The organism is Paenibacillus sp. ClWae2A, from assembly GCF_032452295.1.
GTDB lineage: Bacteria > Bacillota > Bacilli > Paenibacillales > Paenibacillaceae > Paenibacillus.
On the sequence record NZ_JAULSQ010000011.1, the window covers coordinates 1 to 57,671 of the forward strand.

Annotated in this window: 51 protein-coding genes and 1 tRNA gene (1 of these 52 running past the window's edge); 39 read left to right on the plus strand and 13 right to left on the minus strand. The window is 45.3% G+C overall.

The window, feature by feature from the left end; genetic code table 11:
- Positions 1 to 519: 519 nt before the first annotated feature.
- Entirely contained in the window at positions 520 to 1,638 is a 1,119-nt protein-coding gene (locus QVE09_RS24330) for an HD-GYP domain-containing protein (protein WP_315938900.1), read from the minus strand.
- A 221-nt stretch (positions 1,639 to 1,859) separates the two neighbouring features.
- On the minus strand, positions 1,860 to 4,421 hold the full coding sequence (gene gyrA, locus QVE09_RS24335) for a DNA gyrase subunit A (protein WP_315938901.1): 2,562 nt from the start codon (positions 4,419 to 4,421) through the stop codon (positions 1,860 to 1,862).
- A gap of 426 nt (positions 4,422 to 4,847) precedes the next feature.
- Between gyrA and QVE09_RS24340 the strand changes: the two genes are divergently transcribed.
- Positions 4,848 to 5,795: a YheC/YheD family protein gene (locus tag QVE09_RS24340; protein WP_315938902.1), complete on the plus strand. Its 948-nt coding sequence runs from the start codon at positions 4,848 to 4,850 to the stop codon at positions 5,793 to 5,795.
- Positions 5,796 to 5,881: 86 nt separating this feature from the next.
- Here QVE09_RS24340 and gyrB read toward each other — a convergent pair whose 3' ends face one another.
- The 9 genes from gyrB to QVE09_RS24385 form a co-directional block, all read right to left on the minus strand.
- Positions 5,882 to 7,792 carry a DNA topoisomerase (ATP-hydrolyzing) subunit B gene (gene gyrB / locus QVE09_RS24345; RefSeq protein WP_315938903.1) on the minus strand — a complete coding sequence of 637 codons (1,911 nt, stop codon included), beginning with the start codon at positions 7,790 to 7,792 and terminating at the stop codon, positions 5,882 to 5,884.
- Positions 7,793 to 7,934: 142 nt separating this feature from the next.
- The gene (remB, locus tag QVE09_RS24350) at positions 7,935 to 8,183 is read right to left on the minus strand and encodes an extracellular matrix regulator RemB (RefSeq protein ID WP_017691405.1); all 249 of its coding nucleotides are present in this window, start codon (positions 8,181 to 8,183) and stop codon (positions 7,935 to 7,937) included.
- A gap of 13 nt (positions 8,184 to 8,196) precedes the next feature.
- Positions 8,197 to 9,309: a DNA replication/repair protein RecF gene (gene recF, locus QVE09_RS24355; RefSeq protein WP_076216624.1), complete on the minus strand. Its 1,113-nt coding sequence runs from the start codon at positions 9,307 to 9,309 to the stop codon at positions 8,197 to 8,199.
- A 57-nt stretch (positions 9,310 to 9,366) separates the two neighbouring features.
- Positions 9,367 to 9,582: a S4 domain-containing protein YaaA gene (gene yaaA / locus QVE09_RS24360; RefSeq protein WP_036611994.1), complete on the minus strand. Its 216-nt coding sequence runs from the start codon at positions 9,580 to 9,582 to the stop codon at positions 9,367 to 9,369.
- A gap of 16 nt (positions 9,583 to 9,598) precedes the next feature.
- Positions 9,599 to 10,741: a DNA polymerase III subunit beta gene (dnaN, locus tag QVE09_RS24365; protein WP_017691408.1), complete on the minus strand. Its 1,143-nt coding sequence runs from the start codon at positions 10,739 to 10,741 to the stop codon at positions 9,599 to 9,601.
- Positions 10,742 to 10,961: 220 nt separating this feature from the next.
- On the minus strand, positions 10,962 to 12,308 hold the full coding sequence (gene dnaA, locus QVE09_RS24370) for a chromosomal replication initiator protein DnaA (protein ID WP_036611990.1): 1,347 nt from the start codon (positions 12,306 to 12,308) through the stop codon (positions 10,962 to 10,964).
- An 871-nt stretch (positions 12,309 to 13,179) separates the two neighbouring features.
- The gene (gene gntK / locus QVE09_RS24375) at positions 13,180 to 14,727 is read right to left on the minus strand and encodes a gluconokinase (RefSeq protein WP_315938904.1); all 1,548 of its coding nucleotides are present in this window, start codon (positions 14,725 to 14,727) and stop codon (positions 13,180 to 13,182) included.
- A 66-nt stretch (positions 14,728 to 14,793) separates the two neighbouring features.
- Positions 14,794 to 16,155 carry a GntT/GntP/DsdX family permease gene (locus tag QVE09_RS24380; RefSeq protein WP_315938905.1) on the minus strand — a complete coding sequence of 454 codons (1,362 nt, stop codon included), beginning with the start codon at positions 16,153 to 16,155 and terminating at the stop codon, positions 14,794 to 14,796.
- A 213-nt stretch (positions 16,156 to 16,368) separates the two neighbouring features.
- Positions 16,369 to 17,043 carry a GntR family transcriptional regulator gene (locus QVE09_RS24385; RefSeq protein ID WP_017691412.1) on the minus strand — a complete coding sequence of 225 codons (675 nt, stop codon included), beginning with the start codon at positions 17,041 to 17,043 and terminating at the stop codon, positions 16,369 to 16,371.
- Positions 17,044 to 17,619: 576 nt separating this feature from the next.
- Between QVE09_RS24385 and rpmH the strand changes: the two genes are divergently transcribed.
- From rpmH to QVE09_RS24445, 12 genes are all read left to right on the plus strand, one after another.
- Positions 17,620 to 17,754, plus strand: coding sequence for a 50S ribosomal protein L34 (rpmH, locus tag QVE09_RS24390; protein WP_017691413.1), 135 nt, complete (start codon positions 17,620 to 17,622; stop codon positions 17,752 to 17,754).
- A gap of 357 nt (positions 17,755 to 18,111) precedes the next feature.
- Positions 18,112 to 18,462, plus strand: a complete 351-nt coding sequence (gene rnpA / locus QVE09_RS24395; protein WP_017691415.1) for a ribonuclease P protein component — start codon at positions 18,112 to 18,114, stop codon at positions 18,460 to 18,462.
- A 75-nt stretch (positions 18,463 to 18,537) separates the two neighbouring features.
- The gene (locus QVE09_RS24400) at positions 18,538 to 19,416 is read left to right on the plus strand and encodes a YidC/Oxa1 family membrane protein insertase (RefSeq protein ID WP_017691416.1); all 879 of its coding nucleotides are present in this window, start codon (positions 18,538 to 18,540) and stop codon (positions 19,414 to 19,416) included.
- A complete protein-coding gene (gene jag / locus QVE09_RS24405; protein ID WP_315938906.1) occupies positions 19,413 to 20,114 on the plus strand; it encodes an RNA-binding cell elongation regulator Jag/EloR in 702 nt (233 codons plus the stop codon). The genes QVE09_RS24400 and jag overlap by 4 nt, the downstream gene beginning before the upstream one ends.
- Positions 20,115 to 20,325: 211 nt before the next feature.
- On the plus strand, positions 20,326 to 21,702 hold the full coding sequence (mnmE, locus tag QVE09_RS24410; RefSeq protein WP_315938907.1) for a tRNA uridine-5-carboxymethylaminomethyl(34) synthesis GTPase MnmE: 1,377 nt from the start codon (positions 20,326 to 20,328) through the stop codon (positions 21,700 to 21,702).
- Between the two features lie 222 nt (positions 21,703 to 21,924).
- Entirely contained in the window at positions 21,925 to 23,814 is a 1,890-nt protein-coding gene (gene mnmG / locus QVE09_RS24415) for a tRNA uridine-5-carboxymethylaminomethyl(34) synthesis enzyme MnmG (protein WP_315938908.1), read from the plus strand.
- Positions 23,814 to 24,536, plus strand: coding sequence for a 16S rRNA (guanine(527)-N(7))-methyltransferase RsmG (rsmG, locus tag QVE09_RS24420; protein WP_315938909.1), 723 nt, complete (start codon positions 23,814 to 23,816; stop codon positions 24,534 to 24,536). The genes mnmG and rsmG overlap by 1 nt, the downstream gene beginning before the upstream one ends.
- A gap of 516 nt (positions 24,537 to 25,052) precedes the next feature.
- The gene (noc, locus tag QVE09_RS24425) at positions 25,053 to 25,871 is read left to right on the plus strand and encodes a nucleoid occlusion protein (RefSeq protein WP_036611968.1); all 819 of its coding nucleotides are present in this window, start codon (positions 25,053 to 25,055) and stop codon (positions 25,869 to 25,871) included.
- Between the two features lie 189 nt (positions 25,872 to 26,060).
- Positions 26,061 to 26,822 carry a ParA family protein gene (locus QVE09_RS24430; RefSeq protein ID WP_036611966.1) on the plus strand — a complete coding sequence of 254 codons (762 nt, stop codon included), beginning with the start codon at positions 26,061 to 26,063 and terminating at the stop codon, positions 26,820 to 26,822.
- Positions 26,815 to 27,660 (plus strand): ParB/RepB/Spo0J family partition protein, encoded by an 846-nt coding sequence (locus QVE09_RS24435; RefSeq protein ID WP_062836525.1) that lies wholly within the window; start codon positions 26,815 to 26,817, stop codon positions 27,658 to 27,660. The genes QVE09_RS24430 and QVE09_RS24435 overlap by 8 nt, the downstream gene beginning before the upstream one ends.
- Positions 27,661 to 27,821: 161 nt before the next feature.
- Positions 27,822 to 28,976, plus strand: coding sequence for an aminotransferase class V-fold PLP-dependent enzyme (locus QVE09_RS24440; RefSeq protein WP_315938910.1), 1,155 nt, complete (start codon positions 27,822 to 27,824; stop codon positions 28,974 to 28,976).
- Between the two features lie 140 nt (positions 28,977 to 29,116).
- On the plus strand, positions 29,117 to 29,617 hold the full coding sequence (locus QVE09_RS24445) for a DUF4446 family protein (RefSeq protein ID WP_036671879.1): 501 nt from the start codon (positions 29,117 to 29,119) through the stop codon (positions 29,615 to 29,617).
- On the opposite strand, the gene yyaC is transcribed toward QVE09_RS24445, so the two are convergent.
- On the minus strand, positions 29,592 to 30,197 hold the full coding sequence (gene yyaC / locus QVE09_RS24450) for a spore protease YyaC (RefSeq protein ID WP_036611957.1): 606 nt from the start codon (positions 30,195 to 30,197) through the stop codon (positions 29,592 to 29,594). The genes QVE09_RS24445 and yyaC overlap by 26 nt on opposite strands.
- A gap of 117 nt (positions 30,198 to 30,314) precedes the next feature.
- Here yyaC and QVE09_RS24455 point away from each other — a divergent pair, with 117 nt between their 5' ends.
- The 4 genes from QVE09_RS24455 (at position 30,315) to QVE09_RS24470 (ending at position 31,927) form a co-directional block, all read left to right on the plus strand.
- The gene (locus QVE09_RS24455; RefSeq protein ID WP_017691427.1) at positions 30,315 to 30,578 is read left to right on the plus strand and encodes a putative Se/S carrier protein; all 264 of its coding nucleotides are present in this window, start codon (positions 30,315 to 30,317) and stop codon (positions 30,576 to 30,578) included.
- A 14-nt stretch (positions 30,579 to 30,592) separates the two neighbouring features.
- Positions 30,593 to 31,534 (plus strand): mechanosensitive ion channel family protein, encoded by a 942-nt coding sequence (locus QVE09_RS24460; RefSeq protein WP_397387090.1) that lies wholly within the window; start codon positions 30,593 to 30,595, stop codon positions 31,532 to 31,534.
- A complete protein-coding gene (locus QVE09_RS24465) occupies positions 31,524 to 31,733 on the plus strand; it encodes a DUF951 domain-containing protein (RefSeq protein ID WP_036611950.1) in 210 nt (69 codons plus the stop codon). Before QVE09_RS24460 ends, QVE09_RS24465 begins: the two co-directional genes overlap by 11 nt.
- Before the next feature lie 103 nt (positions 31,734 to 31,836).
- Positions 31,837 to 31,927 (plus strand) — tRNA-Ser (locus tag QVE09_RS24470).
- A gap of 439 nt (positions 31,928 to 32,366) precedes the next feature.
- On the opposite strand, the gene QVE09_RS24475 is transcribed toward QVE09_RS24470, so the two are convergent.
- Entirely contained in the window at positions 32,367 to 32,561 is a 195-nt protein-coding gene (locus tag QVE09_RS24475; RefSeq protein ID WP_036671877.1) for a YjzC family protein, read from the minus strand.
- A gap of 202 nt (positions 32,562 to 32,763) precedes the next feature.
- Between QVE09_RS24475 and rpsF the strand changes: the two genes are divergently transcribed.
- The 22 genes from rpsF to QVE09_RS24585 form a co-directional block, all read left to right on the plus strand.
- Positions 32,764 to 33,057, plus strand: a complete 294-nt coding sequence (gene rpsF, locus QVE09_RS24480) for a 30S ribosomal protein S6 (protein ID WP_211082861.1) — start codon at positions 32,764 to 32,766, stop codon at positions 33,055 to 33,057.
- Positions 33,058 to 33,105: 48 nt separating this feature from the next.
- A complete protein-coding gene (gene ssb, locus QVE09_RS24485; RefSeq protein WP_017691432.1) occupies positions 33,106 to 33,591 on the plus strand; it encodes a single-stranded DNA-binding protein in 486 nt (161 codons plus the stop codon).
- Between the two features lie 56 nt (positions 33,592 to 33,647).
- Positions 33,648 to 33,920: a 30S ribosomal protein S18 gene (rpsR, locus tag QVE09_RS24490; protein WP_017691433.1), complete on the plus strand. Its 273-nt coding sequence runs from the start codon at positions 33,648 to 33,650 to the stop codon at positions 33,918 to 33,920.
- Between the two features lie 219 nt (positions 33,921 to 34,139).
- On the plus strand, positions 34,140 to 34,733 hold the full coding sequence (locus QVE09_RS24495; protein WP_315938911.1) for a M15 family metallopeptidase: 594 nt from the start codon (positions 34,140 to 34,142) through the stop codon (positions 34,731 to 34,733).
- A 728-nt stretch (positions 34,734 to 35,461) separates the two neighbouring features.
- Entirely contained in the window at positions 35,462 to 36,451 is a 990-nt protein-coding gene (locus QVE09_RS24500; protein WP_315938912.1) for an ABC transporter ATP-binding protein, read from the plus strand.
- 14 nt (positions 36,452 to 36,465) lie between these two features.
- Positions 36,466 to 37,398, plus strand: a complete 933-nt coding sequence (locus QVE09_RS24505; RefSeq protein WP_315938913.1) for an ABC transporter ATP-binding protein — start codon at positions 36,466 to 36,468, stop codon at positions 37,396 to 37,398.
- 7 nt (positions 37,399 to 37,405) lie between these two features.
- Complete coding sequence (gene opp4B, locus QVE09_RS24510; protein WP_315938914.1) at positions 37,406 to 38,368, plus strand: oligopeptide ABC transporter permease; 963 nt, start codon at positions 37,406 to 37,408, stop codon at positions 38,366 to 38,368.
- 29 nt (positions 38,369 to 38,397) lie between these two features.
- Positions 38,398 to 39,303 carry an ABC transporter permease gene (locus tag QVE09_RS24515; protein WP_315938915.1) on the plus strand — a complete coding sequence of 302 codons (906 nt, stop codon included), beginning with the start codon at positions 38,398 to 38,400 and terminating at the stop codon, positions 39,301 to 39,303.
- Positions 39,304 to 39,322: 19 nt separating this feature from the next.
- Positions 39,323 to 41,149 carry an oligopeptide ABC transporter substrate-binding protein gene (locus tag QVE09_RS24520; RefSeq protein ID WP_315938916.1) on the plus strand — a complete coding sequence of 609 codons (1,827 nt, stop codon included), beginning with the start codon at positions 39,323 to 39,325 and terminating at the stop codon, positions 41,147 to 41,149.
- Positions 41,150 to 41,399: 250 nt separating this feature from the next.
- Positions 41,400 to 42,290, plus strand: coding sequence for a D-alanyl-D-alanine carboxypeptidase family protein (locus tag QVE09_RS24525; protein WP_315938917.1), 891 nt, complete (start codon positions 41,400 to 41,402; stop codon positions 42,288 to 42,290).
- A gap of 121 nt (positions 42,291 to 42,411) precedes the next feature.
- Positions 42,412 to 44,841 carry a S9 family peptidase gene (locus QVE09_RS24530; protein WP_315938918.1) on the plus strand — a complete coding sequence of 810 codons (2,430 nt, stop codon included), beginning with the start codon at positions 42,412 to 42,414 and terminating at the stop codon, positions 44,839 to 44,841.
- A gap of 227 nt (positions 44,842 to 45,068) precedes the next feature.
- Positions 45,069 to 46,658 (plus strand): MFS transporter, encoded by a 1,590-nt coding sequence (locus QVE09_RS24535; protein ID WP_315938919.1) that lies wholly within the window; start codon positions 45,069 to 45,071, stop codon positions 46,656 to 46,658.
- Between the two features lie 458 nt (positions 46,659 to 47,116).
- Entirely contained in the window at positions 47,117 to 48,151 is a 1,035-nt protein-coding gene (locus QVE09_RS24540; protein WP_091035261.1) for an LCP family protein, read from the plus strand.
- A gap of 186 nt (positions 48,152 to 48,337) precedes the next feature.
- Entirely contained in the window at positions 48,338 to 48,763 is a 426-nt protein-coding gene (locus tag QVE09_RS24545) for a CBS domain-containing protein (protein ID WP_062836539.1), read from the plus strand.
- A 264-nt stretch (positions 48,764 to 49,027) separates the two neighbouring features.
- Positions 49,028 to 49,330 (plus strand): MazG-like family protein, encoded by a 303-nt coding sequence (locus QVE09_RS24550; RefSeq protein ID WP_036611930.1) that lies wholly within the window; start codon positions 49,028 to 49,030, stop codon positions 49,328 to 49,330.
- A complete protein-coding gene (locus tag QVE09_RS24555) occupies positions 49,327 to 50,247 on the plus strand; it encodes a DUF2232 domain-containing protein (protein WP_243391271.1) in 921 nt (306 codons plus the stop codon). Before QVE09_RS24550 ends, QVE09_RS24555 begins: the two co-directional genes overlap by 4 nt.
- Before the next feature lie 11 nt (positions 50,248 to 50,258).
- Positions 50,259 to 52,250 carry a DHH family phosphoesterase gene (locus QVE09_RS24560; RefSeq protein WP_315938920.1) on the plus strand — a complete coding sequence of 664 codons (1,992 nt, stop codon included), beginning with the start codon at positions 50,259 to 50,261 and terminating at the stop codon, positions 52,248 to 52,250.
- A complete protein-coding gene (gene rplI / locus QVE09_RS24565) occupies positions 52,247 to 52,690 on the plus strand; it encodes a 50S ribosomal protein L9 (RefSeq protein WP_062836541.1) in 444 nt (147 codons plus the stop codon). The genes QVE09_RS24560 and rplI overlap by 4 nt, the downstream gene beginning before the upstream one ends.
- Before the next feature lies 1 nt (position 52,691).
- The gene (gene dnaB, locus QVE09_RS24570; protein ID WP_036611922.1) at positions 52,692 to 54,053 is read left to right on the plus strand and encodes a replicative DNA helicase; all 1,362 of its coding nucleotides are present in this window, start codon (positions 52,692 to 52,694) and stop codon (positions 54,051 to 54,053) included.
- Positions 54,054 to 54,497: 444 nt separating this feature from the next.
- Positions 54,498 to 55,784, plus strand: coding sequence for an adenylosuccinate synthase (locus tag QVE09_RS24575; protein ID WP_036671866.1), 1,287 nt, complete (start codon positions 54,498 to 54,500; stop codon positions 55,782 to 55,784).
- 222 nt (positions 55,785 to 56,006) lie between these two features.
- Positions 56,007 to 56,774, plus strand: coding sequence for a hypothetical protein (locus QVE09_RS24580; RefSeq protein ID WP_315938921.1), 768 nt, complete (start codon positions 56,007 to 56,009; stop codon positions 56,772 to 56,774).
- Between the two features lie 357 nt (positions 56,775 to 57,131).
- Positions 57,132 to 57,671 carry the 5' portion of a class I SAM-dependent methyltransferase gene (locus tag QVE09_RS24585; RefSeq protein WP_315938922.1) on the plus strand. It continues 270 nt past the right edge of the window, so the window shows 540 of its 810 coding nt (coding positions 1–540); the start codon lies at positions 57,132 to 57,134; its stop codon lies beyond the right edge, outside the window.

The window sequence follows — 57,671 nt, forward strand, 5'->3', positions numbered from 1 at the left end:
GTATTAGGCATGCCGCCAGCGTTCGTCCTGAGCCAGGATCAAACTCTCCAATAAAGTATTGAAAAGAGCGATAAGCTCATTTTGAATCTGACGAGATTAAAAATCTCATTTATGCTCCAGTTGATTCAAGCCAAGGCTTGTTTCAAACTTTCGCGTTCATTCTGCAAGCAGAATGTTTACTCACTCGTTGTTCAGTTTTCAAAGATCAAACTTGTTTTGTTACCGAACGTCGTTCTCTTCAGCAACTTTTATATCTTATCACATCCGAACCAACTTTGCAAGCTCTTTTTTAAGTTTCTTTCGAAGCTTATTTCAATCGCTTGCCGCACCGTGTAAACCGTGTTTTCTTGGCCGGACTTAGAATATACCATGTAGAGATTTATAATACAAGTCTTTTTTTGAGTAATTTTATATAACTCTATAATCTTTCTGTTTTTTCTACATTTCCACATTTATCTCACGTAAAAAGCCTCTCTATAAAAGAAAGGCCCTCTCATCAAATTGCATTAATATCTTTAGTTAACCGATAACCTCTTGGATGTGAAGCTGCCGTTGCTGCATTAGGTTAATAATGGTTCCTTCTACAGACACCATAGGCCGTGTAGGATGATCTCGATCAGAGAATACGATCTCTCCAATTTGGTTATTGCTGAGTTTTACTCGGATGCCATTATGGATCTGGGTCGAACGTTGAACAAACACTCTTACAATTGCAGGATCCAATTTCCCAAATGCCTCACTTTGGATCTGTTCTAGGACTAGGTATGGTGATTGTGCCTTGCGGTAAATCTTCTCCAGCGTCATGGCATGGAAAATATCAGCGATAGCTACAATCTTGGCGTAAATATGAATCTGCGTCCCACTAAGCTGCAACGGGTAGCCTGATCCGTCAACTTTTTCATGATGCTGCAAAGCTGCAAGTCTGGCTCCCTCATTAATGGCCTTTGCCTGTTTAAGGATCTGATAACCATATTTCGTATGCTGACGAATCTCTTCCTGCTCTGTAGCCGTCAACGTGGATGGTTTATGGAGAATCTGCGGATCTACCTTGTTGTTACCAATATCATGGAACAAGCCTGCAAACGCAACTTGCATCCAATCCTTGGAGGGAAGATCGATCCACTGGGCCAGTTGATAGGATGTGATCGCACTCAGTACAGCATGGTGATATACATAATCATGTTCTTGCATTACTCGTGGACTAAAGGTAAGCACATTATATTGTTTGAGATGTGCAAACACAGCCTCCAACTGTGTACGTAACTCATAGACAGGCAATTCAGCCGCCAGAGAGGACAGGAACGCATTTTTCGTTAGTCCAACCATCTTCTCATACTCATCCTGCAAAGACGTTACTACAGGAGCTGTCGTGACGTTCCCTGTCTTCCCTGCCCTTTCACCATTCTTGTCGTTGGCAGAACTTCCTGCAGACACAGATGCACCTTTGGTTCCTGTACTACTCGAAGCCATTCTTTCTTGTTCAATATCTACCTGTTGAATCATAAAGGCTCTGAGCACTTCCATATCCTTGGGTAAAATGACTTTTCCCTTCTGAAGCAGAACGTTGCCGCGAAGTGTTTGCACATCACTCCCAAGTTTGAGTCCTGGTTTGACTTCTGACAGGGTGATTAATCCCATGTGTATTCCCCTCACTCATCGTTCTTCTATGTTAATACAAACAAGACCATAGTCCCGGTTTTTCATGATATTTCCCATTATATTACTCAGGAATCAGGCTGTACATCCCAGATTCGGAAGAATAACAGGAAAGATTCCTTTATACAACAAAAGGGCTCCCAGTGGGAGCCCTCGCAATCTTCTTCCAATCTTCAAGTGATCGGTCTTTATAAAATTCTATATTATGCTTCCGAACCGGAATCGTCGCCCTCAACTTCATCAACGTCAGCTTCAGAAACGGTGCCTTCTTCCAAACTTACTGCCGGAGTTTGGGACTCCCCGTCTTCCAAGCCTTCAAGCGACTCATCGTCTGGTTCTTCTTCATTCTTATCGATTCGGCTGACTGTAGCTACTGAATCCTCATCACGAATATGAATCAGCTTCACACCCTGCGTGTATCGACCCATAGTGGATATGCCTTCCATGCTCATCCGGATCAACGTACCGCTAGACGTGATAATCATCAGATCCTCTTCGGTTTTAACCATTTTGAGGCTGACTACTGCGCCGTTCTTCTCTGTGACATTAATAGTCTTGATGCCTTTACCGCCACGAGTCTGCATCCGATAATCACTGACAGGTGTACGTTTACCGTAACCTTTGGCTGTAACGATCAGAACATCAAGCTCTTTATCAACTACATCCATGCCGATAACAGCATCCTGTTCATCCAATGTAATCCCTTTAACCCCGGTGGCACTACGTCCCATGGAACGTACGTTACCTTCGGAGAATCGAATAGACATTCCGTGAGCTGTACCCATGATGATCTCTTGCTGTCCATCGGTCAGCTTAACATCAATCAGAACGTCATCATCACGTAAGGAAATACCGATCAAGCCGCCTTTGCGAATATTGGTGTAATCCTCAAGTGGCGTTTTCTTCACAACCCCTTGGCGAGTAGCAAAGAACAAGTATCGGTCACTTTCGAATTCCTGAACCGGAATTACAGCATTGACCGATTCGCCCTGCTCGATCTGGATCAGGTTGATAATCGGCGTTCCCCGTGCAGTACGTCCAAGCTCTGGAATCTCGTAAGCTTTGAGACGGTACACTTTACCTTTGTCAGTGAAGAACATGAGGTAATTGTGAGAGTTGGTCACGAACAGATGCTCAACAAAGTCGGTATCTTTGGTATCCATTCCCACGACCCCACGTCCACCACGTTTTTGGCTGCGGTATGTGGATACCGGCAGACGTTTAACGTAGCCTGTATGGGTAATCGTAATGATAACCTCTTCACGTGGAATCAGGTCCTCATCCAGAATACTCTCTTCACCTACAGTGATCTCCGTCCGACGATCATCGCTGAAGCGGTCGCGGATCTCTTGCAGCTCTGTACTGATAATCTCAAGCACCAGATGCTCATTGGCCAGAATCTCGCGATACTCTCTGATTTTAACCATCAGTTCGTTATATTCATTTTCAATACGTTCGCGTTCCAGACCTGTGAGGCGTTGCAAACGCATATCGAGAATAGCTTGAGCCTGATCATGACTGAGTGAGAAACGCTCAATCAAACCTTCTCTGGCTGCATCCGCATTACTGGATGAACGAATCAATGTAATGATCTCGTCGATATGATCCAGTGCAATACGCAAACCTTCTAGAATGTGTGCACGAGCTTCAGCCTTTTTCAGTTCAAACTGCGTACGTCTGCGAATAACCTCAATCTGATGTTGCAGGTAGTGATACAACACTTCACGCAAGTTCAGAATTTTAGGTTCTTTATTAACAATCGCAAGCATGTTAATCCCGAAAGTGGATTGCATCGATGTATGTTTGTACAGGTTGTTCAGGACAACCCCCGGATTTACGTCTCTGCGAAGCTCAATTACAACCCGCATACCATTACGGTCAGACTCATCACGAAGGTCAGTAATACCATCAATCTTTTTATCACGTACCAACTCAGCGATTTTCTCAACGAGTCTCGCCTTATTTACCTGATAAGGCAGCTCCGTAACGATAATTCGCGCCTTGTTGTTATTCTCTTCGATGTTGGTTTTGGCCCGCATCGTTACTGAACCACGTCCGGTCTGATACGCCTGGCGAATGCCTGAGCGGCCCAAAATGTAGCCGGACGTAGGGAAGTCTGGTCCTTGAATGTAATCCATGAGTTCCATGGATGTAATGTCCGGATTTTGAATCATGGCCTGTACACCATCAATGACCTCGCCCAGATTATGAGGAGGAATATTGGTGGCCATACCTACCGCGATCCCGCCGACCCCATTGACAAGCAAGTTAGGAAAACGAGCAGGCAGAACGATTGGTTCATGTTCCTCACCGTCATAGTTCGGCTGGAAATCAATCGTATCCTTGTTGATATCTCTGAGCATTTCCATAGCAATCTTGGACAAACGTGCTTCGGTATAACGCATGGCTGCTGCCATATCGCCATCGACCGATCCAAAGTTACCATGTCCATCTACATGCATATAACGCAGGGAGAAATCCTGTGCCATCCGTACCATCGTCTCGTAAACAGCAGAGTCACCGTGTGGGTGATACTTACCGATAACTTCGCCGACGATTCTGGCTGATTTTTTATGTGGTTTATCAGGTGTCATGCCGAGCTCTGACATAGCGTACAGAATACGCCGGTGAACCGGCTTCAATCCATCACGCACGTCAGGTAAGGCACGGCTGACGATGATGCTCATCGCATAATCCATAAACGATTCACGCATCTCGACGCCTATATCCCGATCTGTAATCTGAGAGTTCATTTCTTCCGCCATGCTGGACCTCCTTCTTGTCCTTCAACAAACGTTCCATTCCGTCATGCAAAAAAATTGATTATATGTGAAAAGCCTAACAAGGCTAAAACCGCGCAAGAACGCTACTCTTTATTATATTACTTTCACAAAAGTTACACAATTAAACGTCCGCTGGGCAATAGCCTTTCTTCCGGGAACTTCTGCGTGTCTGGGGATACGCCCTGCCTTCCTCCCCAATTGCACATACAATGCTAGAAAAACGGCATATGTACTGTGCCTACCGAGGCTAAAGCCATTCCCGTTCTACGATCAAACTGCAAATTGTGCAGCTCATCGCACAAAACGCCATATTTCTCTATTATACCACTGAAATCGTCTCTTGTCCTTTGATTTCTCTGTGTCTGTCCCTCTTTAGAACTGAGCAAAACATGAAAGGACTGATGAATCTTGGGTATCCAACGCGTCTCCAGTAAATGGGCCAAAACAGCTGTGTTACAACGCAGTCGCATTGTGAATGAATATATCCCAGTGACCCGAAAATATAGCCGTCAAACTCTGGAACGAATGACTGAGCTATTTGAGTCCAACTATATCAAACCGGACCGTGGTACTTACGGTAATGGGGTCATGCGGGTGAAAACAACCCGTGTATACGAACCTGTCGTTGATTCCGAAGATTCCACCACATATGCAGAGGTTCCGGAAGAAACCAATGAGCGGAACGTACCTGATGAACCCGAAGCAAGGGCTGTTACCTCCAGAGCTACCTATCTCACAACAACATATCAACTCCAATACGGTACAGAGGAGAGATCATTTCATTCCCTGGAAGAACTCGAACGAGCACTGAATGATCGCATTCAGGAACGTGAATATATCATTCAACAGGGAATATCGCTGATGAAGCATGAAGATTTGCCTTTTGACTTGCGTGTGTTAACTCAGAAAAATTTGCAACACAACTGGGAAACAACAGGTATTCTGGGACGTGTTGCTGCGCCGGGCAAAATCATCACCAACATTCATGGTGGTGGACGATTGGCCACGTTTGAAGAACTCGTACTCCCCCATCTTCACAAGGAGGGCTTCAAAAAACTTCGCACTGAGCTTTACCGCTTAGGTATTCACACCGCTGTGCAATTGCAAACATCATTTCCAAAGCTCAAAGAGATTGGTATTGATATTGCGCTAGACGAAGAAGGACGTCCCTGGATTCTTGAAGTCAACACACTGCCAGGCATTTATGCTTTTGGCTTATTACCGGACAAGGAGACGTATCGGAAGATCAGACGCTATGCCATTGCGTACGGTCGTTTGCCCTCCAAAAAGAGTAAGAGCTCTCGCCCATCCGCCAAAGCACAGGCCTCGTCTGCCAAAAAACGTGTACGTCGCTAACAACGAGACACGGAAGTCTACTGCTTCCTATTTCGTGATTCCAATAATATAAAAAGGCGCCCTCTCAGGCGCCTCTTCGGATATCGTTAAATGTCGAGGTTTTTCACGTATTTTGCATTTTCCTGGATAAAGTCACGACGCGGCTCAACATTATCTCCCATCAGGGTGTCGAACATCGTATCAGCAAGGATGGCATCATTGATCGATACTTGCATCATCGTCCGGCTCTCCGGATCCATCGTCGTTTCCCACAATTGTCCGGCATTCATCTCGCCAAGACCTTTGTAACGCTGGACGTTGAATTTCGCATTTTCGCCGAGCGTTGCAATAATTTCATCGCGCTCTTTCTCGGAACCGGCATAACGAATCACTTTGTTACGCTCAATCTTGAACAATGGCGGTTGCGCAATATATACATAACCTGCCTCAATGATTTTACGCATGTACCGGTACAGGAATGTCAGCAATAGTGTTCGGATATGAGCACCATCGACGTCGGCATCGGTCATCAAAATGATTTTGTGATAGCGGGCTTTGGCAATATCGAAGTCATCACCAATACCTGTACCCATTGCCGTAATAATTGCTCTAATCTCCGCATTACCCAAGATCCGGTCGAGACGAGCTTTTTCCACGTTTAGAATCTTACCACGCAGCGGCAAAATCGCTTGGAAATGACGATCCCGGCCTTGCTTCGCTGATCCGCCTGCAGAGTCACCTTCGACGATGTACAATTCGCTGATTGAAGCATCCTTGGATGAACAGTCTGCCAGTTTACCTGGAAGTGAGCTTACTTCAAGTGCACCTTTACGACGTGTCAGTTCACGGGCTTTACGGGCAGCCTCACGCGCACGTGCTGCTTGCAGACCTTTTTCCAAAATGCGACGGGATACGGAAGGATTCTCTTCCAGGAACTCCTGCAGCTTCTCGGCAAACAAGGATTCGACAATTCCACGCACTTCGCTGTTGCCCAGCTTGGTCTTTGTCTGTCCTTCAAATTGCGGCTCCGGAATCTTGACCGAAATAATAGCTGTCAAGCCTTCACGCACGTCATCCCCGGAGAGGTTCCCCGTGCTGTCCTTGATTACCCCCGCCTTACGGGCGTAGTCATTGATAATCCGCGTAAGGGCACTCTTGAAACCTGATTCATGCGTTCCGCCCTCATGCGTGTTGATATTGTTCGCGAAGGAATAGATATTCTCGGTGTAGTTGTCATTGTATTGCAGGGCAACTTCCACCTGGATGTTATCTCTGGAACCTTCAACGTAAATTGGATTCTCATGCAGTACTTCGCGCTTCTGGTTGAGGAAGGAGACGTATTCGATAATGCCGCCTTCATACAGGAATGAGTTGGTTGCACCTGTACGCTCATCCGTCAGTGTAAGACCAATGCCCTTATTCAGGAACGCCAGCTCACGAATACGGGCAAGCAAGATTTCATAATCATAAACTCTCGTTTCTGTGAAAATTTCAGGGTCTGGGTGGAACCTAACCGTTGTTCCCGTTTCTTCCGTTGTTCCAATTACTTTCAGGTCATACTGTGGAGCTCCACGACGGTATTCCTGTTGATAGACATGCCCGTCAACCTTAACTGTGACAACAACTTTTTCGGATAGTGCATTAACTACGGATACACCTACACCGTGCAGACCACCGGATACTTTGTACCCGCCGCCACCAAATTTACCTCCTGCATGGAGGACGGTCATAACGACCTCAAGCGCAGGACGTTTCATTTTGGCATGTTCACCGACAGGAATCCCACGTCCGTTATCAACAACAGTGACACTGTTGTCTTCATGGATAGTAACCTCGATATGGTCACAGTAACCTGCGAGCGCTTCATCGATACTGTTGTCCACTACTTCCCAGACCAGATGATGCAGACCTTTGGCACTGGTGGAACCGATATACATCCCCGGACGTTTCCGTACGGCTTCCAGTCCTTCAAGAACCTGAATTTCATCTGCACCATATGACGGTTGATTCATAGACATGCTTTCACCTACTTCTATAGATTCAATAGCGTAAATATGCGTTAACTAATAATGTTTGCTGAGATAGGCAACGTCCATCATTTCAGCCAGTTGTCCACATAAAGACAAGCAGCAAAAGACACACCCTTATGCCAATTAACTACTAGAGATCAGGAAAAATGTGAGCCCGCTTCTTCAGCGTGGCTGAGGAAATCGGCGAGTAGTACACAATGTTTTTGGTCACCACAATGGACTTGGCTTCCTCCTCACCGATGTGTTCCACGGTTTTTTCCTGCTCGGCATGCGTAACATATTGCTTGGAGATCTTTGAGGATTTTTCAATCGATATATCAAAAATAGCGACCAATTCGGAAGAACGGATGATCTTCTCACCGCCCAGATGAATGTACATAAGCCCTCACTCCTTAGCGTTCAACCTGTCCGGCATGAACGTGATAAATACTGGCATCTTTGAGCTTGTCAACGTTCAGGCTCTCGATCCCCGTAGCCGTAATAAAGGTTTGCACCTTGCTCTGGAACGTTTCGATCAGCTGCGTCTGGCGAAAAGGGTCCAGCTCGGACAGGACATCGTCCAGCAACAGAACTGGATATTCTCCGATTTCTTCATGAATCAGTTCAATTTCCGCAAGTTTAAGGGACAACGCTGTTGTGCGCTGCTGCCCCTGCGAGCCATATGTTTGTACTTCCCGATCGTTAATGAAAAAGGACAGGTCATCCCGATGCGGCCCACTAAGGGTTGTGCCTCGGCGAATCTCCTGCTCTTTCATTTGTGATAATTTTATCATAAATTGGTCCATTAAGACAGCTTCATCTTCCTCAGCGGCTTCGCTGAAGGACGGAAGGTAGGCCAGGCGCAAGACTTCTCCGCCTCCGGTGATCCCCTGATGAATCGTTTCTGCCCACTTTTGCAGTTTCTTTATGAATTGTTTCCTTTTTTTGACGATTTTAACACCATGCTCTACCAGTTGTTCGTTCCACACCTCAAGCATGGTCTGGGCTGATGCCCCTTGTCCCCAAAGCTGCTTAAGCAAATTGTTTCGTTGGACGAGCACTTTTTGGTATTGCTGCAGGTGATACAGGTAACCTGGTGCTACCTGCCCGATCTCCATGTCAAGAAACCGGCGGCGGACCCCCGGTGTGCCTTTTACAATCTCCAGATCCTCCGGTGCAAACATCACGACATTGAGCGCTCCGACAAAATCACTTAACTTGCGCTGCTCCAGGCCGTTAATTTTTGCTTTTTTGCCCTGTTGCGACAAGGATAGCTCAAGCTTGACCGATCCGTACTTTTTGTCAACCTCTGCTGCAAGTCTGGCACGTTCCTCACCGAAACGAATCAGCTCCTTGTCACGGGATGTACGGTGACTCTTGGTGAGTGCAAGTACAAAAATCGCCTCTGCAAGATTGGTCTTGCCCTGGGCATTTTGCCCGATCAACAAGTTTACGGGACCAAAAGAGTCCAGTCTCAGATGTTCATAATTGCGGAAATTCTGCAGATCAATGCTGTTCACAAACACGCGGTAACCTCCCTCTTATCCCGTCCGTCAGGAGGCAGCAGGATCGAACTGGTCTTCTTATTCTGCGGCAACTTCGAATGTGCCTTCTCCGTCCACTTCAACGATATCCCCAGGGTATAACTTACGTCCCCGACGTTCCTCAGGCTCTTTATTCACACGTACAAGTCCTTCCTGAAGCAAAGCTTTGGCCATACCTCCGGTTGGGATGCAATCAGCCAGTTTCAAAAATTGATCAAGCTTAATATATTCCGTTCGAATCGTAACTTGGTTCACTGTAATCTTCCTTTCGTTAGTTGGTCGTCCGGTATGGCAATATGACGTAAAGGCTGTGACTGTCATCCAGCGGTTTCAAGATAATTGGACTCATGACTCCTGTAAAAGCAATCATCAGTTGCTCACTTTCAACAACTTTCAGCACATCCAGCATGTATTTGGAGTTGAACGAGATTTTTAACGGATCTCCTGTAAACTCGGCAGGTTCGATTTCTTCTCTTACTTTACCTAGCTCGGAAGAGCTTGAAGAAATTTCAACGGATCCTGAATCCATCGTCTGCATACGCACGATGTTTGTTTTCTCTTCACGCGACAGCAAATAAGCCCGGTCAATGGATTCACTTAATTTTTTTGTATCTAAAACAAGTTCTGTTTTGTATGACGTTGGAATAATTCTAGAAGTATCGGGATATGTTCCGTCCAAAATACGGGAGTAAAACAATACACGGTCGATTTTGAACAGGACCTGGTTATCTGCAACAACGATATCCACAAGGGTATTTTGATCCGGAACAATTTTGCTGAGCTCGTTCAGCGTTTTACCGGAAATGACCACGTTGTTGAAGCGGATACCTTCTGCATTATCCAGCATTGCTGATCGAGTAGCAAGACGGTGACGGTCTGTTGCCACAAATTTCAATTCATTGTCACCCAAACTCCAGAGTACACCTGTCAGGATTGGAGTAGTCTCATGTGTGGAAATGGAGAAGACCGTTTGTTTGATCATATTTTTCAGCAAATCTCCTGGAATGGAGACCGTTTGGTTTTCTTCGATGCTTGGCAGAACCGGGAATTCTTCCGGATCAAGACCTACCAGTTGAATTTCGGTAGCACCTGCGGAGATAAAGGTGTTGAAGTTCTCCTTGACTTCCATGTGCACTTCCTGTGATGGCAGCTTCTTGATGATCTCCACGAAAAACTTGGCTGGCAAAACTACACTGCCGGGTTGATCTACCTGAACTACGCTTTTATCTCCATCTTCAAGCGGGATGAAGGATTGAATGGATATATCGGTGTCACTTGCTGTCAACGTTACACCTTGATGATTCACGTCGAATTTGATACCGCTCAGAATGGGAATCGTTGTACGGCTCGAGATTGCTTTGGATACTTGCTGTATGGAATCGTTTAAGTAGTTTTTCATTATGCTGATTTTCATGGTTTCACTCCTAGCGGATTTTTTGGGTGTTGAGGTGTTGAAAGGTATTTTTCAAAAGCCGAAGGCTAAGCTCCGAAATGGCTATTTTGGAGATGATATCTTTAAGATCTTTTTAGTAATAATAGTAATAGGGGCACTGAATATGTGGATAAGTGGGTATAAACCCGTACACCCAAGCCTATCCACATGTGTATACGTTGTGCATAGGCTTGGGACTTGTTCAGGTTGGATTCTTAATTTTTTCGGTTAAGTTGTTGATAACTTTATAGAGATCCTGATCGTTTTTAATCGCTTGGGAGATTTTTTCGTGAGCATGTATGACAGTGGTGTGATCTCGTCCTCCGAATGCTTCCCCGATTTTGGGCAGAGAAAAGTCTGTCAGTTCACGAGAGAGATACATGGCAATCTGTCTTGGAAAAGCAACTGCCTTGGTCCGTTTCCGTGCTTTGAAATCTTCAAGCTTAAGGCTATAATACTCGCCGACCTTTTGTTGGATGTCATGAATAGTGATCATTTTGGGACGACTGGAAGGAATAATATCCTTCAGTGCTTCAGCTGCCAGATGAGTGGTTACATCTTGATTAGTCAGTGAAGAATAAGCAACGACCCGAATCAGGGCGCCTTCAAGTTCACGTATGTTGGTGTCAATCTGGTTGGCAATGTACATCATTGCTTCATTTGGAATATCCAAGTTTTCCGCACGTGCCTTTTTCCGCAAGATTGCGATCCTTGTCTCCAAATCTGGAGGCTGGATATCCGTAATTAACCCCCATTCAAATCGAGAACGAAGTCGTTCTTCCAGTGTCGGAATTTCCTTCGGTGGTCTGTCGCTGGAGATGATGATCTGCTTCCGTTCCTCATGCAGCGCATTAAACGTATGGAAAAATTCCTCTTGTGTTGATTCTTTTCCCGCCAAAAACTGAATATCATCAATGAGCAAAATGTCGACGCTCCGGTATTTGTTACGGAAGCTCTCCCCGCGGTTGTCACGGATCGAGTTAATGAATTCGTTCGTGAATTTCTCAGACGACAAATAAACGACTTTGCTGCCCGGATCATGCTCCAGAACGTAATGTCCGATCGCATGCATCAAGTGAGTTTTACCGAGACCTACCCCTCCATACAGAAAGAGAGGGTTGTAAGCTTTGGCGGGCGCTTCAGCGACCGCCAGCGATGCGGCATGGGCAAAACGGTTGCCCGGCCCGATGACAAATGTATCGAACGTATATTTCGGATTCAGCATGCTGAGTACCGCTTCTTCCTGTACAACTGTAGGCGTTGGTGCCGGCAGTTGCGGGTCCGGTTCAGCAGGCTTGTTCTCTTCAATGACAAATTTCACATCGACTTGTTTGCCAAGCAGTTCGTATACCGTCGATCCAACCAATTTGGTGTAACGGCTCTCCAGCCATTCGACGGCAAACGTAGTTGGTGCGGAAATGACGATGGAGCGGTCATTCAGTTTAGTAGCCTTGGTTGCTTTGAACCAGGTATCAAAACTGGGTTTGCTGAGTTTGTTTTGTATGATTGATAAAATTTGCTGCCATAAATCAGAAGTATGGCTGTCCACAGACTGTCACTCCTTTTACATGTTCCAAGTGTGGCTTAAGCCATGATGCAGTGTCGAAATACGAGATATATTGTTGAATTTATCCCCAAACCCCCGCAGGTCGAAAACAAAAAAAGTATGAACAACGGAAAATTGTTCACAACTTTATCCACAGGCTGTTGATAATATTATGGGTCAGATCACATATTCACATCCAAAAGTAATACAATCATAGCAAAAGAAACCCCGCATTTCAACGTATCGTGTGATTTTATCCACAAATTCAATAACTTGTGTATAATTTTTAGTCACAACACAATATATTGTTTATAAACTGTTTAATTTTCGACAGAATGACCCAAAAACCAAAAATGTTTTATACACAGGTTATCCGTCAAATGATGCCAAATTGTGTGTAAAAGTATTCTTCGTTTGTGAATAACCTGTCTGTGGATAACCGTGAAGTGAAAATAGAGCATGATCAAGATCGGAAAAAGAGTGACCTCTCACCCTCGTGTTTTTCTTGCCAAGGGGGCGATGCTGAAAGCCATGAATTCAGTGTCAGGGTAGGAGACGGAGAGGGGAGTAAACTCATGCCTTTAATTGAACAAGATCAGTGGTATATTTTCTGAGCGGATGGTAATTCTGTGATCGGCGATGTAGAAGAATAATGGACCAAAAGGACTTTATTTTGAGACATATGTAATGTGAATCATCAGGATCAAGAGGTAAGCTGATGCTCAAATATTGATGTTGAAGTATATGAATGTATAATATGAATTCAAAGGATAGATTATGCGTGTATTGCAAAAGAGGGTGACCCCTAAAACCGATTTTTGGTTTTAGGGGTCACCCTCTTTTTTTGTGAAGAGATGAAGTATAGATTGATGATTTAGAGACGAGGAAGGGACATCTTACGCTGGAATTCAGCGATATCTGCGTATTCCTCTTCCAGTTTGCGAGAGATCCGAATAAAGATGGGCAGCAGCTCTTGGTAGAGTACAGCATTCTCTTTGACAGGGGTATGTCGATGCGTTGTACCCACCATGGAAGAAACGGCATGAAGCGAATCTATTCGCCCTGTAGCGTACAAACCAAGTACAACGGCACCCAGACAGGAACTTTCGAAGCTCTCGGGTACAACCACTTCCTGATTGAAGATATCGGACATCATCTGGCGCCAGAGAGGGGAACGAGCGAACCCCCCTGTGGCTTGAATGGAGGTAGGTTGCCCAATCTGTTCTTCCATGGCGAGCAGTACCGTGTACAGATTGAAAATAACCCCTTCCAGGACAGCACGGATCATATGCTCTTTCTGGTGATGGAGTGTTAAGCCAAAAAAGGAGCCACGGGCATCAGGATTCCACAATGGGGCACGTTCGCCCGATAGGTACGGATGAAACAGAAGTCCTTCCGATCCTGGCCGGACACGTTCGGCAATTTTGGTCAGCACATCATAGGAATTGATGCCAAGTCGCTTCGCTGTCTCTACTTCAGACGCGGCAAATTCATCCCGCACCCAGCGAAACAGCATGCCACCGTTATTCACAGGCCCACCAATAACCCAAAGATTCTCTGTAAGGGCGTAACAGAACGTACGACCTTTGGGGTCGGTAACCGGACGGTCCACGACAGTGCGAATGGCTCCGCTGGTGCCGATGGTTGCTGCGACAACACCAGGTTCAATGGCGTTTACGCCGAGATTGGATAAAACCCCATCACTTGCGCCAATAACAAAGGGCGTGGAGGGGGAGAGAGCCATTTTTTCAGCCGATTCGTGATTCATTCCTTCTAATATATGTGTTGTAGGTACGAGCTTCGAGAGATGGTCGGGTGTAATGCCTGCAACCTCAAGGGCCTCTGCGTCCCAGTCCAGTTGTTCCAGATTGAGTAAGCCTGTGCAGGAAGCGATGGAATGGTCGACGACATATTGTCCGAATAGACGGAAGAATAGGTATTCTTTAATCGAAATAAATTTGGCGGTGCGCTCGAAAAGTTCAGGTTCATCGTGGCGCAGCCACATTAATTTGGTCAGCGGTGACATGGGATGGATCGGTGTACCTGTGCGCAGATAGATGCGATGACCCAATCCATTCTCTTGCAGCTGGGTAGACCATGCTGCACTTCGATTATCCGCCCAGGTGATGCAACGGGTTAAGGGTTTGCCGTCCCGGTCCATGGCAATGACGCTATGCATAGCCGAGCTGCAGGATACAAACAGGATCTGCTCGGCAGCAACACCACTCTGATCCATGACTCCCCGGACAGAGCGGAGGGCCGCTTGTATAATCTCTTCAGGGTCCTGCTCGGCAACATCGGGTGCAGGGGTATACAAAGGGTATTCCTGTGTTGAGGTACTGACGACAGAGCCTTGCTCCGTAAATAACACGGATTTGGTACTGGTTGTACCAATATCGATCCCAATCATATAGTTGTTCATATATTTAATCCTTCTTTCTCCAGAAAGCGATGAGATTTTAATTTCTTTCTACTATAGAGACTCCATTTATACCACTGTACTCAGGAGCAAAATAAAGATCAGTCCCACCACGGATAATAGTGTTTCCATAACGGTCCACGTTTTCAATGTCTGGGAAACGCTCATATTAAAGAATTCTTTGATCATCCAGAATCCTGCATCGTTCACATGGGACAGTATGAGTGACCCCGCGCCTGTGGCGAGTACAACCAGCTCAATATTGGCGCCTGGTGTGAGTGCAAGGACTGGAGCGACGATGCCAGCGGCTGTTGTCATGGCTACGGTTGCTGAACCGGTAGCTACACGAATGAGCGCAGCGACAAGCCAGGCAAACAGGATCACGTTGATGTTGGCATGGGTAGCGACATCAGCAATGGCGTTGCCCACACCACTATTGATCAATACCTGTTTGAAGGCACCGCCTCCACCAATAATGAGAATGATGGTCGCCGTAGGCGCCAGACATTCACTGGTGAAGCGAGAAATATCGTGTTTGGTGAATCCACGTGCAAAGCCGAGTGAAAAGAGGGCAAATACAACTGAAATCAGCAGAGCAATGATCTCATGACCGATAAATTCACAGAAAACGGTGATGCCGCTGGTGGCATTTGGGTCAATGATGCTGGCTATGGAACCAATCAGCATCAGAATAACCGGTAGCAATATGGTAAACAGGGTGATACCAAACCCAGGCATGTTGCTGTTTGTTTTGGTTGCGAATTGTTCAGCCAGTTCTGCTGGCGGTTTGGTGTGTATTCTTTTTCCAATAAATTTACCAAACAAAGGACCTGCAATAATCGCTGTAGGAATACCAACAATAAGAGAGTACAAAATGGTTTTACCCAGATCCGCGCTGTAGGCTTCAATCGCTATCATTGGCGCTGGGTGGGGTGGGACCAGACCGTGTACAGTCGATAAACCGGCCAAAATGGGAATACCAATCTGCAGCAGAGACATATTGGTTTTACGTGCAACGGTGAAAATGATAGGAATCATCAAAATCACGCCGACTTCGAAGAAAACAGGAATACCAACGATAAATCCAACAATCATCATGGCCCAGTGCACACGTTTCACACCGAACCGATCAACCAATGTAGTTGCAATGCGCTCGGCACCCCCAGATTCGGCCATCATCTTACCAAGCATCGTACCAAGAGCAATAACAATTGCAATGGTTCCAAGTGTGCCGCCAAGTCCCCCGGTAATGGAAGAGATCACATCGGCAGGTTTCATGCCTGTAAGCAAACCGAGCATTAATGCGGACAACAGCAGGGTGATAAAGGGATTCCATTTATACTTGGAAATCAAGACGATCAGAAAAACGATCGCAATTAACGTCCAAACCAATAATGTTGCGTTGTGGGATAGTCCAAAAAGAGTGCTCATGATGTTATGTGCTCCTTTATTTCTGATATAGAACGCTTACAAGTGAGATTATCGTCAACAATTTTTTCGTGCCGGTACTAAATAGAAGAGGTGATGGCGAGAAATGTAGTTTTATCATGCCCAAAATGAAAACAAAATCGCGTTTTGTATACTTGTCGACAAGTTAAGCCGCAATCACTCACAGCGGATATGATTGCAAACGCCTTGCTCCTTTTAGGAATCAAAGCTTTCGTGCAGGGTTTTGCCGGAATCTTGGAAATACGTGCGGACTCCAGCCTGAATGAGCATTTTGTCACCGGATTCAAGTGCTTCAACGAGCAAACGGTGTTTCTCAATTACAGCGCTTACTTTCTGCTCGCCTTGAACAAATACTCTACGCGTTGTGAGCAGCATAACGGTCATCACAACATATCGAATACTCTTCCATAGATGTGAAATACGGGAATGCTGGGCGGCTTCAATAATCGTTTCGTGAAAAACGAGATCCTGATAGGCGAATTCGACAGCGTCCTGATGTCGTCCAGCGAGTTGCATTTTGTCGATTACGTTACGCAACTGGGTGATTAATGATTCTGGGACATCACCAGCGAGTCGCTGCTGCACAAAACTTTCAATCAGGAAACGGACATCATACAATTCTTCGACATCCTTGATTCGTAGTCCAATGACAACGACACCCATACGTTCAAGTCGAATAAGTCCTTCATTGGACAATGTTCGTAACGCTTCACGGACAGGTGAACGACTGCTGTCAAAATCAGCCGCAATTCGATTTTCCGACAAAATCTCTCCAGGTCGAAGGGTACCGCTGATGATCCGCAGCCTTAATTCGCAGGCAATGGCTTCACCACGGGAAGCCCCTTGCAGCCAGGAAGAAGGAAATAACATATGGCTAACGCTCCTATTAATAAGTAATCAGTTCATTACTGATCATAGCATAACTACTTTGCGGACTGGACATTCAGTTCAATCCATAGTCTGTAGCTATATGATAACGGCTAATGTTTTTTTCAAAGGACTACTTGTATACAAGATGTGATTTTTATCCTACACCTTTCTCAAAAGCTTGTAAACCTTAATTGAAGCGGATACAACCGGATTAGAATTCGACGATAATAATAGCCTATAATCATTATCCACATGTGAATAACTTCAAACAGGATGTAATGAAGGAGATAGCGGGTATTGGAGGGTGTGGATAACTATAAATGCTGAAATAGGGTGATCTGATCAGGGTCTGGGGATAACTTTTGGGACTCTCTTCGGGGCTTGGTAATGGTATTGAAGTGAACGGACTGTGGTCATTACTTTGGGCGGGATGGAGAGCGTATATAAAAGAGGGAGAAGCCTTGCGCCTTGCAGTTGACTTTTCGAGGTGATCATGGTTAAATATATAAAGGTGTTTTCTGTGAAGATGAAAGTGATTCATCACATAAGTATTTCCTTGTGAGGAGGTGCAATACATTGAGACCTACATTCAAACCGAACGTTAGCAAACGTAAAAAAGTTCATGGTTTCCGGAAAAGAATGAGCACGAGCAACGGCCGTAAAATTTTGGCCGCACGTCGCCTTAAAGGCCGTAAAAACCTGAGTGCTTAATGCATTGAAGACCACCGAGGTGGTCTTTTTTTTCTTAATGAGCTCAAATCAGACTGGATGCTGCTACAGATCAGGTCTGAATGGTCTGCCAAAAAGTGCTGAACACACACGAAGTATGTTGAGTGAGTTTTTCATTTGTCGAAAACTTACCTTATATAATGATGAATCGTTGATAGGTTTAAATGGCCAATCAACATTCATCCCGGATGAATGCGGATCAGTTCAAGTAGCTGATTAACAATCATCCCAAATGAAGTTGTCACCAAGACGGTTTACCGTCATTCAAGAAAGCCTATACTAAATCAGTAATGAGGCCTCCGTCAATAACATTGGTGGAGAACAGCAAGGAGAAGCGCCGTGTATAAAAGACTGCGTCTACGAAACCGGGCGGACTTTAGCCGCGTATACCGGTATGGGAAATCGTTTGCCAATCATCAATTCGTGGTGTATGGCTGTCGCCGTAAAGATACGGAACAATTTCGGGTCGGCGTATCATGCAGCAAGAAAATCGGAAACGCTGTCGTACGCAACCGGATGAGACGCATGATCAAGGAAATTGTTCGTCATCATGAGCATGAGATCGTCACGCAGATGGATCTGATTTTTATCGTCAGAAAAGGTGCACTGGACATGCCCTATAAGGAAATGGAAAAAAGCCTGCTACATGCGATGCGTAAGGGCTCTCTTTTGAAGTCGGGCAAGCGGTAAGCTTCGGTTTATTTGTCCTCCTAATTATGGTATGATTTTACGATGGAATGGAATGGTTAAGAGAGGGGTTATGAAGTGTCGCGATTGAAGACATCAAAGGGGAAGTGGATTCTCCTCATTGCAGTCATTGCAATGGTCACTGTACTCGCCGGATGTACTCCACAAGGAGCCGGGGTTACTACGGAAGATCTGAAGAATAGTGATTCTTTTTGGCAAGCTAATGTTATTTACTGGTTCTCACTGGCGCTCGATACATTCGCCAACTGGTTCAACGGTGAATATGGACTGGCCGTCCTTGTGATGGTGCTTATTGTACGGACATTGATTTTACCATTAACAATGAAACAAGTCCGTAGCTCCAAAGCTATGCAGGCGATTCAGCCGCAGCTGAAGGAGATTCAAGCCAAGTTTAAAGATACACCTGAGAAAGTTCAGCAAGAAACGATGAAGTTGTTCCAGGAGAACAAAGTTAATCCGATGGCCGGTTGTCTGCCACTTATCATTCAGATGCCGATTTACATCGCACTTTATAACTCAATTTACGGAAACTCCAGTCTGAGAACGCATGATTTCTTGTGGCTCCAGCTCGGATCACCCGATCACCTGTTTATTTTGCCAGTGCTGGCTGCCATCACAACATTCATTCAAACATGGATGATGATGCGTATGAACCCTGCACAGCAAGTGGGACCGATGCAGTTCATGCTGTGGGTTTACCCTATCTTGATCTTCGTGATGTCCTACCAGTTCCCGTCAGCACTTCCGCTGTACTGGTTCTACAGTAACATCTACACGATCGTGCAAAACTATTTCCTTTACCGGAATAATGATAAAATCGTGGCTGAGGTCAACGTGAAGCAGAATAGCTCTTCCAAAAATGGAGCTAAACGCAAAAACGGTGGCAAAGCGACCGTCTCTGGAAAAGGGTCGAAAGGGGCCAAAAAATCGAAATGACCAAAGTCATTACGTCAGGAAAAACCGTTGAAGATGCTGTAAACCAAGGATTGACCGAGCTTGGCGTAAGTCGGGACAAGGTCGAGATACAAGTGTTAGAGCAGCCGTCAAAAGGATTCCTGGGTTTGTTCGGGGTGAGGGCGGCCAAAGTTGAAGTGAAATTATTGGCTGCACCGGAAGTCGTTCCACAGCCGATCAAGCCAGCTGCATACAAACCTGAAGTAGATGCATTACTTGAGGATGTTGCAGCTAAAAATCCCTATGAAGAAGCGGCTGCTTTCTTGAAAGAGGTCGCAGCAGGTATGGGACTGGATGTTGAGGTGCATATCAAAAAACAGCGGGATGGACATATCTTCAATATTGCCGGTGAAGATCTGGGCATGATTATTGGTAGACGTGGACAGACGCTGGATGCGCTCCAGTATCTAACGAACATTGTAGCGAACCGATATTCTGAAAGCTTCGTTCGAATTGTGCTCGACGCTGAGAATTTCCGTCAACGTCGGCGGAAAACGCTGGAGGATCTGGCTGAACGGTTGGCTGGACAAGCAATACGTACCGGTAAGGAAGTTGTACTGGAACCAATGCCTCCGCTCGAACGAAAAGTCATCCATGCAAAACTGCAAAATCACCCGCAGATTAAGACGTTAAGTAAGGGCGAAGAGCCTAATCGGCGTGTGGTCATTACGACAAAATAACACGAAATTGAAGACGCAATGGCTTCCTGCCCGGTGCAGAAGCCATTGCTTTTTTCGTACAGAAGCAATTTGATAAGGTGCGTAGAACAAGTAAAGAGTGAACTTAATACGATAAGTGGCATGTCATATGTTATATCATTAATAGATTTGAAAATGGATATGGCGTCCCCTGAGGGGCGGCAATTTTAAAATAGAGCAAGGAGAGATAACCATGATCAGTGATACGATCACAGCGATATCAACGGCTGTTGGAGAGGCGGGTATCGCCGTGATCCGGGTCAGCGGCCCGGATGCAGTGTCGGAGACGGAAAAGATTTTTCGCAGCAAAACCCCTTTAACTCAGGCAGCATCCCATACGGTTCATTATGGTCATATCATAGATCCGGCGAGTGGCGAGAAGATCGAGGAAGTGCTGGTAACAGTCATGAGAGCACCTCGGTCGTTCACAACAGAAGATGTGGTGGAGATCAGTGCGCATGGTGGTGTAGTGTCTGTAAAACGGGTCATGGACCTGTTGTTGCAGCTTGATATTCGTCTGGCTGAACCCGGTGAGTTCACGAAACGTGCTTTCCTTAATGGGCGGATTGACCTGTCTCAGGCTGAAGGTGTCATGGATCTTATTCGCTCCAAATCGGACAGGGCTTTCTCGGTTGCATTGAAACAGGTTGAAGGCAAACTGTCTTCCAAACTGCGTGATCTACGATATACATTGGTGGAAACACTGGCTCATATTGAAGTAAATATCGATTATCCCGAGCATGATGTGGAGTCGTTAACGTCTGATTTTATTAAAGAAAAGTCCAGTCAGGTCATGACTGAAATTGATAAATTGCTGACTACAGCAGAACAAGGAAAGATCCTGCGAGAAGGCATCACGACGGCTATCGTTGGAAGACCTAACGTGGGTAAATCCTCATTGATGAATACACTCGCTCAAGACAATCGAGCCATCGTCACGGACATTCCAGGAACAACTCGTGATGTAATTGAAGAGTTTATTACGATTAATAATATCCCGCTCAAGTTGCTTGATACGGCAGGAATTCGGGAAACGATGGACGTTGTAGAAAAGATCGGGGTAGAACGTTCTCGTTCTGCGGTAAGTGAAGCTGATCTGATCTTAATGGTTGTGAATGCTGCTGAGCCACTTCATCCCGATGAGATTGAATTATTGGAACAAATCCGCGGTAGACAATCGATAATCATTATGAATAAAATGGACTTAACGCCACAGGTAGAACGTGACGTGTTGCTTCGTTACATTCCGGAAGAACGGCTTGTACCGATGTCGGTGAAAGATGATCTGGGTGTGGATCGACTGGAAGATGCCATCTCTACGCTATTCTTCAGTGGTAAACTGGAGTCCGCAGATCTGACCTATGTCAGTAATGTGCGTCATATTGCTTTGCTCAAAAAAGCGAAGCAGTCCCTGGTTGATGCCTATGAAGCAGCAGAGCAGTTCATTCCGATCGATATGATTCAGATTGATGTTCGTTTGGCGTGGGAGCATTTGGGCGAGATTGTTGGAGATACGGCACATGATGCATTAATTGATCAGATTTTCTCCCAGTTCTGTCTAGGAAAGTAAAAATAATATACTGCCGATTGACTTAAATCGTAGTGTATGATGGAGAGGTACAATTTCTGCCTGTTGTCAAAGAATGGAATGATATTGTAGCCATTACGTGTTGGTTTTATATAGATAAAAATGCAAGTTCCGATGAACGGTTAGAAGTAGTTTCATTATTGTAGAACATGATCCGCCTGTGTAGGTTACACCAAATGCAGCGGAATAAGGAGGTAAACGGGAATGGCTTTTGATGGCGGCAGTTATGATGTAATCGTCGTTGGTGCAGGACATGCTGGTGTGGAATCCGCGCTGGCCGCAGCTCGTATGGGGTCCAAAACACTAATGATTACGATCAATCTGGATATGGTGGCTTTTATGCCTTGTAACCCATCTATTGGGGGACCGGCTAAAGGACATGTTGTCCGTGAGATTGATGCACTTGGTGGAGAAATGGGACGGAATATCGATAAAACCTTTATTCAGATGCGGATGCTTAACACGGGTAAAGGGCCTGCTGTTCACGCACTTCGTGCTCAGGCCGATAAATTCTCCTACCAGCATAAAATGAAGGAAACGATGGAGAATGAACGTAATCTGACGATGCGTCAGGGTATGGTTGATTCACTGATCGTTGAAGACGGAAAATGTGTAGGCGTTGTGACTCAGACCGGAACAGAGTATCGGGCTAAAGCGGTCGTTCTGACAACAGGCACATACTTGCGCGGTAAAGTAATTATGGGCGAGTTGATGTATGAGAGTGGACCGAACAATCAACAACCCTCTCTTAAATTGTCAGAGAATCTGCGTGAACTGGGCTTTGATCTGGTTCGTTTCAAAACGGGTACACCACCACGTGTGCATAAGGATACGATTGATTTTAGCAAAACCGAAATTCAGCCTGGCGATGACAAGCCGAAGTTCTTTTCCTATGAAACAGAATCTTCCGATAATGAGCAACTGCCTTGCTGGTTGACGTATACATCTGTGGAAACACATCAGATTATTAATGATAATCTTCATCGTGCTCCGATGTTCTCGGGTCTTATTGAGGGAACCGGACCACGTTATTGCCCTTCCATTGAAGATAAAATTGTTCGTTTCAGCGACAAGCCGAAACATCAGATATTCCTTGAGCCGGAAGGCAAGAACACATCCGAGTATTACGTACAGGGATTGTCTACGAGTATGCCAGAAGACGTTCAACTGGCTATGCTACGTTCAATTCCAGGTATGGAAAAAGTGGAAATGATGCGTAATGGTTATGCGATAGAATACGATGCGATGGTGCCTACACAATTGTGGCCTTCACTGGAAACTAAACGTCTACCAGGTCTGTTTACGGCGGGTCAGATTAATGGTACCTCCGGTTACGAGGAAGCAGCAGGACAAGGTGTTATGGCTGGAATCAATGCTGCACTCAAAGTACAGGGGAAAGAGCCGGTAATACTGGATCGCTCCCAAGGTTATATTGGCGTGCTGATTGATGATCTGGTAACGAAGGGCACAAATGAACCGTATCGTCTGTTGACCTCACGCGCTGAATATCGTCTGTTGCTTCGCCATGATAATGCAGATATGCGTTTGACGGAAATCGGACATGACATTGGCCTGATCCCTGAAGATCGGTATGCGAAATTCCTGGATAAAAAGGTAAAAGTCGAGCAGGAAGTCGCACGTCTGAAAGTGGCTAAAGCTCGCCCGGTTGAAGTGAATGCGAAGCTGGAAGAGTACGGATCTACACCTATTCAGGATGGCAGTACGTTGCTTACCTTGCTGCGTCGCCCGGAGTTGGGGTATGAACTGATCGAACAGATCTCACCATCTGAGGTAGAACTGACAGCAGATATGAAAGAACAAGTCGAAATACAAATTAAATATGCGGGTTATATTGAGAAACAATTGATCCACGTGGAACGTTTGCAAAAGATGGAGAAAAAGAAAATTCCGGACACCATCGTATATGATGAGATTCATGGTCTGGCTATGGAAGCCAAACAGAAGCTCGCTACGATTCGTCCAATCTCGATTGGTCAGGCTTCTCGTATTGCTGGAGTTACTCCTGCCGACATCTCCATTCTGCTGGTCTACCTGGAGCATTATAACCGTGTAACCGCAGCAAGGGGACAATAATGGACGATATTCAACAGCAACTGCAGCGGCGCTTAAAGAAACATGGATTAGAGCTGGGAGAACTCCAATTGGAGCAATTCGAACTGTATTATCAGGAGCTGGTATCCTGGAATGAAAAGATGAATCTGACTGGCATAACGGATAGGGAGCAAGTGTATACAAAACATTTCTATGATTCGGTATCGCTGGCTTTTTATACTGACATGACCAAAGTGAATAAGCTTGCCGACATTGGATCAGGAGCGGGTTTTCCGGGATTGCCACTGAAGATCTGTTTCCCGCATATTAAGCTTACGATCATTGATTCATTAAATAAACGTATTGGCTTTCTACAGCATGTGGTAGATATCCTTGGCCTGACTGATGTGGAATTGGTCCATGGACGTGCTGAAGAGATTGGACGCAAAGAAGGGTATCGTGACAGCTACGATCTCGTTACGGCGCGTGCAGTAGCCAAGCTGGCTGTTCTGAATGAATTCTGTCTTCCGTTTGTTCGTAAAAGTGGATTATTCGCTGCGATGAAGGGTGGAGACCCGCGAGAAGAAATGAAGGAAGCGGAGTTCAGCTTCAATCAGTTGAAAGGACGGGTTAAGGCCGTTCATCCTTTCCAGCTGCCAGTTGAAGAATCAGAGCGTCATATCATTCTGATTCAGAAATTTGATAAAACACCATATAAATATCCGCGCAAACCAGGCACTCCAATGAAGACTCCGCTGATATAGTTAGTTGATAGTTTCAAAAGTCAGTCAAAACAAAATAGAATTTTAGACATAGATAAAGAGGATGTTTCACGTGAAACATTCTCTTTTTTTTGTTTTCTGAAATGGAGGAATGGATCAACATTACAGATACTTCGTATTACATATCTCTTAAAGAACCTGTAATGATGAAGTTTACGCACAGTAACTCATGAACAATTTCATTAATTGAATGTGTGCAAGTCGTCATATTTCCAATATTCACAAAGAAAAAGCAGGAAAATTAGCAGAGTTTAAAGAATAGGTAAGCATAGGATTATGATAGAAAAGATGATAGAATAGAAGTATCCGATCCTGGGTCACAGCGATCATAGATTATATGTATAGATAGATGGATATGCGTTCGATGTTGCATTACAGAAAGCGTTATGAAAGGCAAAACTTATTCCAAGAACGATGCATGTGAAAGGTCGCTTATTGAATAAGAAGCACCTGCAAAGACTGTGGGAGCTATTACGAAACTAGGTGGTAATCTGCGGAATGAAAGAACAATTTTCGAAGTTGTTTGGTTTGGCGGAGCGCAATAACGGAGATGAGATCAAACAGATTCCGGTTAATGAAATTGTGAGCAGCCCATATCAACCCCGTACTATTTTTGATGATGATAAAATTGATGAGTTGTTGCAGACGATCAAAACACATGGTGTAATTCAGCCTATTGTCGTTCGCGTGCGAAATGGATCATATGAGATTATTGCCGGGGAACGTCGCTGGCGTGCAGTTCGAAAATTGGGTTTGGATACGATTCCGGCTATTGTGCGTGAATTCAACGACTCTCAGGCCGCATCCATTGCACTGATTGAGAACTTGCAGCGTGAAGGATTGACTTCAATTGAGGAAGCTGTCGCTTATCAGAAGCTGATCGACTTGCATCAATTGACACAGGAAAGTTTGGCACAACGACTTGGTAAAAGCCAATCAACCATCGCGAATAAAATTCGGTTGTTACAGCTCCCGGACGGCATTAAGGCCGCATTGATGGAACGCAAAATTTCTGAACGGCATGCAAGAGCATTACTTTCTCTGGATACGGAAGAACTGCAGATGAAGTTGCTCGGTGAGATTATCGAAAAAGAATTGAATGTGAAACAGACAGAGGCACGTGTTGCCTTCTACAAGGAATCTTCCAAGATTAAAAAATCTAGACGTGTTTCCTTTACCAAGGATGTAAGGCTCGCACTTAATACAATTCGCCAATCCATTGATATGGTAACTGGCTCTGGTCTGGACATCAAAACCAAAGAAGCAGACCATGAGGATCATTATGAGATCGTTATCCATATTCCAAAACGCAAATAATTGAAGCTTATGGCGGCAATGGGCCGCTTTTTATGTCTATAAAGCAAGTTAGGTCTGACATTTTTAAAGAACGGTCGGTATATGGATGGAACGGTAGTTGTTGTTTGTGTGGACGATAGCCGCCTGCTTTTTGTTAACAATATCTCACAACCTACAGAAAAGACTCCTATTTTATTTGAGGTGAAGTAATTGTCTAAGATTATGGCCGTAGCAAATCAAAAGGGCGGTGTGGGGAAAACGACGACATCTGTTAACTTGGGTGCAGGACTGGCTTCACTCGGGAAAAGAGTATTGCTTGTCGATATTGACCCTCAGGGGAATACAACCAGCGGAGTCGGAATCAATAAAGCAGATGTGGCTAATTGTATATATGATGTCATTATTAATGAGGTTCCTCCTCAAGAAGCGATTTTGGAGACTCAGATTGAAGGCCTTCATATCATACCTGCAACGATTCAGCTTGCCGGAGCCGAGATCGAATTGGTGTCCACGATATCACGGGAAGTTCGCCTGAAAAAATCACTCGCCATGGTGAAAAAAAACTATGATTACATACTGATCGATTGTCCACCATCTCTTGGTATGTTAACGATCAATTCGTTAACTGCTTCCGATTCGGTGATCATTCCGATTCAGTGTGAGTATTATGCACTTGAAGGATTAAGCCAGTTGCTTAATACGGTTCGTCTGGTACAGAAACATCTGAATACTTCCCTGCAGATTGAAGGGGTATTGCTGACGATGTTTGATGCACGGACCAATCTGGGGATACAGGTTATTGAAGAAGTGAAAAAGTATTTTCAACAAAAAGTATATCAAACGATTATTCCGCGTAACGTACGGCTTAGTGAAGCACCATCTCATGGTCAATCGATTATCACGTATGACCCTCGGTCAAGAGGGGCGGAAGTGTATTTAGAGCTCGCAAAGGAAGTGATTTCTTATGAGTAAGCGGCTTGGAAAAGGTCTTGATGCCCTCATTCCTTCGCTTTCAATTAATGACGATGATAAAGTCGTAGAAATCCCGATTAGTCAACTGCGGGCTAACCCCTATCAACCACGTAAAGTATTTGATGAGGGCGCAATACATGAACTGGCTGAGTCCATTCGTCAGCATGGTGTCATACAACCCATTATTGTTCGTCCTGTATTACGAGGTTATGAGATTATCGCCGGAGAACGACGGTTCAGAGCTTCGCAATATTGTGGTAATGCCACGGTACCAGCTGTAGTCCGCAACTTCAGTGATCAGCAGGTAATGGAGATTGCGTTGATCGAGAACCTGCAACGGGAGAATCTGAACGCCATGGAAGTTGCAGTTGCTTATCAGGGGTTAATGGATCAATTCGCGTTGACTCAGGAAGAGTTGTCTGTAAAAGTAGGTAAATCACGTTCTCACATTGCTAACTTCTTGCGTCTGTTATCATTACCCGAAGAAGTAAAAGACCATGTTTCACGTGGAACATTATCTATGGGACATGCACGTGCGATCGTGGGTGTGAAGGACGAGGTTATGGTGAAGCAACTTGCCAAACAAACCATTGATCAGCAATGGAGTGTACGTGAGTTGGAGGAAGCTGTTCAACAATTGGATCGATCCAAAACAGGTGAGGCTAAAGCCAAATCGAAGTTAAAAAAGAAAGATCCATTCATTGATACATTGGAAGAATCTCTTCGTGAACGTTTCAAAACAACAGTGAAAATCAAGCACAATAAAGATAAAGGTAAAATTGAGCTCAACTACTACAGTCAACAGGATCTGGAACGGCTATTGGAATTGTTACAATAATAGTCGGGTCTATGATTCATTAACAACATGCGGGGCTTACTCATGTCATGACATATCGCCTCTGTACCATGGAGAAACGATATGTCATTCTTTGTTTATAGGGTTATATGTGCAATATGTGCAGGCGATTTATTAATTTATGGGACAGAGGTGGTTGTGAGGTGGAGGGAGTTATATATCTAGATCATGCAGCAACATCTTGGCCCAAACCACCTGCTGTCGGTGATGCAATGTTGAGTGCATTGGAGATTGCCGGAGCCAATCCTGGCAGAGGAAGTCACCGGATGGCTGTTCAGGCAAGCCGTGTATTGTTCGAGGCGAGAAAATCCATATCCAATATTTTTGGCATTAAAAATGCGAATGATATTGCCTTCGGATCAAATACGACTGAAGCGCTAAATCTAGCTATTCAAGGTTCGCTCAAGGAAGGCGACCATGTGATTGCCACTATGGCTGAACATAACTCAGTCAGACGACCACTGGAGTACATGCGAAGACTCCGAAATGTGGAGATTGATTATGTACCTGTTAATGCTGCGGGAGCCATTGATCTGATGCAAATGGAACGTATGTTTCGTTCGAATACCAGATTGGTGGTATGTACACATAGTTCCAATCTACTTGGCAGTATTCTTCCTATTGGAGAAATTTCGCTCCTGTGTCGTAAACATCGGGCGATCTTATTGGTAGATGCGGCTCAGAGCGCTGGGGTTATGCCTGTGAATGTAGAACAATTGGGCATTGATATGTTGGCTTTTCCAGGGCATAAGGGACTGCTTGGTCCTCAGGGTACAGGGGGCTTGTACATTGCTCCAGAGCTCGATATAGAGCCTTTACTTCATGGAGGAACAGGAAGTCAGTCAGAAGCTCTTGAGCAGCCAAAGGTGCGTCCTGATCGGTATGAAGCGGGGACACCCAATACAGTCGGGATCGCCGGGCTGAATGCGGGTGTGAAGCATGTACTTGAGATGACACCCGCGTTCATCTACCAGCATGAGTGGGAACTGACCCAACATATGATGGATGGGTTGTCATTCGTTAAGGGTATTCGAATGCTTGGTCCAGAGATTGGACAGCCACGTACCGGATTAGTATCCTTTACTGTGGAAGGGTATGATTCGGCACAACTCGCCTTCCGATTAGATCGGAATTATGGGATTGCGGTTCGCTCCGGTTTTCATTGCACACCGCTTGCACACGAATCTGCTGGTACAACTGCTACCGGAGCAGTAAGGGCCAGTGTGGGATACAATTCATCTAGAAAACATGTGGAAGCACTCGTTAAGGCAGTGTTGGAATTGACTGGGGCAGACTAGATTAGAGTTGAAATGATGAACTCATTTGATATAGGCTTGCTTGATTAAGCTTATGGATATCGGGTTGATTTATAATGAATGATAATATTACAGGACAGACGTTAATCTGATCAAAAATATAGAGGGGTAGTTGCAATTACATGGCTGAATTAAACGAGCTGATTCTGGAACAGCTGTTATGGATTATTGGCGGAATGGCATTACTTACGGTGATCTTGCTGATTGTGAGTATTGTTCAAGGGGCAAAGTTACGAAAGTTTAAACGTAAATATGAAGCCATGATGGCTGGCAGTGGAGTAGAGGACCTGGAATCGTTGCTGATTAATCTGAAAATTCAGATGGACAGCATTGAGGATGAACACAAACTGCAAACGAATCAGCTGCAAGTTGTCATGCAAAAGCTGACCCGCATTCAAGGTAAAGTTGGCGTGAAAAGATACAATGCTTATGGAGAGCGTGGCAGTGATCTGAGCTTCTCCATGGCCATGATTAATGATAGCCAGGATGGCATGATCCTTACGGGGATATATAACCGTGACGGTTCTTACGTGTATGCCAAACCTCTTAAAGGGGGAGAGTCCACGTATACTCTGTCCCCAGAGGAAAAGGAAGCTATTACTCTGGCACAGCAAGCAGAGTAGAACGTGTATGCCATTCCCGAATGGCCGAGTACAGACTGCTGGATATAATCTCGGACATGCGCATAACAAGACTGAGCCGTGTGTTCTGTAGAACAAAGTATTCCATAAAGCCGCCGACGTTAACGATACCTGTCAGATGGATATCGCCGACCGGCGGCAATTCTTTATTTACCCCCGCACCCGGCTTGAGTGGACCATTTACAACTTGAATGCATCCTACACTGGATGATTGTCCAAGACAGGCATCTATGCCAATCACATAAGGGTTATGGTGTGTTTTCTGTATGTTGTGAAGTGTATCCTGCAGGTTCATCGCATGGACTGGTTCATCCAAGGTACCATATAAATGGAATAAAGGGCTGTCCCACTTGGAAAGGGCTGATCCGACCAGAGGACCAAGGCAGTCGCCTGTTGAGCGATCTGTGCCGATGCAGACGATCACTACATTTTGCAGAGAATGGGCTTTATAGAGATGGAACATTAAACGATGGGTAATGGCCGAGTGAATGCCTGGATCGGTATGGGGGATTTTCAAACTGGTCATGTCTTGTGATGAAAAGGAACGCGAAGTAGGATTCATAGGATCTATCCTTTCCCTTGGAATAGTAGTAACAGTATATGGAAAGGTAGAGCGTTTTATACTTCACGAGGACAAGCTTTTTCTCTAGGGTTGGACGTATGGTGAAAGGAGCCGGATATGGACGAATGGATTAACGATTGGATGCTGATTGCATTTGATTCAACCCAGCAGGCACTGCGTGCTGAAATGCTGCTGGAGTTTGCCGAGATAGAGATTGATTTGTTCCCTACGCCAAAAGAAATTACAGCAGGGTGTGCGCTATGTATCCAGTTTCCAAAGGAGGATCTGGAGCGAGTACAAAAGATCATTCGTAACGAGTTTGTAGAGATTCGAGGCCTCTATTTCAAAACAGAAGACAGCTATGATAACATACCGATGTAGAGGAGGCATGATGGATGTTGCCATTTCAGTTTGCGCAAGGGAATGATGGCGGCGGTGCGGTAGCGGCCGTCGGTGAAGCCCTTCGTTGGACGGATAAAGTTTGGAACAAAATTGCAGATCCTGATATGTGGCTTAACATTATGTTCAGTTCAATCCGGATCATCATTATTTTTATCATCACCCGTATTGTCATTAAGGTGGTATATCGAATTATAGATCGTTCCATGGAACGCAAGCAGGAAGGTAAGATTCGCGTGAATCCGCGCAGATTCGTAACCGTAGGGGAACTGTTGAAAAATGCGACCTCCATAACATGTAATTTCATTATGATTCTGCTACTGTTATCTGAGATCAATATCCAAGTTGGGCCACTACTCGCGAGTGCCGGTGTGCTTGGGCTTGCCATTGGTTTTGGTGCACAGGGTTTGGTCAAGGATGTTATTACCGGTTTCTTCATTATATTAGAGGATCAGTTCGCTGTGGGGGATGTTATTCAGACGGGAACCTACAAGGGAACGGTTGAGGTGATTGGACTTAGAACAACCAAGCTGGTCAGCTGGCAGGGTGAGGTGCACATTATCCCAAACGGGGCGATTGCAAGTGTAACGAACTACTCCATGTCGAATTCGCTAGCTGTAGTGGATATTCCGATGAAGGCGGACTTAAGTCTCGATGAGTCGGTACATCTGGTGAAGAAGTCTTTGGTCGGGATTGAAGATCGTGATCTAAATATTGTGAAGGTGCCAGATGTGCTCGGTATACAGTCGATGTCTACATCTGAGTATGTGGTGCGAATTGTAGCTGAATGCATGCCTAACTCTCGTGCTTCTGTGGAACGTCAGATTCAAGGCGATGTGAAAAAAACACTGGAGTATCATGAGATGAGTCATCAAGCAGCATTGGAACAGGCAGCAGTTTTGGAGAAAGATGAGGGGGATGGCACAGGTGGAGCGTAAAAGTTTCCAGCTTGGGGATATCGTGCAGATGAAGAAGCAGCATCCCTGTGGCAGCAATGAGATGGAGATCATTCGAATGGGTATGGATATTCGGATCAAGTGTGTCGGATGTAAACATAGCGTGTTGATTCCAAGAGCAAAATTCGAGAAAAACATGAAGAAGGTACTGCGTTCAGCCGAAGATTCCACTGAATCCTGAGCTTGCAATAATTCGGTATGCAGTACGCGTAATAACGTTTACATGTAGGCTCCGTAGGAGTATTGCGTTCTGTAAATGATCATGCTATAATCAATATTGCTGCGGAAAGGTACCCAAGAGGCCCAAGGGGGCTGACTCGAAATCAGTTAGGCGTGTCACAGCGTGCGTGGGTTCGAATCCCACCCTTTCCGCCACTTCAATTGTAACTTACTCAATACACATTGAGTTTAATAAAAAGATCGATAAGAAGACTTTCCATTAGGAAAGTCTTTTTTTGTATAACGTTTTATCGAATATGTATCGAACACATATGAATATCAGATGCATCATTAATGAATTAAATCGAAAAATAAAGAGCCCCAAAGGGCTCTTTATCCGGCGGTGCATTTGTTTGTTAGGAAACAATCGGTCGTAACAATCAGAAACTTGGTGTACTGCACGTAGCAATACGCGTGCTTCAGACGAAGGGCCTTACAACACATAACCACTTGCTTCTTAAATTACGTGATGAATCTCCAACAGCGAATGATCGGCTTCGTTGTCCAACGGAACCACACCTCTCTCGTGCACCGCCTGATTGTATTATGTGCTTTATTCCGTTTTATATACATGGATCGTAAAAAAGAATTGCGATTAATGGACGCGGGCTTTGGTCAGCTTCTTCCACTTGCGATTATGATTGCTTGTTTCGGGAAAAGCTTCACCTTTTTGCAGCGTTACCCGCTTCGGGTTCTGAATTTCCGTGACAAAGCTTTTTTCCCCAACTTCCGTGTACTCTCCATCGTTTGGGGCTTTGTCTCCTGGTTCAAACTCGGTTTTTTCACCCATGATAAAACCTCCTCTGCAGATTATGTTACTTTGTTGCTTCTATAGTGTGCTCCATAGCCGGGCTGATCATGTGCCAATATGTACAGGGAACGTTTGCTTGCACTTTGACTCGGTATTTGTTATATTAATATAGTTCGAGTTTGTGCTCGTTCCTTGCTCTCAACCTAGATTGAGGGCCAGAGTCCATAAGGAGGTGAAAATTATGCGCAAATATGAAGTGATGTACATTATTCGTCCTGACATTGAGCAAGAAGTTGTTCAAGCTACAGCCGATAAATTCCAAGGCATCATCTCCAACGGCGGTGGTGAAGTTACAGCTCACGACGTTATGGGTAAACGCCGTCTTGCGTATGAGATCAAGAAATTCCGTGATGGTTTTTATGTTCTGGTACATTTCACTGCTGAACCAGCAGTTGTAACTGAACTTGAGCGTCTCATGAAGATTTCTGACGAAGTAATTCGTTATCTCATTACCAACGACGTTAAGTCTGCTTAAGACAACTCGTGATTAACGCACCAATACGCTCTGAAGGAGGGGATTACATTGTTGAACCGTGTCATTCTGATCGGCCGGTTAACCCGGGATCCTGAGTTGCGTTACACTCCAGCAGGAGTAGCAGTTACGCAATTTACTTTGGCAGTAGACAGACCGTTTACAAGCCAAGGGGGAGAAAAGGAAGCCGATTTCATTCCGGTCGTAACCTGGAGACAGCTTGCCGAGACCTGTGCGAACTACTTGCGCAAAGGACGCCTGGCTGCAGTCGAAGGACGCATTCAAGTACGGAACTACGAGAATAACGAAGGAAAACGTGTATACGTGACCGAAGTCATTGCCGATAATGTCCGTTTCTTGGAGTCAGCTAACCGTGATAATAGCGGTGGCGGCGGTGGGCAACCAATGCGTGAAGAGCCTTCTTATGGAGGCGGCGGACGCGCGAACAATAACAATAATTCGCGTAGCAACAATCAGGATCCTTTTTCCGATGACGGAAAACCGATTGATATATCGGATGATGATTTGCCATTTTAACATGAGCTGATACTCTTAGGAGATATGGGTTGCATGATAGGAAAGGACTGAAAAGCATGGGCTTCAAGCAAAGAGAAGGCGGAGACAACGATAAAAGACCGGCACGTCGTGGCGGCCGTAATAAACGTCGTAAAGTGTGCTTCTTCACAGCTAACAAAATTACTCACATCGATTATAAAGATACGGACTTGCTTCGTAAATTTATCAGCGAACGTGGAAAAATTTTGCCACGCCGTGTAACAGGTACTAGCGCTAAATATCAACGCATGCTGACGATTGCAATCAAACGCTCCCGTCAAATCGCATTATTGCCATACACAACTGAGTAGTTTTTACTCAGCTTGCATACGAAGCAGTCGGCTTATAGCCGGCTGCTTTTTTGTATATATCAATAGAAGTAACATGTTCACTCTAACAAATGGAAGAATTCAATACTATGGTGATAGAAGCATTCACGGCTCAAATGAATTATAATAGAGTCTAATCTACTGAAAAGGTTCAGGCAGCATGAATAGCTGTTTATTTCAGAATAAACACCAGGAGTGGATATGAATACATCAAAACGTAGAGGCAAACAGAGAAAAAAGAGCAGTCTGAAAACCTGGATTATAGCTACTCTTTTACTTTCCATTATATATATGTGGTTACAGCAAAAAGATGATATAGATAACATGTGGCCCGGGACAACAATCCAAGAAGCTGTGCCAATTACCGGCCTTCATCCTGTGGTAGCAGAGAATGAGAAATTATTGGTACGTAAGGCAGCGAGACGTGGAATAGAGATTGTGATCACCCACGGCTACCGAAGTTCCGAGGAGCAAGATGCACTATTCAACCAAGGACGCTCAAGCGCGGGCAATATCGTTACTAATGCGCGTGGTGGTGAGTCATATCATAACTACGGATTAGCAATTGATTTTGCACTGAGGACGCCTGGGGGTGATGTGGTGTGGGATATGGAACGTGATGATAACGGAAATGGCAAGGCAGACTGGATGGAAGTTGTGGAACTCGCCAAAGAGTTAGGTTTCACGTGGGGTGGAGACTGGGCAAACTTTCCGGACTATCCTCACTTGCAGATGGATTTTGGCCTGAATATCAATGAGTTAAAACGTGGTAAAAGGCCTCCTGATTCTCCGTAAAGGTTGTTTTATATACACTTAAATGAATAAATATTAGATAAGCTCTGCATTTTGCAGGGCTTTTTTCTTTCTTTTGTAAAATAAATGATAAAAGATGACAATTTGGTCTTTACATTAGCAAATAAATAAAACTATACTAGATTAACTAGATTTTTTACTTTGATCGCACATATTATTTCAAATGTCAGCATAACGGATCCAATTGAATAAATTTCGGCTATAAATCAAGATATAGTCACCACTCATATATGTAACATTTACCTCACGTAATATTAAGGATGTCTACTCAAATCAAAACATACACATACACTAGGATGTAACTACTATGTTATGTATATGTTATTTTGACTAATTGCCTATATACACCTCACAGCCAAAAACATGATAATACCTCTCAAACTCCCTACTATATGCCTTTATTATATTACTAATATCCAAATCTGTAGTATAAAAAACATTTATACCAAAAATCTCAAAATAAGCATTGACGTTAGCTAAAATTACACGTATGATTACATTAATTATTTTGATGCATAATTCCGCTAGGAATTATCAACATTAATTGACCAATGGTCTAAATATAAGTCTCTTAAACTTGTTTCTCCTAATGATTTGGTATTTTGTATAAGCTATTGTTCGTTATCTTCAAGAACTTGGAAATATACAGTGGATGCATTCCTCTACACACGAATACAATCTACGGAAATTATGGGGTTAGGGTGATTGATTTGAATACAGAGCTATTGGAAGTCAGAAATCTAACAACATCATTCAGAATTGAAGATGACTATTATGCAGCAGTGGATCACGTTAACCTTAAGGTGAAGAAAAATGAAGTGTTGGCGATTGTAGGTGAATCCGGGTCAGGTAAAAGTGCTTTTGCATTCTCTCTTATGGGTTTGCATAACAAAGCAAAAATCGAAGGCCAGATTCTCTATAAAGGACAAGATATTGCCAACATCTCCCCAAGCAAGTTAAACAAGCTACGCGGCAAAGAAATGGGTATGATTTTTCAGGACCCATTGTCCGCACTAAATCCTCTAATGATTATTGGTGAACAGATTGAAGAGATTCTCACACTTCATCAGTCCAAGCTGTCTTCCAGAGAGAAGAGAGAAAAGGTCATTCACTTATTGAATCAGGTAGGGATTCCACGTCCCGAACAAATATACAAGCAGTATCCCCACGAATTATCTGGTGGTATGAGACAGAGAATTGTCATCGCCATTGCGATTGCCAACAAACCGGAACTACTCATAGCTGATGAACCAACGACGGCGCTTGACGTTACGATTCAACTACAGATCCTGGAGCTGATCCGTGATCTGAAGAATGAAATTAACGCAGGCATTATTCTGATTACACATGATTTGGGTGTCGTAGCTGAGATGGCTGATCGCGTAGCAGTTATGTATGCAGGCGAAATTGTTGAAATCGCAGATATCTTCACATTGATGAACGATGCGAAGCATCCATATACCCGCTCACTGTTGAACTCTATTCCCACCCTGTCTGAAGAAAGAGCCAAATTGCATGTCATCCAAGGTATCGTACCATCACTCAAAAATCTTCCTCGCAATGGGTGCAGATTCAAAGCCCGAATTCCATGGATTAGTGAATCGGCTCATGAAGAGAACCCACAGATGCATGAAATTGCACCAGGTCACTTTGTACGGTGTACCTGTTACCAGCACTTTCATTTCCCTGACCAAAGCTGAGGAGGAATAACATAATGGCATTACTCGAAGTAGAAGGGCTCAAGATACACTTTCCGATTCGCGGTGGATTGCTTAAACGGGAAATTGGCAGTGTAAAGGCTGTTGATGATGTTAGCTTCTCCATTGAACAAGGACAGACCTATGGTCTGGTTGGCGAATCAGGTTCAGGTAAGACAACAACAGGCAGAGCCATTATTGGGCTAAACCATATCACTGACGGAAAGATCCTGTTTAACGGGAAAAACTTGGCTACAGAGCGGCGTAAAGACAGACAGCTTCAGCGAGATGTACAAATGATCTTTCAAGATCCATATTCATCATTGAATCCCAAGAAGCGGGTTATCGATATCATCGCTGAGCCGTTTCGTAACTATGAGCGTCTGACAGCTACCGAGGAGAAAAGACAAGTAAGAGAATTACTTGAAAAGGTTGGTCTGAGTCCGGAATCAATCTACAAATATCCGCATGAATTCTCAGGGGGGCAGCGTCAACGGATCGGCATTGCACGGGCTATTGCACTGAAGCCGAAGCTAATTATCGCTGATGAACCTGTATCAGCACTCGATGTATCGGTACAGGCTCAGGTACTCAACTTCATGCAGGAGATTCAAAAAGAATTAAATCTGACGTACCTGTTCATTAGTCACGATCTGGGCATCATCCGTCATATGTGTGATGAGATTGGAATTATGTACAAAGGTCGATATGTGGAACAGGGCACAACGAATGATATTTTTGAAAATCCGCAACACATCTATACCAAACGTCTCATTGCAGCCATTCCGGATATGGACCCAACCAAACGAGAGGAAATGGTAGCCTTCCGTCAACAGGTCAAATCCGAGTATGAACATTCATACCGAAATTTCTTTGATGAGGAAGGGCTTGCATACTCGCTCAAATCCATTTCCGATACTCACCGAGTAGCTCTACCTCAGAAAGGTTGAAGGCCATATGTGGAAAACGATAGTACGCAGAATTATCATAATGATCCCTCAGATCTTTTTACTAAGTCTTTTGGTCTTTCTGATGGCCAAGGCCATGCCGGGCGACGCGCTAACCGGATTGCTTGATCCAAGCGTTGATCCCAAAGCATTGGAAGCGCAGCGAGAGAGACTGGGATTGAATAATCCTTGGTACGTGCAATATTGGGACTGGATCAAAAACGCCATCCAAGGTGATTTTGGACAATCCTTCCGTTTCAAAATGCCGGTTACGGACCTGATCGGTCAGCGTGTAGCAAACACATTCTGGCTCGCACTGGCAACACTTGTACTGACTTACCTGATTGCTATTCCACTGGGTATCATCAGTGGTCGTTACAACGATACCTGGTCTGATCGGTTGATCACGGGATACACCTACCTGGGCTTTGCCGCACCATTATTCATCTTTGCACTGGTGATGGTATGGATCTTCGGATTCCACTTCTCCTGGTTCCCGACGGGAGGAAGCGTTGCACCGGGACTTACGCCAGGTACATTCAGCTACGTAATGAGCAAGTTCTACCATCTGTTATTACCTGCACTATCGATGGCATTGATTACAACGGTTTCTACCGTTCAATATTTGCGTAGTGAAATCATTGATATCAAGCATAAGGAATTCGTTATTACTGCCAGAGCCAAAGGTGCCTCGGAATCCCGGATATACAACAGGCATATCTTGAGGAATTCACTATTACCTATCGCCGCGTTCTTTGGATATGAGATCACAGGACTTATCGGAGGTACGGTATTTATCGAAAGTATATTCAGTTATCCAGGTATGGGGCAGTTGTTCCTGAGTTCCATCTCATTGCGTGACTTCAGCGTTGTGACTGCACTCGTATTGTTGTATGGCGTAGCTTCCATTCTCGGGGCATTGCTGTCTGACATAATTCTAGGAATTGTAGATCCACGTATACGGATCAAGTAAGAACTTGAAGATTTCGGGGTGAAAACAAGATGAGCAAGGCCAACGAGGTAGTTGTAACTTCACAAAAGGTTGATAAAAGCCCCTCCAGCTTGAGTATTTTATGGAGGGAGCTTGTCAGAGATAAGGTGGCACTAATCTCGCTCATTTTCTTGGGCTTGGTCATGTTGCTAGTATATGGCACGTCTCTCATTCTGAATCAGGATGATATCGTACGCGTGGATCTGTTTGCCTTATATGAACCACCATCCGCGAAATATTGGTTAGGAACGGACTATGGAGGTCGTGATGTATTTGGCCAGCTGGTCATCGGTACACGTAACTCCCTGACCATTGGAATTATCGTAACGTTAATGACTGGCTTCATAGGTATCTTCATTGGCCTTTTATCCGGTTATTTCGGTGGAATGATAGACAACCTGTTTATGCGTGTTGTTGATTTCTTCATGATCCTTCCGATGTTGATGATTGTTATCGCGTTTGTTACCGCAGTACCGAAATACAATATCATCTCGTTCTCTCTAATCATGACGGCATTTCTCTGGATGGGTATCGCCAGATTGATTCGCTCCAAAGCATTACAGGAACGGGAACTGGATTATGTAAAAGCTTCAAAAACATTGGGCTCTTCTCATCTGAAGATTATGCTCTCACAGGTTCTTCCGAATCTGAGCTCCATTATCATCGTAACGATGACATTGAATCTCGCTGCCAACATTGGCCTCGAATCCGGGCTGTCTTTCCTAGGGTTTGGATTTCCCGAAAGTACGCCTAGTCTTGGAACACTTGTAAGTTATGCACGTAATCCGCAAACCCTGGAGTCCAGATGGTGGATATGGCTACCCGCATCGGTACTGATTCTGGTATTGATGTTGAGTATAAATAATGTCGGTCAAGCCCTAAAGCGTGCGACTGATGCAAGACAAAGAAGAGGTTAAAAAAAGGGAGGAAAGGTTCATGAAAAAGGGATTATTTTCACGGGGACTATTTTTCACGATGATGTTGGTCTTTGTATTGGTGCTCGCAGCGTGCTCTGAGAAAGAAGCAGCTACTCCAGCTCCAGCTTCCAACACAGAAGAGGGAAAAACGGAGGAAAAACCTGCTAATGAAGAGGGCGTTTACTCCATTGATGACTTCAACAATGTCAAAACGAATGAGGGTACTGCGATCGAGGGTGGATCGATTACATTCGGACTTGTATCGGATACTGCTTTTGAAGGTACACTGAACTACAATTTCTATTCCGGTAACCCGGATGTACAGGTTCTTCAATGGTTCGACGAAGGCTTGCTGACTTGGGATAAAGACTATGTATATACCAACGATGGTGCAGCAACGTATGAGACATCTGAAGATGGCAAAACGTTCACACTGACCATTCGTGACAATGTGAACTGGCATGATGGCAAGCCGGTAACGGCTGAAGATCTGCAATTTGCTTATGAAGTAATCGGTAGCAAAGGCTATGATGGTCCACGTTACGACTCCAACTTCACTAGTGTAGTAGGTATGGACGAGTATCATGATGGAAAAGCAAAAACAATCTCTGGTATTAAAGTGCTGAGCGACAAACAAATCAGCATTACGTATAAAGAATCTACTCCGTCCCTGCTGACAGGTGGCGTATGGACGTATCCACTGGCTAAACATATCTTCGGAGATATGGATGTAGCAAAAATGTCTTCTTCCAAAGAAGTACGTGAAAAACCAATTGGTTTTGGTCCATTTAAAGTGGATGTCATCACTCCGGGTGAGTCTGTAACTTATGTTAAGAACGAAGACTACTGGCGTGGGGCTCCAAAACTGGACAAAGTGACTCTGAAAGTTATCAACCCGACAACGGTTGTTCAAGAACTGAAATCTGGCGGTGTAGACCTCGTGGATGCATTCCCGACAGATCAATACAAAGATAATGCTAACCTGTCCAACGTAGAATTCCTGGGCGCAATCGATCGTGCTTATACGTACATCGGTTTTAAACTGGGTACATGGGATGAAGAGAACGGAAAAGTTAAAAGCAATGCTGAAGCAAAAATGGGCGATAAAAACTTGCGTAAAGCAATGTGGATGGCTGTAGATAACGATCAAGTAGGTAAACGTTTCTATAATGGTCTGCGTTGGAACGCAACAACCCTGATTCCACCGTCTCACCCAGAATTCCATGATTCCAACAATCCGGGTGTAAAGTATGATCCAGAAGCAGCGAAAGCATTGCTCGACGAGGCTGGTTACAAACTGGATGGTGAGTTCCGTACCAACCCGGATGGAACACCACTCGAAATCAACTTTGTGTCCATGACTGGTGGCGACACAGCTGAACCATTGGCACGTTATTATGTTCAATCATGGGCAGCTATTGGTTTGAAAGTAAACCTGGAAATGGTTGAATTCAACAGCTTCTATGACCGTGTAGGTAACACAGGTAAAGATGATCCGAACATTGATGTGTATCAAGCAGCATGGGGCGTTGGTATTGACGTAGATCCATCTGGTCTATACGGCCGTGATGCACTCTACAACTTCTCCAGATTCTCCAGCGAAGAGAATGACAAATTACTGGCACAAGGTATCTCTGCTGAAGCATTCGATGTAGACAAGCGTAAAGAGATCTACAATCAATGGCAGCAATACATGGTAGATGAAGTTCCTGTATTCCCTACACTGTATCGTGCAGTTGTAGCACCAGTTAACAAACGTGTAATGAACTATGCGATTGGTGATGGAACAGGCGTTTACCTGAGCGACCTGCAAGTTAATGCAGACAAAGCAGTTGTAGCTGAGTAATATTCTTAAATTAGCAGCTGTAAGGATTGGGGTCCTTTAAGAAGTCGGTTGCTAGATTATAATGAAAAATTCTCCTGGGAAATTGAATAAAAGTGTCTTTCAAAACATGGATTCTGTACACTCTGGCATGGGTGTATGGGGTTCATGTTTTTTTTGTAACCAAAAAATAAAAAAAATTTAACTTTTTTTCAAAAAAGTGCAGACAAAATGCCTCTTCGTTTCGTCTATATAGGTAAGAGGTGATCAATTTATGAAAAAATGGTGGAAACGTGCAGGTATGCTGCTGGCTCTGCTGCTTATTATATATTTGGGTGTGAAACCGGACATGCTGGTAGGCAAACCGGGAATTAAAGCTGAATCTGCGGTATTAATGGACATGAACTCTGAACAGATCTTAATGGATTTTAACGGCTCAGAAGAGATTGCTCCGGCAGGCGTCAGTAAGTTGATGACAGAACTGCTAGTGATGGAGGCCGTGATCAATGGTGATATAGGCTGGAATGATCTTGTGAATGTGAGTCTGTATGCCAGCTCCGTAGGGGGCAGTCAACTGACCCTGAAACAGGGAGAGCAATTCACCGTTCAGGAGTTGTTCGAGATCGTAGCTGTCTATTCAGCCAATGATGCAACTGTCGCTTTGGCTGAACATATCAGTGGTACAGAGCAGAAGTTCGTGCAACAAATGAATCAGAAAGCAACTCAGATTGGGCTGTCTGATAATACACAATTTACGAATTCAACGGGCCTCAGTGAAAAGCTGCTTGGTCCTCACCGTCCGATGGAAATACAAGGGCAGACCCTAATGACAGCTATAGATGCATGCAAGCTTGCGCGATATCTGCTAAATAACCATCCCGAGATTTTAAGAATCTCCAGTCAAATGCAAGTATCGATGCACCAAAAAGGGATGTACATGAGTAACACGAATTGGATGTTGTCCTCCATTGGTGGGCCGTATGCTTATGATGGAAATGACGGATTGAAGACCGGGTATGATGAAGATTCCGGCTATCATTTTGTGGGGACAGCTGAACGTGATGGCAAAAGACTGATTTCAGTTGTATTTGGAACAGATACTCGTGAAGGGCGTTTTGTGGAGACACGGAAGTTGTTCAACTATGGATTTTCGGGTTCAAAATAAAGGGCGTACATGTTCATCATCAAGGAGAACCATCTCGCTGTTAACTTGTGGTTAATCATGGTAAAATGACTTACGTATAATTCCATATTATTATGTAATTCACTTTAAAGGGGGAAGATGTTTGAACGCGATTAGTAAAAAGGTATACGCTCTCACACTTACCATGGCTATGTCTATTGCACTGATTCAACCAGCTGTACAGGCGGCCGAAGCCGTAAAACCTACAGCGTCAGTCTCGGAGGCCATTGCTTCCAAGGCGACACAAACACTGCAGCAACTGGGATACATAGATGGCACCACAGATGGCATGACCCAATTAACGACCCCAATCACTCGCGCGGAGGCAGCAATCATTCTGCAACGTGTACTTAAACTGGATACGCCTGCATCACTTACAGGTTTTGCAGATGTTTTGCCGGAGAATGAAGCTGCGCCTGCCATCTACGCATTAAAGCAAGGCGGATTCATTCAAGGGAAGGCAAAGGGCTATGCCCCCGATGCTCCACTTACACGTGCGCAGTTGGCATCGTTGTTCACACGTGCATTCGAACTGAAGGATAACGGAATCCAGGTAGTATACAGTGATGCTGATCAGATTCCAGCTGTGCATGCGAATGACGCTGCGCGAGTTAAGCAACATTTTATTATCGAAGGTAGCGCCTTTAATGCCAAACAATCAGTCACCCATGGGGAATTCGCTGATGCACTGTATCTGGCGCTTGGACTCGATGTGAAATCGGATGGTCTTACTCCTCTGGAGGACTTCTTCAAACAGCCTGCTCAGGCAGGGTTCCAGATGTCGCCGGACGGTAAGCATCTTGCTTACCTGGAGCCGTGGAACAATCGTATGAATATCGTAGTTACTGCAAACGGTCAGGATAAGCCTGTACGCATTACAAGCGAAACAGAACGTAATATTGCAGGATTTGCTTGGGCAACCAACGACAAGCTGCTCTATGTACAAGATAAGGCAGGCGATGAGAATTATCATATATATGTCACGTATATCGATGGTAAGAACAGCAAGGATCTGACGCCGTATCCTAACACAAGAGCCATCCTGATAGATCCGCTTGAGAATATTCCGGATGAGATTCTGGTAGGCATGAACAAGCGTGATCCGCGCATTTTCGATGTGTATCGTATTAACATCAAGACAGGGGATGCTGTACTTGCCGCAGAGAACCCGGGTAATATTACGGGTTGGCTGACAGATCACGAAGGTAAAATTCGTGTTGCCGTGTCCAGTGATGGTAATGTGTCTTCGTTATTGTATCGTGATTCAGAAGATAAAGAATTTGAGCTGCTTCTGACAACGAAGCTTGGAGAGACTTTTGCTCCAGTCATGTTCACGTATGATAACAAAAGTATCTATGCAATATCCAACTTGGAGCGAGACAAAACGGCGATTGTCGAGTACAGCCCAAGCAGTAAGAAGGTAACCAAAACCATCTATGAAAATAAAGATGTGGATGTAAGCAGCTTCGTACCTTCCAAAGAAAAAGGTACCATTCTTGCTGCTGTGTATGAGACGGATAAAGTGAACTATGAATTCTTTGATCAAGAGTTCAAAACGTTAATGCAGGATATCAAAGCGAAAGTGCCAGGCAAGGAAGTTAGTATCAGTAGCATCAGCGACGAAGGCCAAGTATTGTTCGTAGCGTATAGTGACAAAGCGATGGGCACGTATTATTTCTACGATTCCAAAACAGGTAAACTCGATAAACTGGCTGATGCCGCACCTTGGATTGATGAGAGTCAAATGGCGGATATGAAGCCCATTACGTATAAGTCACGGGATGGCCTCACCCTTCATGGTTATCTAACACTGCCTCAAGGAACTGAGGCTTCCAGCCTACCATTGGTGGTTGTTCCACATGGTGGTCCTTGGGCACGTGATTCATGGGGCTTCAATCCTGAGATTCAATTTCTTGCAAGCCGTGGGTATGCGGTACTTCAGGTCAATTTCCGTGGTTCCACGGGATACGGCAAGGAATTCCTGGATGCAGGTAATAAAGAGTGGGGCAAAGCTATGCAGAACGACCTCACAGACGGTGTAAACTGGCTGGTTGAAGAGGGGACGGTTGATCCAAAACGTGTAGCAATATATGGAGGATCTTACGGTGGATATGCCGCTCTGGCAGGACTGGCATTCACACCAGATGTCTATGCTGCTGGTATTAGCTATGTGGGACCTTCCAACATCTTCACCCTTCTGGACTCACTGCCACCTTATTGGGAGTCAGAGCGCAGTATGTTCTATGAGCGTGTAGGAGATCCCGAGAAAGACAAGGAACTGTTAACGGCGATTTCACCGCTCTTCCACATCGATCAGATGAAGGCTCCATTATTTGTGGTTCAGGGCGCTAATGATCCACGTGTCAAACAAGCTGAGTCAGACCAGATCGTTGAAGCATTACGCAAACGTGGAGTCGATGTACCATATATGTTAAAGACCAATGAAGGTCATGGCTTCGCAAACGTGGAGAATCAGCTTGATCTGTACCGTGCGATTGAGAAATTCCTAAATCGTCATCTGATGCAGCCATAGTACGTTAAACATGAGGGCTGTCCCGCGGGTTTTATCGAACCTGTGGGCAGCTTTTTTTATGGGAGCAGAGTTAAAATGAACCAAACAATCATATTATTAAATTGACATATGGATTTCTTTTGTTTTAAAATGACCAGTGAGTCATTATTATTCAATTCGGTTTAATATATATGTACCAAACCAACTGTACGATACTGAATTTAAGATCTGATCGGGGGTAACATGTGATGCAAAAACAAATGAAATGGCCGCTAATCCTGTTTGCCATAGGGGTATTTATGGCTGCGCTGGATAATGGGATCATCACCTCTTCACTGACCACCTTAAATGCATCATTTGGTGTGTCGCCAACATGGGGAGCATGGACAATTACGCTTTACACGCTGGGGCTTGCGGTGAGTGTACCTATTGCGGGCAAACTGTCGGACCGTTATGGTCGCAAGAAACTATTTCTGATTGAAGTGGCGTTGTTTGGGATCGGGTCCCTGCTCGTCGCGCTAAGCACATCGTTTACCTTCTTCCTGATCGCTCGTGTCATTCAAGCTCTGGGTGGTGGGGGGATATTTATCATTGCCAGCTCCTACGTATTAAGCAAGTTCCCGGCGGAGCGTCAAGGTACAGCTTTGGGCCTGCTCGGAGGTATGAATGGTGTCGCTGCCATTTTGGGGCCTAATATCGGTGCTTTTATACTGGACATTACGGGAAACTGGCATTGGTTATTCCTGATCAACGTACCTATCGCCATTCTGCTATTCATCGCAGGTATTCGATATATTCATGAAGAGCAGGAGCTTAATCGTGCAGCAGTGGACTGGAGCGGTATTGCTGTCCTAACGTTGGGTGTACTTAGTTTAATGTATAGCTTCAGCAATCTGGACGGTGTGAACATGCTTCAAAGCCTGGGATCACCGATGTTCTACGGCTTTTTCATGGCAGGTGTAATCATTCTGGTGCTCTTTTACTTCATGGAAAAAAGGCTGGAAGGATCTGAACGTGAACCTGTTGTATCGACACAGCTTCTGGGCATTGCGTCCTTTCGCTGGACGCTGTTGATTGCCTTTTTCTCCGGAGCCATTCTGGCCTCGGTGATCTTTATTCCCGGATTTGTTGAGCAATATCTCGGCGTATCCAATACAGCCTCCGGGTACTGGTTTACTCCGCTCGCGCTGGCATCTGGCATTGGGGCGGGTGGAGGTGGCTACCTCGTTGACCGCAAAGGGCCAATCTGGACGTTATCGGTTGCGGGGCTGCTATCTGCCATTGGATTCCTCCTGTTCCCGCTGTGGGTGGAGCATATCTGGCAATTTGTCATCGCGAGTACGCTCGTAGGTATCGGCTTCGGCATGATGCTTGGTGCGCCAGTTAACGTACTTGTCACAGAACAGGCGGGGGAGAACAACAAAGGCATCGCGGTAGCGACCAGCTCGTTATTCCGCCAGATGGCGATGGCTATTGCACCTACCATTTTTGCCGGATTCCTGGCACGTTCTTTCATTAATCTGGGGTCCAACATTCAGGCAGGGTTCGCTGACAAAGGAATTCAGGTGCCGCCCGAGATGCTGCAACAATATGCGTCGGGCGGGGCATCAGGGAGTGATGTCTCCAGTCTGACAGAGGGCCTGTCCCAGATTCCTGATGAAGGTATCCGTGATGTGTTGCTCCAGGCAGTGCATCAAACGACAGGTCAGGGTTACAATGGCCTTTTCTGGTCTGCGGTGGTATTCAGTGTGCTTACGCTGGTAGCTGCACTTATAACGGGACGTCTACGTCAAAAAGAGAAGAGCCATCATGTGGAAAGTGTATCCACGAACGGATAGAATCGCGTGTGAAAATGAAAAGAACAGTGTACCTTTTAAAACTAAAAGGAGTCGCTGTTCTTTTCAATTTAACCGGATTGTAACTTTTCTTGCTCTCGCAATGATTACAATAGAACGAGCGTAAGCGGTGTCTTGATTCCAGAGATAGAAAACTTCAAAGAACACCGAGTCACAAGGCATCCCAGACGTTTAATTGGTATTATATAAGTTCAACGAATCGTTACACTGCATCACTGCGAGTTCAGAATAACCTTCCGATCGCTGTTATCCCCAGATTTTTTGATTTCCTTTCCAAAGGTTAAAATCCGGTGATAAAGGCGAAGCGTGCAGCTTTCTTTCAGAAAGCTTTTAGCTACGCTTCTTCAGGTTTTTTCTGACCTCTCCGTTATTAGTGTAAATATTAGATGAAACTTATATAGTAGGCAGTATCATTTTGACAGTGAAGAAGGAATCAATGGATGAAAAGCAGAACTAAAGATAAGAAGAAGAAAAGAAGAAAAGGCCTATATATAACGCTCGTTTCACTTGTTGTTTTGTTAATCGGAGGTTATTTGTTCCGTCAGCAACTGGCTGTAGCGGCATTTGATCTGTTTCTCGCCGGTTCGGTCGAAGATCAGCTATCCCGTTCTTATGTACCGCAAGAAGGCAACAATACGCCTGATCCAACGGTATATCGTAAGGAACCTTTCTCCGTGTTATTGCTGGGTTCGGACAAACGCGCCTATGAGAAGACGCGTGGACGTTCGGATACCGTTATCTATGCTGTAGTACGTCCCAAGGAATCCCGTGTGCTTCTGGTGTCCATTCCACGTGATACGTATGTGCAGATTGTGGGACGGGATGCTAACAAGGACGGCGTAGATGATTATGATAAGCTGGCGCATGCCTATGCTTTTGGTGGGGAGAATATGTCCATCAATACCGTGGAGAAATTTCTTGATGCTGATGTAGGTTACTATGCAACGATTAACTTCGACGGAATCAAAAAAGTGGTTGATGCGCTTGGTGGTGTTAAACTGCCAATTGATGAGGACATTGTGAACAAGAACCCGGATCATGTGCAATTCACAATTGAAGGCGGTAAGCCGATCTATGACGGGCAGGAAGCATTGTATTATGTAAGATACCGTGAGGATAGCGATTTTAATCGTACCAAGCGGCAGCAGATTTTCCTCAACGCGATGGCGAATGAGATGCTGAATTTGAATCAAATCGCCAAAATTCCGGAATTGATTCAGATCATGGGAGACAGCTTCCAGACGGATATGCGAGCTTCTTTCATTATTGATCTGGCTAAACAGGTGCTTACTCAGGAGAAACCGCAGATTTCAAGCTTCACCATCCTGGGTGAGGGGATGAAAAAAGACGGTATCTATTATGGTCAGGCTGACGAGAAAGATGTCCAATATGCCAAAGAGCTGATTAACAACTGGATGGATCAATCGACCCCAGCCGGTGAAGTAATGATCCCTGACCGGCAAAAGATTGAATAACCAATTCCATACCGATGATGTGTTGTATACACCACAATCAGCAGTACGTTTATTCGCGGGCTGCTGTTTTTTTTCTTTGTAGTGAGAACTATTATCCTTTTGGAACATCCTGCGTTCTGATCCGTATAATATAAGTTGAGCGAGATAAGTTGAACGAAGAAATTCACAAGGAGGATACACAAGGGTATGAACATCGCATTTTTTTTGCTACCCAAACAAGAGGTTACGTGTGTGACGTCGGATTCTACGCTGCGGCAAACGTTGGAACGGATGGAATATCATCGTTTTACGGCGGTACCCATTTTGAATAAAGAGGGCAAATATATTGGTACGGTTACCGAAGGCGACTTACTGTGGTATATGAAGAATGCCGAGGGAAAGATTTCATTTGAAAACGCTTCAAAGTTCTTGCTCAAAGACGTTCCACTTCGATTGGATATTAAACCCGTATCCATTGACGCCAACATGGAGGACCTGATTAATCTGGCTAAAGTTCAAAACTTTGTTCCTGTGGTCGATGACATGGAGCGGTTCATTGGTATTGTCAGAAGGAGTCAGATTATTGAGTACTGCGAGGGCATTGTAGCCAAAGAATCGATCAAGGCTAAGTAAGGCAGTTACGAATTTAAACATTATTGTGTCATGAGGGATAATCACAGCCGTCCGGTATCATGTTAAACTTAAGAAGTCCTGAACCAAGGGCGCATTCGAAGTTTTTTACAAATATATAGGTCGATAGGATGTACGGAGGACTCCGCATAAGTACCTGACATCAGTTTCGGAGAACTTCTCCGCTTTTTGGGGTAATTTTGCGGGCCCTCTTTTTATGCTATAATCGAGAATAAAGCTTTTTCGGGGGAGAGTGACTTTCGCCAAATGCCTAAAGAACTGGATGTAGCCAAACGCGCTAAAGTGATTGAATGGCTGAAAACCGAAGTGCTTGATCAGGTATCCCGATTATTCAAGGCGTTATGGGAAGGCAGTACAACTCGAATCGGGGACAGTCTTGCCAGTTTGATTATGAGTAGTTACATATTGGGCCGCAGGCTCGGTATTCCTTTCAAGGATCTGGATGCACTGCTAGTTGAGAAGTTGAAAAAGCATAAACAGGAAGGTCACCAGCTTGAAGACTGGTACCAGGATATTTCCTCGCTAGAAGATCATATGCGTAAGAGGTGAATTTGTTGAAATTTAGCTTTAAATCAGCTGTTTGGAGCGCAGTTTATCTGCTCTTGCTACTTTCGCTGTTAACTCCTTTATCGGTACTTGCCATATTTTTTATGATGATTCCGGGAGTTATTTTGTATGCTTCATTATCTTTAAAATCATTTATATGGCATCTTGTGCCCGTAGCCGTTATTTTGGTCGTGTTCCACCCCATCTATCTGTTACTACTGCTCATCTTTACCCTGCCTGCGATCGTTATGGGTCACGCGTATAAAACACGCAAATCAGCCCTGTTCGCGTTGATGGCGGGAAGTGGCATGATGTTGGCAGAATACTTGTTGTTGCTCTTGGTCGGCAGTGTCATTTTCCAATTCGACCTGTCCAGTTATATTGAAGATGTGGTCAAATTGACCATTGAACCGTTAACCAATACATCAAATCAGATGATCAACGGGTTTGCATGGACACCTGAGATGACCGAGGATGTTGCCAAACAAACGCAGCTTATGATTCCGTTTGCTCTCGTTGTCACGTCGATGGTAATGGCCTTCATTACACACGCCATTGCTCGTCCGATTCTGAATGTGATGGGTGTGGTGGTATCGAAGCTTCCGCCAGCGAGAGAATGGCGTATGCCGCGGGCGTTGATCTGGTATTATTTCCTCGCACTGTTGATCGAAGTGATCTCCAGACAAAGTGACGGAACATACTGGACTATGATCGCCATGAATCTTTCCCCGTTAATTAATCTGGGCTTCATGATTCAAGCGATCGGTTTCTTCTTCTTTCTCTCACACACAAAGAAATGGAATCCGGTTATACCATATTTCCTGGCGGCTGCGGTCTTCTTCATTGGTCCGCTTCGGATTATCGGAATTATCGATCTGGCGTTCCCGCTTCGTGAGGCAATATCGAAATCAAAACGATAGGGTGATGAGTCATGCCTAAATTTCTGAAGAAACGCTGGCACGGCTACTATACCGTATGGGCGTTCATACTGCTGCTGTTGCTCGTTATGTTCGTTACCATTTATAACTGGACGCTTGGTTTGATTAGTCTGATACTGGCTTCGGCGTTGGGAATCGTCATGATTAAGGCGGAGCTCGCGTTCCGCCGTGAGCTTAACGACTACATTAATGGCCTATCTATTCGGATCAAACGGATGGAGGGGGAAGCGGTCAGCATGCTTCCATTCGGAATTGTGCTGTACAGCGAAGATCGTACGGTAGAGTGGCATAACCGCTTTGTCGCGGAGATGTTCCAGGAGAAGACAATGGTGGGTAATCCGCTACTTAATTTGTTTCCCAAACTTCCTCAGCCTAAAGAGAAGAAGGATGGGACGAAGGAGCATTCATCCCGGGAGTTCCATGACGAATTCCAGTTGGATGATCGGCATTATGGAGTTATTCATAACCCGCAGGAGCGGTATGTATATGTATACGAGATTACGGAGTTAGCCATTCTTCGTGATAAATATGAAAATGAACGCCTTGCATTGGGTATTCTCGTTCTGGATAATCTGGACGAGGCTGCCCAAGGCATGGACGATCAACAGCGTACAGCGCTGATTGCCCGTGTGACCAGCGAAATTACGTCATGGGCCAAGCGGTACGAAGTGTACCTGCGCCGTCTGTCTTCTGATCGTTATCTGTTGATGCTGAATCATAAGTCTTTGCAGGAACTGGAGCAGAGCCGATTTGTCATTTTGGATGAAGTTCGGGAGATGACTGCTGACCTCAAAGTGCCAATGACACTCAGTGTTGGACTGGCGTTTGGATCGGATAGCATCAGCGAGATGGGAGAACTGGCACAATCCAGTCTGGACATGGCACTTGGACGTGGTGGCGATCAGGCTGCTGTGAAGTCCGGACAACGCCTGTCTTTCTATGGCGGCAAGTCTAACGCAGTGGAGAAACGGACACGGGTAAGAGCCCGCGTTATTGCACACGCGCTGCGTGATCTCATGCAGGAGAGCGATCGGGTGCTCATCATGGGGCACAAGATTCCGGATATGGACGCGATCGGTGCATCCATCGGAGTGTGGAAAGCGGCCAGTCTGTACAATGTGGAAGCACGTATTGTTCTGGATGGAATTAATCCATCGATTGAACGCATGATGGAGCAAGTGAACAAGGACGAGAAGTTGTCCAAAGCATTTGTATCACCGGAACAGGCAACCCAGATGATGACCGAGCACACGCTGTTGGTGGTGGTGGATACTCATAAGGCCTCCATGACCATGGAGCCGAAACTGGTACAGTCTGCAACCCGTGTCGTCGTTGTGGATCACCATCGCCGGGGCGAAGAGTTCATCAATGACGCAGTGTTGATCTATCTGGAGCCTTATGCATCCTCTGCTGCCGAATTAGTAACCGAGCTCTTGCAATACATTCACGATAAGGTACAATTCACTCCGCTAGAAGCTACGGCTCTACTTGCCGGGATTACGGTGGATACGAAGCATTTTGCACTGCACACGGGGTCCAGAACGTTCGAAGCGGCAGGTTTCCTGCGCCGTAGCGGTGCAGACACCATTATGATCCAGCGGTTGATGAAAGAGGATCTGTCAGAATATATTGCTAAGGCAGAAATCATAAAGCATGCTAAAATGGTATACGGGAACATTGCGCTGGCGGTCACGGACCCTGGTAGCAAGATTCCACAGATGATGATCGCCCAAGTGGCGGACACATTGCTAAACATGACTGACGTGGTCGCTTCATTTGTGATTAGTGAGCGTCCAGATGGACTAATTGGCATCAGCGCGAGATCGCTGGGGCGCATGAATGTTCAGGTTGTCATGGAACGACTGGGCGGTGGCGGACATTTGACGAATGCTGCCGTGCAGCTTGAAGGAACGCTTGGAGAGGCAGAAAAACGGCTGACGAACGTACTGGCTGAAATCGAAAAGGAAGAGGGGCTGTTCGAATGAAAGTCATTTTTATAAAAGATATGAAGGGTCAAGGCAAGAAAGGGCAAGTGAAAGAAGTATCTGAGGGCTACGCACAGAACTTCCTACTGCCACGGGGAATCGCACGTCCAGCAACAGATGGCAACATGAAGACACTGGACAACCAGAAGGCGGCTGAAGAAAGAATCAAGCAGGAAGAGAAAGCAGAAGCGGAAGCACTCGCGAAGAAGCTGGAAGCAGAAGTGACTGAACTGAAAGCGAAGTCCGGCGAAGGTGGTCGTCTGTTCGGAGCCATCACCAGCAAACAGATCGCAGAAGCTTTGTCTAAAAAGGGTCTGAAAGTAGACAAACGCAAAATTGAGCTGGACGAGCCTATTCGTACACTCGGCGTAACACAAGTAACTGTCAAGGTTCACCCTGAAGTGAAGGCAACCTTGAAGGTACAGGTAACGGAAGAGTAAGATGGGCGGCGAAATGTTATTCGACCGGATTCCCCCGCAGAACCTGGAAGCCGAACAGGCCGTGCTGGGTGCAATCCTGTTGCAGGGCGAGGCCCTGATTACAGCGATGGAACGGGTGCAAACCGAGGATTTCTATGATAAGCCCCATCAATTAATCTTTGAAGCGATGATCCAGCTTGGCGAGGGAAATCAACCGATTGACCTCGTGACACTGACTTCACTTCTGAAGGATAAAGGTGAGTTGGAGGACATCGGCGGCGTTAGTTATCTGGCTAAGCTAGCCCATGGTGTACCAACAGCCGCGAACGTAGACTATTACGCTCAGATTATCGAAGAAAAATCGATGCTGCGTCGCCTGATTCGTACGGCAACACAGATCGTGAGCGAAGGATATACAGGCGGCGAAGATGTTGCAGCCATGCTCGGAGAAGCTGAGCGTCGCATATTGGAGATATCCAATCGTCGCTCCAGTAGTGGTTTTATAGCGATTCAGGACGTACTGATGGAAGTATTCGATCGTGTGGAAACACTTCATCAGAATAAGGGTACAACGACAGGTATTCCGTCCGGGTTCATCGATCTGGACAAGATGACCGCCGGATTCCAGCGCAGTGACTTGATCATTGTAGCGGCCCGTCCTTCCGTAGGTAAGACGGCCTTCGCCCTGAATATCGCTCAGAACGTTGCCATTCGGGCACAGGAGACGGTAGCCATCTTCAGTTTGGAGATGTCAGCCGCCCAGCTGGTGCAACGTATGATCTGTGCGGAAGCCAATCTAGATGCCAGCGTGATGCGTATGGGTGACTTCAAGGGTGATGAAGACTGGCAGAAGCTGACGATGGGTATTGCAGCTTTGTCAGAAGCCAACATCTTCATAGATGATACACCAGGGATTACCGTAGCCGATATTCGTGCGAAGTGCCGTCGTCTGAAGAAAGAGAAAGGCCTTGGCATGATCCTGATCGACTATCTTCAACTGATTAGTGGACGTGGTAAAGCAGGGGAGAACCGTCAACAAGAGGTATCCGAGATTTCACGTACACTGAAACAGATTGGCCGGGAACTGGAAGTTCCGGTTATTGCCTTGTCCCAGTTGAGCCGGGGTGTAGAGCAACGTCAGGATAAACGTCCGATGATGAGTGACTTGCGGGAATCGGGTTCGATCGAGCAAGATGCCGACATCGTAGCGTTCCTGTACCGGGATGACTACTACAATCAGGAGACCGAGAAGAAAAATATTATCGAGATCATTATTGCCAAACAGCGTAATGGTCCGGTAGGTACGGTGGAACTGGTCTTCCTGAAAAACTTTAATAAATTCGTCAATTACGAGAGGGCGCACAATGACGCCTTCGCGATGTAACGGGCAGGTGCTGACGGCTTCGATCAGGAAGCAAAATCGTCTGTCCCGAAGATCAACCATTAGAGCAACTGAACTCAAACATATGTTATAAATACCAGATATAGATTCACATTGAAATGGTTATCCTTGAACCGGTGATAGCAGTCAAGCAAGATTGGACTGAAGTCTCCGGTTTTTTGTGTCGAAATAATGGGTAAATCCCGAACATTACAGTTGTACTATATCTAATTGTTCGCCATTTGATTTGACTTTGAAAAAGGGTACTGGTACACTAATACTGCTGCGTTAAAGCAGCGCAAACCTTCCCTTGAATGTAACGGAAGGACATTTTTACTGTCCGTTAGCACGCTTCTCAGTCGGTTTATTGCGTAACATGCCTGCCGGGATAGAGGACGGACAGACCAATACAAAGGTGCGCAAGGCACCCACGGAGGAATGTTAACTATGTCAACGGTAGTTGTAGTGGGAACGCAATGGGGAGACGAAGGAAAAGGTAAAATCACGGATTATTTGGCGGAGAGCGCTGATGTGGTGGCTCGTTATCAAGGTGGTAACAATGCGGGTCATACAATTCTGATTGATAACAAAAAATATAAACTGACGATGATTCCATCAGGGATTTTCTACACGGATAAAGCGTGTGTCATTGGTAACGGAATGGTTATCAACCCGAAGGCACTCATCGAAGAAATTAACTATATTCATGACAATGATTTTACAACGAAGAACCTGTCCATCAGTGAGCGCGCACATATCATCCTGCCATATCACATGGTATTGGATGCACTCGAAGAAGAGAGCAAAGGTCCGAACAAAATTGGTACGACTGGCAAAGGAATTGGCCCATGTTACATGGACAAATCAGCTCGTATTGGTATTCGGATGGTTGACCTGCTGGATGCTGAAGATTTCGAACTGAAACTGCGTCATCTGGTCAAAGAAAAGAACCGCGTCATCGAGCAAGTCTACGGCGGCCAGCCTGTTGATGTTGAAGAGATTCTGCAAGATTACCTCGGATATGCTGAAATTCTGCGTCCTTACGTACGTGATACATCGGTTGTTCTGAACGAATATATTGATGAGGACAAAAAAGTATTGTTTGAAGGCGCTCAAGGCGTTATGTTGGACCTCGATCAAGGAACTTATCCATTTGTTACATCATCCAATCCGTCCGCAGGTGGCGTATGTATCGGTTCTGGCGTAGGCCCGGCTCGTATTCAGCAAGTCATTGGAGTAGCGAAAGCTTACACAACCCGTGTAGGAGATGGCCCATTCCCTACGGAATTGCATGATGCAATCGGCGACCAAATCCGTGAGACTGGACATGAGTACGGTACGGTAACTGGACGTCCACGTCGTGTAGGATGGTTCGATAGTGTTGTTGTTCGCCACGCGCGTCGTGTCAGCGGAATTACAGGTCTGTCCCTGAACTCTCTGGACGTAATGACAGGTCTGGAAACTGTAAAAATCTGCACAGGATACAAATTCCGTGGCGAGGTCATCACACACTATCCGGCAAGCCTCAAAATGCTGGCAGAATGTGAAGCTGTATACGAAGAGATGCCAGGCTGGAGCGAAGATATCACTGGAGCGAAGAAACTCGAAGACCTGCCAGTGAACACACAGAATTATGTAAAACGTGTTTCCGAACTGACAGGCATTCCAATTGCCATCTTCTCCGTTGGTCGTAACCGTGAGCAAACGAATCAAGTTCTTCCAATCTACGAGTAATTGAAGAAATAGAGAGATTGTTTCTTGAATTATAAAATAGAATCGTCTGCCGACTTAGGCATGTTAAGCCTCCAGTTGTTGCTTTTATAGCGATGACTGGAGGTTTTTTGTATGTTTTTCGGATATAATCCCGAGATTTCCGTCAATACTGGTTAACAGTAGAGTCACAGACCCCGACATGCGCATGTTAGACGGGTGGGATAATCGGAGGGAGAGAACGGAATGAAGTTGCTTGTGTGGTTTGTCAAAATCGTGCTAATGGTGTTGCTGGTCAGTTCACTGACACTGCTCACGACCGGATTAATTGTACAGTCATATGCGAAGTCGCTACTCGCGAGTTTCAATATTCAGTGGGAAGGTCAACCCCTGGGGTTAACCGCCATGTTCCAAGGTGCCTTGGGCGGTAAAACCAGCGAGGGGAACAAATCGGGAAATGGGACGACAGATCAGCCGACAGGAGCGGACGAAGAGCAGGTTCCGGAAGATGCTGTTTCAGTTATGGGGAATGGGACGGAGAGCGGTCAATCTGGCGTAGATGCGGGCAACGATGCGTCCCAAGGGAGCGGCTCAGGCGAGGGCGCAGGTGCAGGCTCAGGTACAGATACGACTGGAGGATCAAATTCAGGTGCAAGTGTAGGCAATGGGACGGATACGGGCACGGGTAATGAATCAGGAACAGATCAGGGTAGTGGTTCAGCTTCGGGGAATGGAACCGGATCGACCAGCGGAGGTGCTTCTTCAGGCAGTGACGCCATTGTCGTATCGCCGGATGACATCACAGGAGCAAAGGACAAGCTGCCAGCAGAGGAGAAAGAAAAAATCTTCAGCCTGCTCATGAATAAGCTGCCACAGAAAGAAATGCAACAGATCTCAGGCGCCATGGAAGGTGGCCTAACGGAACAGGAAATACGTGAGATTGAACAGGTGATCTCGAAGTACCTGACCAGTGAAGAGTACGACAACCTGATGGAAGTACTGCAAACGGAATAAAATAGGCAGAGAAAGCAGGCGTGCTCATAGATGGGCATCGCCTGCTTCATATTGTAATGGACTTGTCGATGGCAATTGAATATAATCTATTTAAATAAATACTGGAAATTGTACAATTAAAGAATCAGATGTTGAAGCATTCGAGTTTTGGAGCAATTAGTGCTTACGTTAATTTCATTAGCCTACATAGGAGGGAACATTGTATGAAATATAAAGATAAAGAACACAACATATAAAAACGGTTACGCAACATTGCAGAAACCTCCAGTCCAATTCGTGGACCTCCGTTCATAGGTGCATTCAAGAGAACCGATGGACTTGTGTTTATGTATACACGAATTGGAGGTTTTATTGAACATGAACTTATATCATTCTAATTTAGAACCATCAGTAAAAAAGTTTACCGAGGCGACGAAAGAGCGATACGAGCAAGGGCTGCAAGAGGCGGACCAGCCATTTAGTGGCTGGGATTTTAGCTATGTAACAGGGAGTGAGCGACTTCAGAGCGGAATGTTGCCTTGGTCCTATGGAACGATGGCGCGCCGATTGTTGAATCAGACAGAACGAATGCTCGACATGGGGACTGGTGGAGGAGAAATGCTGTCCAGACTCCTTCCACTTCCTTCATACACATGTGCGACTGAAGGTTATCACCCGAATATATCGATTGCAGAGGAACGTTTACAGCCGTTAGGTGTGAAGGTGCTTCCAGTGACTGATGATTCGCAACTTCCTTTCGCAGACGGAGAATTTGATCTGATTCTTAATCGGCATGAGTCGTATGATGAGCAGGAAGTTAGGCGGATTCTATCGGTAGGGGGACTGTTTCTAACTCAACAGGTAGGTTGGTCAGATTGCAGGGGGATCAATGATCGGCTCGGCATTCCTATGCCCGTG

Bases quoted from the DNA above. Each gene is read 5' to 3' on its own strand.
- QVE09_RS24545 (WP_062836539.1), top strand. From the start codon at position 48,338: ATGAACATCGCATTTTTTTTGCTACCCAAACAAGAGGTTACGTGTGTG.
- mnmG (WP_315938908.1), top strand. From the start codon at position 21,925: ATGGCTTTTGATGGCGGCAGTTATGATGTAATCGTCGTTGGTGCAGGA.
- dnaN (WP_017691408.1), bottom strand. From the start codon at position 10,741: ATGAAAATCAGCATAATGAAAAACTACTTAAACGATTCCATACAGCAA.
- QVE09_RS24520 (WP_315938916.1), top strand. From the start codon at position 39,323: ATGAAAAAGGGATTATTTTCACGGGGACTATTTTTCACGATGATGTTG.
- QVE09_RS24380 (WP_315938905.1), bottom strand. From the start codon at position 16,155: ATGAGCACTCTTTTTGGACTATCCCACAACGCAACATTATTGGTTTGG.
- QVE09_RS24445 (WP_036671879.1), top strand. From the start codon at position 29,117: ATGGCTGAATTAAACGAGCTGATTCTGGAACAGCTGTTATGGATTATT.
- yyaC (WP_036611957.1), bottom strand. From the start codon at position 30,197: ATGAATCCTACTTCGCGTTCCTTTTCATCACAAGACATGACCAGTTTG.
- mnmE (WP_315938907.1), top strand. From the start codon at position 20,326: ATGATCAGTGATACGATCACAGCGATATCAACGGCTGTTGGAGAGGCG.
- rpsR (WP_017691433.1), top strand. From the start codon at position 33,648: ATGGGCTTCAAGCAAAGAGAAGGCGGAGACAACGATAAAAGACCGGCA.
- rsmG (WP_315938909.1), top strand. From the start codon at position 23,814: ATGGACGATATTCAACAGCAACTGCAGCGGCGCTTAAAGAAACATGGA.
- QVE09_RS24435 (WP_062836525.1), top strand. From the start codon at position 26,815: ATGAGTAAGCGGCTTGGAAAAGGTCTTGATGCCCTCATTCCTTCGCTT.
- gntK (WP_315938904.1), bottom strand. From the start codon at position 14,727: ATGAACAACTATATGATTGGGATCGATATTGGTACAACCAGTACCAAA.
- QVE09_RS24560 (WP_315938920.1), top strand. From the start codon at position 50,259: ATGCCTAAATTTCTGAAGAAACGCTGGCACGGCTACTATACCGTATGG.
- QVE09_RS24550 (WP_036611930.1), top strand. From the start codon at position 49,028: ATGCCTAAAGAACTGGATGTAGCCAAACGCGCTAAAGTGATTGAATGG.
- gyrB (WP_315938903.1), bottom strand. From the start codon at position 7,792: ATGTCTATGAATCAACCGTCATATGGTGCAGATGAAATTCAGGTTCTT.
- remB (WP_017691405.1), bottom strand. From the start codon at position 8,183: ATGTACATTCATCTGGGCGGTGAGAAGATCATCCGTTCTTCCGAATTG.
- QVE09_RS24575 (WP_036671866.1), top strand. From the start codon at position 54,498: ATGTCAACGGTAGTTGTAGTGGGAACGCAATGGGGAGACGAAGGAAAA.
- QVE09_RS24535 (WP_315938919.1), top strand. From the start codon at position 45,069: ATGCAAAAACAAATGAAATGGCCGCTAATCCTGTTTGCCATAGGGGTA.
- jag (WP_315938906.1), top strand. From the start codon at position 19,413: ATGACCAAAGTCATTACGTCAGGAAAAACCGTTGAAGATGCTGTAAAC.
- opp4B (WP_315938914.1), top strand. From the start codon at position 37,406: ATGTGGAAAACGATAGTACGCAGAATTATCATAATGATCCCTCAGATC.
- noc (WP_036611968.1), top strand. From the start codon at position 25,053: ATGAAAGAACAATTTTCGAAGTTGTTTGGTTTGGCGGAGCGCAATAAC.
- QVE09_RS24525 (WP_315938917.1), top strand. From the start codon at position 41,400: ATGAAAAAATGGTGGAAACGTGCAGGTATGCTGCTGGCTCTGCTGCTT.
- rplI (WP_062836541.1), top strand. From the start codon at position 52,247: ATGAAAGTCATTTTTATAAAAGATATGAAGGGTCAAGGCAAGAAAGGG.
- QVE09_RS24385 (WP_017691412.1), bottom strand. From the start codon at position 17,043: ATGTTATTTCCTTCTTCCTGGCTGCAAGGGGCTTCCCGTGGTGAAGCC.
- QVE09_RS24505 (WP_315938913.1), top strand. From the start codon at position 36,466: ATGGCATTACTCGAAGTAGAAGGGCTCAAGATACACTTTCCGATTCGC.
- QVE09_RS24475 (WP_036671877.1), bottom strand. From the start codon at position 32,561: ATGGGTGAAAAAACCGAGTTTGAACCAGGAGACAAAGCCCCAAACGAT.
- QVE09_RS24455 (WP_017691427.1), top strand. From the start codon at position 30,315: ATGGACGAATGGATTAACGATTGGATGCTGATTGCATTTGATTCAACC.
- QVE09_RS24580 (WP_315938921.1), top strand. From the start codon at position 56,007: ATGAAGTTGCTTGTGTGGTTTGTCAAAATCGTGCTAATGGTGTTGCTG.
- QVE09_RS24540 (WP_091035261.1), top strand. From the start codon at position 47,117: ATGAAAAGCAGAACTAAAGATAAGAAGAAGAAAAGAAGAAAAGGCCTA.
- rpsF (WP_211082861.1), top strand. From the start codon at position 32,764: ATGCGCAAATATGAAGTGATGTACATTATTCGTCCTGACATTGAGCAA.
- QVE09_RS24330 (WP_315938900.1), bottom strand. From the start codon at position 1,638: ATGGGATTAATCACCCTGTCAGAAGTCAAACCAGGACTCAAACTTGGG.
- gyrA (WP_315938901.1), bottom strand. From the start codon at position 4,421: ATGGCGGAAGAAATGAACTCTCAGATTACAGATCGGGATATAGGCGTC.
- QVE09_RS24460 (WP_397387090.1), top strand. From the start codon at position 30,593: ATGTTGCCATTTCAGTTTGCGCAAGGGAATGATGGCGGCGGTGCGGTA.
- QVE09_RS24515 (WP_315938915.1), top strand. From the start codon at position 38,398: ATGAGCAAGGCCAACGAGGTAGTTGTAACTTCACAAAAGGTTGATAAA.
- dnaB (WP_036611922.1), top strand. From the start codon at position 52,692: ATGGGCGGCGAAATGTTATTCGACCGGATTCCCCCGCAGAACCTGGAA.
- QVE09_RS24495 (WP_315938911.1), top strand. From the start codon at position 34,140: ATGAATACATCAAAACGTAGAGGCAAACAGAGAAAAAAGAGCAGTCTG.